We start from the raw sequence: 50,560 nt of genomic DNA, 5'->3' as shown, positions 1-50,560 counted from the left end.
CGCCCGCCGGGTGGTGGCGGGGGCGGCCGCGGCCGACGACACCCTGCTCAGCGAGGTGGTGCTCAGGACGGCCGGGGCCGCGGGCAGCCGCGCGTACGACGGCCGTGCGGCCGCCCTGAACCGGCGGCTCGCCCCCTTCCTGGCCGACCCCGATCCCGACCGCGGCTCCGTGGCCGCAGGCCTGGCCCGCAGCCGAGCGGCCGGACCCCTGGTACCCGCCGCCCGTACGCAGGCCGCGCCGCCGCCAGGGGACGGCCGGCCCGAGGAGGCGCTGGCCCACACCCTCGCCGTGGTCTCCGAGGCGGCCGTCACGACCGCCCTCCAAGCGCTCGCTCTCACCGCCGCGGGCGTTCCGGGCGCGGCAGGGAGCCCGGCCGGGGCCGTGGCGCTCGCGCTCGACCACTTCCCGCCGGTGGAAGCCGTCGTGCACCCGGTCCGCACGGGCTTCGTGTGGGACGGACTCGCCGTCGACGCGGGCACCGAGATCCTGGCCGCCCCCGGTTGGCTCCGGGACGCGGCGGACACCGCGGATGCCGGCGACAGCCCAGACGCCCCCCATCACGACGGGCCCTCGCCGCTCTGCGGATCGGCGACGGGCTGCACGGCCACCGCCTTCGCCGTCCGGGTCGCCGAGGAGACCGTCCGGTTCTTCACCGAGGCCGCCCGGCCGGCCCTGCTGTCCCCGGCCCTCGGCCCGGACCGCATGCCGTTCACCCTCGCCCCGCACACCCTGCTCGTCGCCCTCCCCGCCGTCGGCGCCGTCCCGCCCGCCGCGCGCGCCGCCACCCCGGCCTCGTACGCGGCCCTGGCCCGCGCCGACGCCGACCGCCTCGACCGGCACGCCCGCAGCCTCGCCGCGTGCGCCGCCGAAACGGGCTGGAACGGCGACGAGACCGGCGAACGCTTCCGGATGCACCTGCTGGAGCACGCGGAACGGTGCACCCGCGCCGCCTCCGACGTCCGCGCCGCCGCCCGCCGTCTCGCCGACTGAGGCGACGCCCGAGAGGACCCGGGCCCCGGGCCGGCCCCCCCCGGGGCCGTCCCCGGGGGGCCCACCGCGCAGGGAGCGCGAGGTCGTTGGCCGGCTACCGCGCGAGGGCGTTCCGCCGTTCCCGCTCCCGCTCGACCATGCCCTGGACGGTGTCCTGGACCTCGGCGCAGAGCCACCGGGCAGCCGCCGAGCGGGCGCCGAAGCCCCGGGGCCGTTCGGGCGGCGTGATCGGCTCACCGATGGTGATGAGCCACTTCGCCGGCAACGGGAAGGGCGAGGTCAGGGGGAAGTAGGGAAGGCCCAGGAGCTTCGCCAGCGCCGGCACCTCCCCGATCTTCGGTGAGGACTCCTCCGCCCCGATGACGCTGACCGGCACGATCGGCGCTCCGGTGTGCAGGGCCGCCACGGCGAAGCCCGGGTTGAACGGCTGCAGGTGGTAGCGCTCGCGGAACGGTTTCTCCAGCCCGGAGACCCCCTCCGGGAACACCGCGACCAGTTCACCGTCGCTCAGGCGCTGCATGGCCGCCCTCCCGTCGATGGGCACGGCGCCCTTCTTCGCGGCGTACGATCCCAGGACGGGAAGACGGAAGACGAACGGTGCGGCGAGCACGTACAGGGGGCGCTGCAGCGACCGGTGCAGGGCCTTCTGCACCACGAAGGCGTCCAGCCCCCAGGCTCCGGAGTGATTGGAGACGAGCACGGCCGGTCCGTCGGCGGGAATGTTCTCCAACCCCAGCACGTCCAGCCGGAACCAGTCGTCGATGAACCATTCGAGCAGGCGCTCCCAGGCGTCCTCGCCGACATCTCCGAGCAGCCTCCGCAGGAAGCGGAGCTCGCTCCCGGCGACCCCGATGACATCGGCCAAGCTCTCCGACACGAACGGTGCTCCTGTCTCGTGCGCTTCCACGTCCCTCACGCAGGGACCCTCACCACCAACGGAGCCGGAGGCCGTCTGATCACGGGAACTCCCCGAACCCGAAAATCGCTTCTTGGTTCGACCTCCGTCGCTGGCCGCGTCAGCCCGACCACACGCCGGACACCGGCGTCGGAGCCGCATGCCCGAAGCCCCGCCAAGGACCGGGAGACGGTCACCGCCGGGCCACGGTGCGGCACTTCGCCGGGCGCCCCTCACATCTGCCGGTTGGCGCAGTGTGCGAGGGGGTGGTGCATCATCGGCCCCGTAGGGGCGATTGCGTCTCATGCCCACCGGTGCGGGGAGGCTGGAAAGGGGGCGTCGGCGTGGACAGACCGGCGCTCGGCGGACACACTCCCCTGGCAAAGTCGGTCGGCCCCGGACAGGAGATGACACGTTGAGGACTTCCCGCGCACTCTTCGTTGCCGCAGCTGCTCTTCTTCCCGTGGCCCTGGGGGCGTCCCCGGCCCAGGCCGCCCTTGACTACGCCACCCCGGGGTCGTTTCCCTCAGACGCCATATGCATGTCCGTCACCAGTGGAAACGGGTGCTTCAGGAAGTACGGCGACCAGTTCTGGGTCCGGAACTGGGACGCTCCCGCCGTGAGTCTCGAAGTGCGGTGGGAGAACGATCTGTGGGACGGCAGTCGCTGGATGACCTACCGCACAGGGAGCTGCGGTGCCTATGAGCTGGACACCGGACAGTGGGGTGTCTGCAACAAGGACTTCTATGAAAACAGCAGCACCAACAAGTGGGGGTCCAAGGGCAGCAGGGTGCGGTGGCAGATCGTGGCGGGTACGACCTTCGGTCCCTGGTCCCCGTGGTACTTGAATGACGAGTGAGTCGGAGTGAGCGCCCTGCCGCGCGGGGGATTCGGGCGTCAGCGGGTGTACAGGAGGTCCAGGACGGCGGCCAGTGGGTCGTGAGGGCCGGCCGGTGCGGCAGCGGGGCCGGTTCCGTGGCGGCGCCGCCGGTCCGTACGCCGCGGTCGCCCGGCAAGTCCGCGCCGTGGGCCACCGCCTGCAGCCAGCCGGGCGCGTCGTCGTACCCGCGCAGGTCCGTCCCGGCCCGGTACCAGCGCTCGTAGGCGTCGACCCACTCCGGACGGAAGTCGCCCCTTGCCGACGAACGTGTCCTTGACCAGCCGACCGAACGTGCGGGCCTGGCGTGTCGAACCCCGCTCGCCCGAAGCGCGGACTTCGGCTGTCAGGCTCATACAGGGCATTGATCAAGGCTTCCAGAAGCCCGGTGTCGAACCTCGTGGCGGACCACTTCCCCGCCACACTTCCTGCGCTCACACTGCGCCCAGCCTCTGGGCCTCGAGATCGTCATGCCCCAATCACGTCAAGACACAGGCCGCGCCGCATGGAATCGGCAGATCCCTCTGGGCCGCGGGCAGCGTTCCAGGCATGTACGCGCAAACGCAAGCACCCTCAAGTGGCGCCTTCCTTACGTCTGCGACCCGGACTCCGGCGCGGGCGCTCAACGACGGTCTCCGGCCCGCGGTTTCGGCGAGCGGGTCGCCTGTCCGGGCGCCCCCAGGGGGTCCCCGGAACCGATCCGGAGCGGTGGCCCGAGCCGAGGAAGCCGGCCGGCTGACCGCTGCGGCTTCCTGCCTCGACGGCCCGCCGCCCTCCCGGCGCCGGGCCGTCGACCCAAGATGCAGCGCGTCCGCAACGGCACAGGTACTCGGCACCATCCCCGATGGCCCGCACCCTGCCGGAGAGTGGGCCTACCAGCGGCCCTACACCAGCACCAGCGAGCGGACAGCGGCCCTGGCAGACTTCCTCCACACCTGCAACCACCACCGCTGCCACACCGCACCGGGCGGACACCCACCCGCCACCCGCGTCAACAATCCTGCGGGGCAATACAACTAGGCCGGGAACGGGCCGTACAGGAAGCTGTAGAAGGCGTAGCTGCCGCTGACGTACAGCTTGTACTGGTCGGAGACGAGGTACGCGGGCCCGGCTCCGTAGTCGAGGGTGCACGTGTCCCTGTACCAGCCGTTCGCCGGCGACTGGATGGCGCAATTCCAGGAGTACCACCCTGCGGCCAGGTAGATGTGCCGGCCCGCGAACGTCTGGCCTCTGCCCTCGAGCGTCGAGGACCAGTCGTAGTATCCCGCGGCCAGGTAGATGCTCCGGCTCATGGGGGCGGACGCGCCCGCCGTCGGCGACGCGGTCAGGTACAGGGTTCGCGACAGCTGCGCCGTACCGATGTCGGTGGCACTCGACGGCGCGACGCTCACCGCGGATGCGGCGACCGCGGCGAGGAGGACTGCCAGCGAGCGCGAGAGGAAGCGTCCCCGCAATGACGGCCTTCGAACGAGCCTGAACATGGGTTCCCCCGATTTCTCTTGCCAGTATGGGTCGGCGGTCGCGCACGAGGCCGAGCGTCACGCCCGGGTCCTGCCGTTGGCAAGGCGACGCCGGACTGGCTACGAGCCGCTCCCCGGACCGTACCCTCGGACCCCCGACGAGGGTGGTTATGCCCTGCACAGCCTGCGCCGGGCCGAGGTTTCAGACGGCACACTCCGGCTCTACCAAGGCCTCTTGGTCCTCGTCCGAGCCGGTACGGCCGCCGCCAGACTGCACGCCATCACCGACGGAGCCCTGGCCTCGATCGTGGCCAGGCAAACCAAAACCTTCGAGCAAGCCAAGACTGAGGAACAGCGATGAGTGACGAACAGCAGCTCTGGAACGACTACGCCGCGCGGGGTCGGCCGACCCCGCCATACGACTCGCCGCACTCGGCTCGGTCGCGCTGGACGACGTCACCTACCGGACCCGGGACCCGGGAACCGAGATCGCCGGTCTGGCCGAACCGGACGCCTACATGAACGGGTTCGCGGCAGCGTTCCCCGGGCACCGCTTCCGTATCGAAGAGGTCTACGACCACCACGGCCGGTCGCCGGCCCGCTGGACCCGGATCGGCCCGGAAGGCAAGGTCTTCCTAACGGGCGTGAGCAGCGCCGTGCACCGCGACGGGCTACTCGCCGACGTGACCGGCTTCTTCCCCGCCGCCTGAGCGCTTCAGGCAGCCCCGCCGCGCACGCCCGTCGGTCACGCAGGCAAAAGGGCGCGCTCCTTGCCGACTGGCGGGGTCGCCCGCCCCGACTCCAATGGTGAGTCGCGCCGGTTCACGCACAGCCGGTACGCAACTCGTAGTCACTGCCGCACCGTCCCTGACCCCCTGCGCCGCGGGTATGTGGCAGGTGATCCACTGTAGTGCGCGTCATCACGGAAAGTCGGTCACGGGTCAAGTCGGGGCGCTCAATCCCAGGTAGATCGCGTGAGCGTTGCAGACCAGTAGATCCCAAGTGGCTTCCTACGCGGCGACGTAATACCCGCCCGTCCGTTCGCCACCCTGTGCGGCGATCTGCCGCGGCAGGCCGTCGGAAGGTCCCGCCGCCGAGCACCTGCGTCGCGCCGCAAAGGTGCAACGAGGTGCAACGACGTTGTCCGGCTTATGACTTGCGAGGGCTGCCGATTCGCGCCGGTGACACTGATCGGCCACCGCGCGGGGTTCGGATCCGGTAGAACGCGCTGCCGCAGCGAGTTCCCCGACTGGAGAGGACCCCCCATGCACGTGAGTCGTAGACACCAACGGCGCCCCGGCCGCGCCGCCGTGCGCGCCGCCGTGTGCGGGCTGCTGGTGGCGCTGGCCGGCGTATCCGGCGGGAGCCCGGCCGTGGCCGCCTCCGCCGACGCCGCCGGATGCCGGCCGCCCGCCCGGACGTACGCGGACCGCACCGGCGAGCGCGGCCACTGCCTGGCCGTCGCGCTGCATCTGTCCGAGGCGCCCGCCCTCGGCGGCACGGCGCGGCTCGACATCGAAGTGGGCACCGTCGGCGGCGCCACGGACGTACGCCTGGACGTCGAGCTCCCCGCAGGCCTGGAATGGGTGACCGCGCCCACGGGGCTCAGCACCTCCACGGCCGCCTCGCCCGTCCCCGTACAGGGCGGCCGCGTGCACCGGGCCGAGGGCGCCGGCCGGCCCGGACAGCAGCGCCCGTGGCGGCTGAGCGGCACCGTACGCACGGTCGCCGAGGGCCCGGCCGGCATCCGCGCCACCGCGACCTCGGCCTCCGACCCGGACGACACCGACGCGGGCAGCGTCTTCCTCACCGTCGGGGCACGGCAGTCGGCCTTCGGCATCCCGGTCGGCAGTGTCAGCGCCGTCGCCCCGGCCGCATCCGGTGCGAGCCGCGCCCGCCAGGGCCTCGACCACCGCCCCGCCGAACCGGCACCCGGCCCGGCGGCGCCGCAGGCCGCGGCGGGCACTGCCTGCGCGACGGGCTCGTGGAACTATGTCGACCACACCGGCGTCACCCGGGTCTCCGCCAACGCCCGTGTGGCCGTCTATGACGACGACGCGCGCGGCGCGGACGACCTCCTCGCCACCGGTGTCACGGGCGCCGACGGCGGCTTCACCCTCTGCTTCGACAACACCGACGAGGAGGGCGGCGGCCAGGACGTCTATGTCCAGTTCGCCACCGAGAACCAGCACTGGGTGATACGCAACGGCAAGTCCCGCCAGCCGTATCGTTTCGCCTCCCCGGTCCGCGCCAACGTACCCACCGGCTCCACCACCGACATCGGCGCCTTCCAGCCGGCCGACGCCGCCCTGATGCGCGGGGTCGAGGCCTTCGACACCGTCAACACCGGCTGGAACTGGAAGCCCGGCAGCTGCTGGGACGCCCGGGACACCACCTGCCGCCGGGGCCTGGTCAACTGGGCGCCGGACTCCACCGACGGCACGTACTACTCCCTCCAGGACAATTCCGTGCACCTGGCCGCCGAGGACCCCGACGCCCCCGTGCTCGTGCTGCACGAGTTCGGCCACGCGGTGATGGACGACGTCTATGAGGACGCCTTCCCCGCCTCCCCCAACTGCAGCCCGCACTACATCACCAAGGCCAGCTCGGCGGGGTGTGCCTGGACCGAGGGCTTCGCCACCTGGTTCGGCGTCGTGGCGCTCGGCGATCCCACCTTCCGCTGGCCCGGCGGCCGTACCCAGGACCTGGAGGGGCCGACCTGGGGCACCTCCGGCTGGGACAACGGCGATACGGTCGAGGGCCGGGTCCTCGGTGCGATGATCGACCTCTCCGACACCGCGAACGAGCCCGGTGACACCTGCGCGGAGAACCCGGCGGGTCCCCTGTGGAGCACCTTCCTCGGCCATGTCTCCGGCAGCTTCGGCCAGTTCTGGAGCCAGCGCGCCGCCGACGGCCACGACGTGGGTGCGGACCCCCTGTCCTGCCTGTACCACAACACGATCGACTACTGACCCGGACCGGAGCGGACCGCACCCGCGCCGGAAGCAGTCCCGTGCGGCCGCACCACCGGGCTTCTCGGCCGTGGTGGTGCGGCCCGCCGCACCACGTTGGTACCTTGCCGTCCATGGTGACGGGGGAAGTCGGCGAGGCCCTGCGAAGACTGGGCATCGGCGCCGTGGCGGTCCGGCTCTATCTGGCCCTGCTGGAGCTGGCGCCCGTACGACTGCCCGAGCTCGGCGCTGCCGCCGGCCTGGACCAGGCCGAACTGGTCGTCGCTTACGCCGAGTTGCTCGAAGCCGGGCTGGTCAGTGCCGCAGCCGGCGACGGCGAGGCGGTCGCCCCCCTGCCGCCCGCCGCCGGCCTGCAGTTACTCGGCCGCCTCCGGGCCGCCGAGCTCGACGCCTCGTGCCTCACCGTCGCCGGAGCCTTCGAAACCTTCCGCCGCCGCCGGCCGGCCGCGTTCAAGAACGACCTGGTCGAGGTCGTCACCGGGGAGGACATCGGGCCCCGCCTGCGCCAGGCCTGGGCGGGCGCCTACGGCCAGATCCGCCAATTCGACTCCCCGCCCTACTTCCCGATCCCCACCGCCACCGACGAAGCCCTCGCCACACTGGCGCGGGGCGTGACGCAGCGGGTGGTGTACTCCCGGGAGTCACTGGAGTACCCCGGCAACTTCAGCCGCAGCATAGAGCCGTGCATCGCCGCCGGGGAGCAGGCCAGGGTCGTGCACTCGGTCCCGGTGAAGCTGATCATCATCGACGACGCCTGCGCGCTGGTCTCCCTGTCGATCCACGAGGTCGACGTGCACCACACCCTGCTCATCGTCCGGCCGTGCGGGCTCTTCTCGGCGCTGGTGGCGCTGTTCGAGCAGACCTGGCAGAGCGCGCTGCCGCTGTACGCCTCCCGCACGCCGCCCGCGCGGGGCGCCGCCGCGCCATCGCAGCGTCCGCTGCCTGCCGACCGCCGCATGCTCGCCCTCCTCGCGGGCGGGGTGGCGGACGAGGACGTCGCACGCGAACTCGGCATCAGCCGCCGCACCCTGTTCCGCCGTGTGGAGGTCCTGATGGCCCGCTTGGGCGCCACGACCCGGTTCCAGCTCGCCCTCCAGGCGCAGCGCCGCGGTTGGCTGTGAGCCCTCGTATCTACTGGCGTGCACGGCTTCAAAGCGCCGGCGCCGATGCGCACCCGTCTTCCTGAGCGGTCGCGGTGTGCGGGCCATGCCCCTGCCGGGCAGGTGCCCATGCCACCGTCTCCCTCGGAGCGCCCGCCACCCACACGCCGACCGCCTCGCTGTCCAAAGCGCCGAGGCACTACGTACGGCTGCGGCCGCCGGCCCGCCGATCGAAGTCCTGGTCGACGTGGCGGGGGCCGGGGCGTATGCCGGCACCGACGCCGGGAAGCACTTCACCGCCCGGCCACCGGCCTGGGCGGCGGGCAGCTCAAGGCGGTTCCGGCCATCGCCGAGGACCTGTGGATCCTCCTGCACGAACAGGAGATACGGCACGACGGGGGCGGGCGCGCCGAGCAGCAGACCGGTTGCGGTCCAGCGACGGCGGTGACGCCCGAGGCGGCACTGTTCGCAGCACCGTTGACAGCGGAGAGAGGGTGTCACCCCGGGAGCCGGGACGCAGATTCGGACTCATGGCATGACGCAGCTCACATACTGAGCGGTTGGTAATCCTGCTTGCCTGATGAGAGCGTGGGCTCCGCGGAGGATCCGCGGGCCTCCGCGGGCATCACGCGGGGGCATGCCGGGAAGCGAGGAGCGACTGTGCGGGCGATACGCGTCACCGAATTCGGCGGGCCGGAAGTGCTGCGACTGGCGGAGGTCCCCGACCCCCGTCCGGAGCCCGGGCACCTGCTGATCGACGTCTCGACGGCCGGCGTCAACTACGCGGACACGCACGCGATCGAGGACTCGTACCTTTCCCGTTCCGTCCTTCCCGTGATCCCCGGCGGAGAGGTGGCCGGCAGGACGGAGGACGGCAGGAGGGTCGTCGCCCTCGCGGACAACTACGGCGGATACGCCGAGAAGGCGGTGGTGCGGGAAGACCTGGCGATCGACGTTCCCGAGTCGGTGAGCGACGGACAGGCCCTGTCCCTGATCGTGCAGGGTCTCACCGCCTGGCACCTTCTCCGTACGAGCGGACGCGTCGCCCCGGGCGAGTCGGTCGTCGTGCACGCCGCCGCCGGGGGTACCGGCTCACTCGCCGTCCAGCTCGCGAAGGCCTTCGGGGCAGGACGTGTCATCGCCACCGCCTCCACGCAGGAGAAGCGCGACCTCGCCCTTGCCCTGGGCGCGGACGTCGCGGTCGACGCCGACGCGGAGGGCCTGAAGGACCGGCTGGTGGAAGCCAACGGGGGCAGGAAGGTCGACGTCGTCCTCGAGATGACCGGCGGCCGGGTCTTCGAGGAGTCCCTCGCCGCCCTCGCGCCGTTCGGTCGGCTCGTCACCTACGGCATGGCCGGCCGGCAGGCCCCGGAGCCGGTCCACGCCGCTCAACTGATGGGCCGCTCCCGGGCGGTCGTCGGTTTCTGGCTGATGCATGCGATCGGCCGCCCCGGCATGTACCGGGAGCCGTTGTCCGAGCTGCTGCAGATGGTCGGGGACGGACGCCTCACGCCCCAGGTCGGTGGGGTCTACCCCCTCGCGGAGGCGGCACGCGCCCACGAAGACCTCCGAGCCCGCAGGACGGTCGGCAAGCTGGTGCTCGACACCTCCCGCTGAGTTCCGCCTCCGGTCCCCGGGGCCGTACACCGACTCGTCCCACCGGTGCCCGGGGCCCATCCCTGTTTGCCGCAGGGGCGGCAAGTGGCCGGGCGCACGGCGCTTCGGAGGTCGAGAACTGCGCGTCCCCTGCTTCTCGTTCTTCTGCTCGCCCTGGTCCTCTTCGGCGCCGGTTTCGCGGTGAAGATCCTCTGGTGGTTCGCCATCGCCGTTCTGCTCTTGTGGCTGATCGGATTCGTCGCCCGCCCGAAGGGCGGCAGCGGCCGCTGGTGACGGTCGTCGTGACGCAAGAGGGGACCTGCCCACGTCCACGACCGACGGCCGTCCCCCGGTCCCGGAATCCGACGGCGGGGCCGGCTGCCGCGAGGAGCCGGACACCAGGGGCGGCTCGGGCGCCCCGTTGGCCGGCCGACCTACGGATTCCGTGCCACCGGGTTCGGCCGCGCCCCGCTGGCCGGGACCGGGAGATCGACCACCAGCAATCCGGCGCCTGGGTCAGTGGACACCTGGCGCCCCTGACCGGCACAGCAGCCGCCCCCGAGACTCGCCCGACGCCTGGCGCATCCTGCGCCGGTTCACCCCCTGCGCTGAGCCCCATGAGCTGAGGTGAGAGGCTCAACCATTCGCCATTCAGCGAAGTTTTGCGGCACCCTGGGGGTATGAACGACATGCAGGCCGCAGGGCCGACCGCCGCCCGTGACGACACCGACGCACCCGACCCTGCGGCGCGCCTGGCCGCTCTCGCCGCGGCGCTGGCCGACGAGACCCGGGCCGCCATCTGCATGACGCTGCTGGAAGGGCGCGCCTGGACCGCGGGTGAGCTGGCGCGGATCACCTCGGTCGCGCCGTCCACCGTCAGCGGCCACCTGGCCCGGCTGCTCGACGCGGGCGTCTGTGTGACCGAGCGGCAGGGCCGCCACAGCTACGTGCGGATCGCCGACGCCGCGACGGCCCGCCTGCTGGACGAACTGGCATCGCACGCGATTCCGGGCCGGGACGCTGCGCACGCGGTGCCGGTGGTCTCCGCGCCCGACCCGCTGGCCCGCGCCCGCACCTGCTACGACCACTTCGCGGGGCGGTTCGGCATGGCGGTCACCGACGCAATGGAGCGGCGCGGCCTGCTGCGCACCGAGGGTGCCTTCCAGCTGACCGAGGCGGGGAGGGAGTGGTGCGGGCGGGCCGGCGTCGACCTCGCCCGCCACGGGCGCAGGCCGCTGGCGAGCTCATGCCTGGACTGGACGGAGCGGCGCCGCCACCTGGGCGGCCTGGTCGGGGCGCGGCTGTGCGCGCGGGCGCTGGGGGAGGGGTGGGTGGTGCGGCCGGAGGGCGGGGGGCGCGGGCTACGGGTGACCGAGACCGGGGAAGCGGCCTTCGAGGCCTTGCTGGGCATTGTTCCTGGCTCCTGGACTTGAGCCGAACATTTCGGTAGACGCCGAAATGTTCAGGGGGTAGGGTGCGGTGATGAAATCCCGCCTGACTCTGCTCTCGCCCCGCGCCCTCACGGTCGGCGCCGTCTGCTTCACGGTGTTCGCCTGGGCCTCCGCCTTCGTTTCCATCCGCAGCGCCGGTGCTGCCTACTCGCCCGGGGCCCTGGCACTCGGCAGGCTGCTGACCGCCTCCCTGGTGCTCGGCGCCCTGCTCCTGATACGCCGGGAAGGTCTGCCACCGCGAGGAGCCCGGCGCGGCATCCTGGTCTCCGGACTGGTGTGGTTCTGCGGCTACACGGTCGCGCTGAACTGGGGTGAACGGCTGGTCGACGCGGGAACGGCGTCCCTGCTCGTGAACACCGGGCCGATACTGATGGCGCTGCTCGCGGCCCGTCTGCTGGGCGAAGCGCTGCCGCCGCAGTTGCTGGCGGGCATGGGCGTGTCCTTCGTCGGCGCGGTGGTCGTCGGCCTGTCCATGTCCGGGGGCGGCTCCACATCGTGGCTCGGGGTCGTGCTGTGCCTGCTGGCCGCCGTGGCGTACGCGACCGGTGTCGTCGCGCAGAAGCCGGCGCTCTCCTTCGGAACCCCCCTGCAGATCACGGCGTACAGCTGCCTGACCGGCGCCGCGGCCTGTCTGCCCTTCGCCGGGCGCCTCGCGGCGGAAGTCCCCGAGGCGCCCCTGTCCGCCACGCTGAACCTGCTCTACCTGGGCGTGGTGCCGACCGCCCTCGCCTTCATCACGTGGAGCTACGCCCTGGCCCGGATGCCGGCCGGGAAGCTGGGCTCGACCACGTACGCCGTCCCGGCCGTCGTGGTGCTGCTGAGCTGGGCGTTCCTCGGCGAGGTGCCCGCCTGGCTGACACTGCTCGGCGGAGTGCTGTGCCTGGCCGGAGTAGGGGTGGCCCGGCACCGGCCCCGCTCGGCGACCCGCGTCGCGGCGTAGGCCGCGGGCCACCACGGCCGCCTGGCGGCCTGCGGGGTCCACGAACCGCTCAGGCCGGAGGCCGTGAACGAGCGGAAGTAGCGCCCACTCCCGGGTCCCTGTCGGCCACAGCCGCGCACGCCGAGGTGCGTGGTGCCGCAGGTCCTCCAGGTCGGCGTCGCGGTGTCTGCGCTGCCGGTCGTGGTACGTGCCGACTGTCAGAGCGTTCCGCGGATTTCTACGTTGTAGTCGTAGCCCCTGAAAGCCGGGGCGTAGAACTCCAACGTCACCGACTTCTGCCCGATGCCACCGTCCACCACCGTGGCCGTGGCTGGGCCTACCACGGCTGACCCGCCCCCAGCAGCGCCCGCTGCAGAGACCGACCCGGGGCTGCGTTCCCGGCCCGGTGCAGTCCTCGCCCGGGCGGGGTGTACGCCGTGGCGGGGCGGGTGGGGTGCAGTGTCGTTCCGGCGGTGAATCAACCGCCCGCAGGGGTGAACTGCCTGGTGGAGGCCTGTCACCGGGGCGGCGAGGGCGGTAGAACCGCCGCGTGGCGATCATGTTCGTACGGGCCGCCACCGCGGTCGCCGCTGCCCTCGCCCTGTTCCTGCCCGCCACCGCCGCGCACGCCGCTGAGGAGCCGGCCGCCCCACCGGGGTGGCGCAGGTCCTTCCGATCGGCGTGGCGGTTACCGCCCTGCCGGTAGCTTCCGAGGACCGTACCGGCTACAAGAGGACGTCGTTCAAGCACTGGAAGGCCGGTGCGAACGGCCAGGCCAACTGTCCTCGCTGGTCGCGGTCACGGTCCGCTCGAACCGCTCGAAGGCGGACCAGGACCCGGCGGAGTGGCTGCCGCCGTCGGCGGAGGCGTTGTGCCGGTACGGCGCGGAGTGGGCCGTGAGGCCCTCGACGTCAGGCTGTCGGCCTTCGCGGAGGAACTCACGGCCCGACTGACAGCCCCCACGTGGGTGATTGAGTGCGGCCCGGCACGCCGTCGCTGCTGGGCCGCTGCGGACGGGGACATGGGGCACGATCGTGCAGGGGCCGACCACCCCTCACCGAAACGCGGTCGCAACCCGCAAAGGACGCTTCTACCCGTTGTTGCGGGTCCACGCGCTCCAGCTCGAACATCCGAAAACGCCACACGCCCTCCACCGGACGCGGCTGCCGTAGCCACCGTAGGCATTCCGGCTGCTGTCCTCGTAGTAGTCCTTGTTGCAGACTCCCCAGTGGCCTTCACCCAGTTTGTTCTCGCACTGTCCATTGCGGTAGGGCTCCCAGCTGTCACCGTCCCACAGCTCGTTTTCCCACACCGCGATGGCGGCGTAAGGGGTGTCGGTATCCAGCACCCACCATTGGTCCCCATACGTGCGGAAGCATCCTCGGGCACCCTGCGGAGCGCTGAGGCAGGTGATGTCCGAGGGCGGAGTACCGGGCTGCGCTGTGTCGATTTCCGCGCTTACGGCCGTATAGGCCCTGTCGTTGTCCGTGCTCGCTTGTGCTGTACCCGTAAGGGGAACGGCGATCATGGCCGCAACGCCGACAGCGGCCGCGAAGAGTTTGCCCTGCATCTCGACCTCCATTGAGTCAAGCGACGAGTGCAGGAGAACATGAGTGTTATGGCTCGGAGGGGTGAGTCGTGCGGTTGCGGCCTGTTCGCGGCCCCCGTTGTCCTGCGGCGAAGTCTTGACACGCGGGGGGTGTGACGAGAGGGCGGTGCAGGGACACAACGACACAACCAAGGTATTTCCGCCGCTGGTTGCGGCCGGCATGGGCACGACCGGACATGCAGCGGACCCACCGCCCCGGACCGCCGGTTCACCGCGCGCCTCAGCCGTGGCCGGGGTTCTTGTGCGGGCTGTCGATCACGAGGGAACCGGGGTGCGCGGCGTTCGTTTCCGTGGTGATCTCGAAGACCGCGAGCTGCCAGAGCCGGTTCGGTTCGGTCGGCGCTCAGGCCCGGCGGTTGGCGTGGCGGGACGGCTGACCCGTACGGCACGCCGGATCGAGGAATGATCACGGTGGGAGCGGACAGGCGTCCGGCGGGCCGTCCGGCCGGCCCCGGTTGCGGCGGGCGCCCGTGTGCGTCTCGTGAGAGATCGTCACGCCAGCCCAGGTGGCACCACAACGCGCGCCGACGCAGGGCGGCGGCTGTTCGTGGGCAGGTCACGGGGAGACGTCCACGGGGAGCTCCTCCAAACGGGAGGGGTGTCCGGCCAGCCCCGTGGCCAGCAGTGCCGCCGTCACTCCGACCGCGATGGCCTCATCCGTCCACCGGGCCCGCCCACCGGCCTCGTCCGCCCCCATGTGTGCACTAGGGCGACACTCGGGCCGCGACCAGCACCGGTGGGGCCGGCCACCGCTTCGTCGGCCCGCCGCCGGAACACAGATCGCACGTGACCGGCCCGCACGTCAGCGCTATGGGAATACTCCGCAGCAGCGTGCGGGGCTGAGGGAATCCTTGATGGATCCCAGACGATGTGCGGTGCAGTTTTCCGACACCCATGACGACGACTACGTCGTTCCGACTGAGGTCGGCGCGGCTGGAGCCGGTCGTGGTGAAGTGGTTCGGTACCTGCTCGAGGGGCTGCTCTACGGGATGCGGATGTAGGTGCAGGTCGGCCCGCGCTGGGCGTGTGCGCTACATACGTCGTCGGTTCCGTCGCCTGCGTTGAGGGCGACGATGCTGATGCCCCCTGCTTGTGGCGGTAGTGCCATGGGCATGCTGACACGCTGTTCCACCGCGCCCTTGTCGTCAGGTCTGAGTTCACTCGAGTAGTCGTCGACCGAGTCTCGGACGGGCGTGGTCAAGTCGGCCCGCATGGGGGTCACGAACACCTGGACGGTGGCCCATGTCTCCACGCCCTTGGCGTGGACATCGAAATTCACTCGCAGGTGGGACCGTGGGCCATCGATCTTGACGTTGGTGATGGTGGGCCGTCCGTTCCCGCTGGCGGCCTTGGCCGCACCGATCACCGCCACGCTGAGTGCCACCATGTAGAAGATGACTCCGAGGACGAGAACGCCGGTCTCCCACAGGTTGCCCCGCCGTGTGGGGTGCACGAGCAGGGCGACGATGCTGCAGACGATGGCGAGGATGGCGCAGAGCGAGGCCACGTAGATCGGCCATGACTCGTTGTTGAGTGCGACGAACACGATGTCGCTGGACAGCCCTAGAGCCGTCATGATCCCGGCAACAGTGATCAGCGCACCGGCCAGGATCTTGGCGACGTCGTCCAGGCGCTTTCCGACCCTGGCCTCGATTTGTGCGGGCGTCGGCACAGGCTCTTGATCGTCGCCCATCTTCGGCACCCTCATTGCGGTCCTCCATGCTCACGTCCCATGCAGCCAGGTCGTGTACCCGCCGGGCATCCCGCACGGACACGGCCCCGGGAATGTACCGGGGTATTACCGGGGACTTCGAGGTTGGGCCACCTGGCGGCGAGCCGTCGTCCGAGCTTGGTTCCGCTCGTGACCTGACCCACAGCGGAGCCCGTCACGGCCCCGGTGGGCGGCATGGCCCGCGGGCAACACGGTGATCTGGCGGTGACGGCTGGACCGACGTCCGCGATCCTCGACATCGGCGTCTGCGCAAGGATCCTCACCCACATCGGCACCCACACCCATGTCGCGGACGTCGGACTTTCCACGTCGTGCCCGCACCTCCGCCTACGGCCGGTCATTCACCCGACCTCGGTGCGAAGGCCCGCACCTTGGCAGTTCTGGCCGCCCCCGTCCTGGCCCGCGCCGGCTGCGGCCCTTCCCTGTCGACGTCTCCACCCCCTACGGGCCGTCCCTTGGCGCGACCGCCACCGCGGTGCTCCTGGCCGCCCGGATCCCGGGGGGAGTGTCTGAGCACCAGCCCGAGCATCGAGCCGGAGGTCACCGAGATGCTCCGCTTCCTCGCCGAGCGCGGTGTCCGCAGCGCCTGGAGCGACGACGGCCTCCACATCAACGGCGCCGACCGGATCGAGGGCGGCGAGTTCACGGGCGCCGGAGAGCGGATCGAAGCCTCAACCATGATCATGGCGGCGGCCGTGACCGGCGGCGCCACGGCATCACCCTGCCCGAGCTCCCCGCTGCCCAGCGCCAGCTCTTCGCCGACGCGGGCCTCATCCTCACCTCCCGCGACGGTGGCATCCGGGCCGCCGTCGGGCCGGACGGCCTGTGCGCGGTACGCGCCCGGACCGGCCGGCACCCCTGCCTGCCCACTGACAGCGCCCCGCAGCTCGCCGCGCTCCTCACCCAAGCGACCGGAACCAGCCACGCCTTCGAGGCCGTCTACCCCCAGCGCGACACCCACGTCGCACTCCTGCGCGCCTTCGGCGCCGACATCACCTGTACCGGACAGGACATCCGCATGTTGTGCTCGTCGACCAGGCGGACGGTCGTGCCCGACAGGCCCACCACCGTGTGGACTTGCCCCTCGAACCGGACGCGGTCACCCACCCTCAGCCCACCCTTGGGCCGCTCGTGCTCGGTCATCAGCCCTCCACCCGGCTCACCAAAGAGTGATCACCCCAGGGGCGCGACAGGTCCGTCGTCAGCCGCCCGCACCACAGCAGATGAAAGGCGACCGGCAGGACGAGGATTGGGTCACCGACCTGTGCCGCCTGGCCCACCAGCCGGGCCTCCGCGAACCGCGGATGGCGAAACCCGGCAAGCCACCGCAGGTTCGCCACCCGCACCCGATCGATCTCGCCGACGAGCCGGAAGTCCCACCCCACCGCCTCGCACGCGCCTCGCCGGTCGCCGGGCACCTGGCCCCGGCCCGTCCCGGGCACCCCTGGGCCGGGGTCACGTTCGCTTCGGCGTGGGGGGGGCCGCGAGGTCCTCAACGTCGCGCTGGTGTGCCCGGGGCTGGAGGCGGAGTTCGGCGCCGATCGGGCTGTGGACCGGGGTGTGTTCCGGCACCCGTTCCGGTTCAAGCGGGCGCGCCTGGGCGTGTCGGTGGACGGCGTGCCCCGGTTCGGGGTGGGGGTGGCCGCGGCTGCTGGTTGAGTGCGTGGCGCCGGCGGGTGTGGGTGCAGGGGCGTTTTGGCGCACATCCCCGGGGCCGTCGTCTTTCCGGCGGGCGCGATCGCCGAGGACCGGACCTTTACCTCATGGAAAGCAGCACCGGCCAGGACCGCGCGGTCGAGACCGGCCCGCTGCAGGTGTCGGTTCGGCCATGCCGTGCCTGCAGGTATGGGTGCGGACCTTGGGCACGTCTGGTAGAGGTAGACCCAGCGCGGGTGTTCCAAGGACGATGAGGAAGGAGCGCTCGGGGGTGGACGTTCTTCAGCCGCAGGCCGTCGTGTGCTCCTATTGCAAAGCGCGTCCCGCTGCCGGTGCCGTGCGCACTTTGGAGGCCTGGGAAGGACGCCTGACGGTCACCTGGCACGACAAGAGGTGCCCGCACCACCTGGCCGACCGGGTGCTGGCCGGCAAAGAGCCCTGACCGCCGGGCTGAGCCGACGCCATGGGCCGGCGACGGGCCGCGACGCCCCTGCCGGCGCTGCGGGTTCCTCGCCTGCTGGGCAGCGGCAGCAGCCGGCGCCGGCCGTCGGCCTGGCCACGCTCATACTCGTCATCTGTGGCATGACCCTCACCGCCTGGGGGGACCGGATCACCGCCCCCCTACGCCGCCTGCGCTCCCACCGCGACCTACGCCGCACGGCGCCGCTCTGGGCGGCCCTGTACGCCGTCCGCCCCGAGATCGCCCTGGAGCCGCCCGTCGGCCTCTCCGGAGACCCCGAATTCGCCCTGTACCGGCGGGTCATCGAGATCCGCGACGGGCAGCTTGCCCTCCCCGTACACCTCCACCCCAGGGTGCCCGAATGGGCCGCCGACGCCTGCCGCGCTGCCCGGCTCGACGAGCGGCGTACCGCGGCGACCATCGAGGCCGCCGTCCTCACGGCCGCCCTGGAGGCCGCAGCCGCCGGCCGGCGCTACCCGTACCCCGCCACCCCCGGCCACGCCCCGCCCGCCACACCGCCCGACCTCCATACCGAGAGCTCCCGGCTCACCCTCGTCGCCGACGCGTTCATCCACTGCCCGATCGTCGCGGGCATCCGCCGGCGGGTCCGGGCCGACCTACATGCCGGGCCGGTGCCGGGGAATGCGCACCCTGCGGAACCCACATGATCCGCCTCAGGCCATTTTCCCCTCGCACGTGGTGCTCCCGCGCCTGCCGGCAGAGGGCAGCTCGCTGGAGAGCAGAGCTCCGCGACCGCACATCGGACCACGACCGTGGCCCAACTCCACCGGCACCCATGTGCCCAGTGACCCACCTTGAATGGCACAAAGAGACGTCGCCCCGACCTCGACGGCAAACCGTCCGCCTTCGCGCAGGGGTGTCACCGTGCCGCAGTCGCGCCCGAGGCTGCCGCTGACGGCCCCGCTGCGCCCCTCGGATGGATGATGCGGTGGCTCTCCCGCTGGGCTGCCTCGGGCTGTCTTGGCCGACCCCGGAAGAGGAACGGGGGTGGCCGGGAGGAGGCTTGGACGATGGTGCCCAGGCCGCCGGTGGAGCCGATGCTGGCGCGGGCAGCGGGCAGCGGGCAGCGGGCAGCGGGCAGCGGGCGGCGGGAAGCCGTGCCGGGCCCGGCTGCGGTGCGGGCTGGGGTGGCGCACGAGCAGAAGCTGGACGGGCACCGGGCGCTGCTGTTCACCCCCAATCGACCGGGGCGGCGCCGTGCTGGTGCAGACCCGCCGCGGGTCGCTGGTCCAGGACCGGTGGCCCGACCTGGTGGCGGCCGCCGAGCACCTGCCGCACGTCTTGGTCCTCGATGGCGAACTGGTCGTCTGGGACATCGCGGCGGGGGCGGCTGTCGTTCGAGGCGTTGCAGCGCCGGACCGCCGCCCCCGTCCGCGCCGCCCTCGGCCTGGCGGGCCGGTGGTCGGCCTACTTCGTGGCGTTCGACGTCCTACAGCTCGATGGCCAGGAGCTGCTCGCGCGCCCGTATGCGACGCGGCGCGCTCTGTGGGAGGAGCTGTTCACTGCCCGCGCTTTGAAGGCTCCGTGGACGTGGTGCCCGATGACGACGGACCTGGCCAAGGCCCGGGAGTGGCTGGAGTCCCGGACGGATGTGTCAGGAGTGGAGGGAGTCGTGGTCAAGCCTCTGAACAGCCGCTATATGGCCGGGTATCGCGGGTGGACCGAGATCCGCCCACGGGAGACCACAGAGGCGATCATCGGCGCCGTCACCGCCACGCTGACCCGTCCCGGGCTGCTCGTCCTCGGCCGCTACGACCGGCAGCACCGGCTGCGTGCGGTCGGCCGGACCGCCACCCTGCGCCCGGACGTCTCCCGCCAGGTTGGGGTGTACCTGTGGGGGCCGGTGGGGCGTGGCAAGAGCTGGTTGTCCGACACGCTGTTCGACATGGTGCGCGCGGAGAAGCAGCGTGTGCACTTCCACGAGTTCTTCCGCGGGTTCCACACCGCGTACGCCCGGCACAGGCACGAACCGCGGGCCGGTGAACGTGCCGTGGCGGAACTCCTCGGAGACTGCCGGTTCCTGTTCTTCGACGAGTTCCACGTGCACGACGCCGGCGACGCGATGCTGATGGGCCGGGTCGTGAGCGGACTGTTCGAGCGCGGAACGACTCTGCTGGCCACCTCCAACTACCCGCCGTCCGGGCCATTCCCCAATCTGACATTCCACCATATGTTCGAGCCGACGATCGGGCTGCTCGAACGGTCCCTGGACATAGTCGAGATCCCCGACGGCCCCGACTACCGCGTGTCCGGAGTCTCGACCCGCCCATGTTCCGGCTTCTCCGGTGGCCGCTACCTCTGGCCGGGAGGCACATCCGAACGCGCGGATCGGCCCCGACCCTGCCGGCTTCTGGCGAGGAACGGACCGTGCCGGTGGGACGCGGACACGTCCGGGCCCTCGCCGTACGGGACGACATGATCTGGTTCGACTTCGCCTACCTGTGCGACCGGCCCCTCTCGACCATCGACTACCTCACCCTCGCCGACACCCACCGCCGCTGGACGATCTCCGGGCTGCCCCGCCTCGCCGAGGCCGGCCCCGACGCGGCACGGCGCTTCGCCAACCTCGTCGACGTACTCGTTGACCGCGACGTACACCTCACCCTCGTCGGCCGCACCTCTCTGACCGACACCCTGCACGGCGCCGGCCTGCCACCAGACATCGGCCGCACAGCCAGCCGCCTCGCACTCCTCCAGCAGGAAACTGTCACCACTACGTGAAGTCCCCAAAGCCGTTGCCCGGTAGCGATGCCCGGGGTGTGGGGTGTTCCCACCGGTTGTAGTCGGTCACCGTCCCGCACTGGTCTCGGCGCGTTCGGCTTCTTTGTGATCAGGGCTTTGTGGCAGGCCGGCAGGCCGCGGGTCTGGAGCAGCTTGAGCTAGTGGCTCGTCTCGATTGGTCGGCTGGGTAATTGATCCGTCGTGCCTGAAGCGGCCGGCTGTCTCCAGTTGTGATCACGGAGGTGGTCGTGGGGCGTCGTCCGGAGGTGTTCGTCCGGCCGGTCGGTCTGGAGGAGGGGCGGCGGCTCCAGCGGATCAGCCGGACGGCGAAGGATCCGGTGAGGCTGCGGCGGGCGATCGTGGTGATGATGTCCGCGCAGGGCCAGTCAGTGCCGGACATCACCTCGCTGATGCAGGTCAGCGCCGACTGTGTGCGTGATGTGATCCACGCGTTCAACGAGCGGGAGTTCGACGCACTGGACCCAAAATGGAGCGGGGGACGCCCCAGGACGATCAATAGCCGGGTGCGCGAGCACATCTGCCTGATCGCGCGGGCGTCCCCCGCTGACTGGGGACTGGCCGGCCTGTCCACTTGGAGCCTGGCCAAGCTGGCCGAGCATCTGGTCAAGCAGCAGGTCGTTTCCACGCTCAGCCGCGAGACGCTGCGCCGGATACTGCGCGAGGGCAAGGTCACCTGGAAGAGGACGACCACCTGGAAGCCCTCGAACGACCCGGACTTCATCGCCAAGATGCACCGGATCCTGCCCCTCTACGATGCCCCGCAAGGGCAAGGCATGTGGACCGGTCCGCTCACCGCGCCGGCTGCCGGCGACCTACAACCGGTACAACGGGGTCATGCACAGGCTCGCGGCCCTCGACCTGGCCACCGGCGAGATCTACTACCGCATCCGCAAGAGGAAGCGCTGGCGCGAGTTCCTCGGCCTGCTCAAAGCCCTGCGGGCACGTTGGCTCAGAAAGAAGCTGTACGTCGTGCTGGACAACTTCTCCCCGCACAAGCATCCCAACGTCCGGGCGTGGACAGCGGCCCACGACATCGAGCTGGTCTTCCTGCCGACCTACGGATCCTGGCTGAACTGGATCGAGTCCGAGTTCGCGGCTCTGCGCTACTTCGCCCTCAACGGCACCGACCACCGCAGCCACACCGAGCAGAACGCCGCCATCGCCGCCTACGTCTGCCGCCGCAACGTCAGGGCCGAACCCAAGACCCGGTTCGCTCCCGACTCGCCCATACGGGAATGGACCGAAAACCCCACAGCGGCGTGATCCCTCCCTACCGCGCCGGGAACTCCTGCTCGGGCAGGAGGTCCACACCGAACCGATCACGCAAGGCCGTGATGTCCCGGCGGTCCTCGTCATCGAGCTCGTACCCCGTGTGACACGCCACCTGGCCCTGCGCGGTCAGGCACCGCACCGGCTCGCCCCGAAGGATCCCGGCCCCGCCGAACCAGGCGGCTTCGTACACCCACACCTCGCCGTTCTCCATCGTGTAGTTGCCGTTGCCCTCCCCGTCGAACACCACGGGATGGACATCGACGCTTCTTTTTTCCTGATCACGCAGGACGAAGCACGAGGAAAGGCGACCCTTCGCAACGGCGAAGCCCAGGCCCCGCAGGGCCTGGACTGCGTCCTCAGCCTGGTCTACCCGCAAGATCAGATCGACATCCTTGGGTGGACGGGTCTGCTCACCGAGGAGAGCATCAACTCCCCAGCGGCCGTCCCCGAGCCACACCTCCACACCCTGCGTCTCCAGAGCCCTGATCACAGCCAACGCGGTTGCAGCATCCATCATCATCACGCCAGTATCGCCACAAAACGGATGGCTGCCGCGAGATTTACCTGGTCAACGCTCTGCGACAAGCCACTAGGTGGCTCGGGCAGTGCCAGTGCTGTGGGAACGGGCACGGAGGTCGGCGCGTCGCGTCATTCCATGGGCCGGCTGGTGACAAAGAGGGTACGGAGGACGATGGCGGCGGAGAGAATCAGGAGGTTGAAGCCGGTCAGCCCGTAGAGTCCGAGGCTCTCGCTCACGCGCGGCCCGCCGTCCATTTCCAGGAGTTGGAGGCCCGCGAACCCGAGGAAGATCCCGACGAAGGCGTGCACCATCCGCCCGACCAGCTCGCCGACGACCCGCCGATCGCGGGGGTCGGCGAAGAGCCGCACATTGAGCCCGAGCCGACCTTCCTCGAGCGCACCGCCGAGGCGGTCGAGGCGGCGGGGCAGCCGTCGAAGGACAGGCAGCAGCGCGATCAGTTCGTCGCGGGCCGTGTCACGGGCACTGCGCGGTCCCAGCCGGTCCGTGAGCCGGGCTGAGGCGTACGTACGGGACGCCTCCAGCATGTTGAATCCGGGGGAGAGGCGGACCAGCGTGCCTTCCAGGGTTGCCAGGGCCCGGAACACGGCCGCGACCTCCGGCGGAACCGCCAGCCGGAAGTCCGCCACCAGCCGGAACAGATCGCTGAACATCTCCACGTCGGGCGCGGACCCGTGCCCCAGATGACGGGCGCTGAACTGCCCGAGCGCACGCAGCAGCCGCTGTTCGTCGACCTCCTCGGGACGGCCGGTGATCTCCAGGAGGGCCTCGCGCAGGGCAAGCGGATCGCCGCGGTCGACGGCGAGGAAGAGGCCGCCCATCGCCTCGCGGAGCCCGGAGTCGATCCGGCCGACGGATCCGAAGTCGAGCAGGGCAGCAGTGCCGTCCGGCTGGAGCAGGATGTTGCCGGGGTGTGGATCGGCGTGGAAGATGCCGTCCAGCATGATCTGGTTGAGCAGCGCGGTGAGCAGGGTCTCGGCCAGCTTTGTGCCGTGCCGCTGGTCGTCGGGGACGGCCTTGCCGAGCGAGGAACCCTCGACCCGGCTCATGACGAGGACACGCTCTGTGCTGAACTGCCCGTACAGGACGGGGATGGCGATGCTGGAGTCGCCGCGGGCCTCGGCGGCCTGGCGCACCAAGGTCATGTTGCGAGCCTCGACGCGGAAGTCTAGCTCCTCGCGCAGCGCGACGGCGAAGCCCTGCGCCAGGTCGTTCAGCCCCAGACCGCGCCCCCAGGCGGTGCGGTCGCTCAGAGCCGACGCCAGGCGCCCGACGATGTCCAGATCGCGCTCCACGAGTTCCGGTATCCCGGGCCGCTGCACCTTGACGACGACCTCGGTGCCGTCATGCAGGACGGCCGCGTGCACCTGCGCGACAGAGGCCGCCGCCAGCGGGACCCGCTCGAACGTGGCGAACACGTCCCGCACCGGCGCTCCCAGGCTTTCCTGAAGCTGTGTCTCGACCTCGCTCCACGGCGCGGGCGGCACTTGGTCCTGAAGGAGACTGAGCTCCTCGGCGTACACCTCGGGCAGCAGGTCCCGCCGGGTCGACATCAGCTGCCCCAGCTTCACGAACGTGGTCCCGCCCGCCTGCAACGCCTGTCGCAACTCCCGCGCCAGCAACTCGTGCCGCACCCCGGGCGCGCGCCGCCGGCCCCGCAGATACGGCCCGAGCCCGTGCCGGCCGGCGATGCGCAACACCGTGGAGTATCGCCGCGCCCGCGCGATCCGCCACCGCACCGACTGCGCCCAGCCGAGCGGCCGTACGGCGCCCATGGGCACCACGATGTCCAGCGCGACGAGAACCACCATCGAGGCGAGCATCCCCACCCCGACCATCAAGGACAGCAGCGGCGCGAGCTCGCCCGACTCCTCCAGCCGGGGCCCGAACAACCCTCCGGACACCGCGAGTCCGCACGCCCCCGCGGTCGCGACCCGCACCGCCCCGGCCCGCACCCCCAGCAGTCGACGCCCCACCACCGCAGGGGCCACCACCACAAGCAAGAAGACAAGCGTCCCGACCAACGCACCAGTAATCCACATGACGCCATTCAACAGCACATGCGTGCGATTCTCCGCGCCTGACGATCCGGCCAAGTCACCGCGCACGGCCGTGACTTGACGGTCGGGGCGCCGGGGCCGACGTGCCCCCAACCAGCCAACCGTCCGCTACGGCACCTGTCCGTCCTGGACATCGTCTGGCTCTGCTAGGCAGTTTCGTTTGGATCAGTTGGTCGTTGGTCCGGGTGTGCCGTTGACTGATGCGCAGTGCGCGCGGATCGAACCGTGGCTTCCGGACCGGACGCCCAAGCGGGGTGGCCGTTGGCGGGACCATCGTGAGGTGATCGACGCGATCGCCTACAAGTTCCAGACCGGGAGCGGGTCTTCACCGCCCTGGTGGCCCAGGCCGAGGCGGACGAGGATCTCAACTGGGCCGTGCCGGTCGACTCCACGATCGTGCGGGCCCACCGGCCCGCCGCTGGGGCCCGCAAAAAGGGGCCCCGGCCGGCGAACCGGACGACCATGCCATCGGCCGCTCCCGCGGCGAACTGACCACGAAGACCCACCTCGCCGCCGACGACCGCTGCAGGCCACTGGCCTTCCACCTCACCGCCCGACAGGCCGGTGACGCACCCGCCTTCACCGACGTCATGGCCCGCCCGCGCGTTCCCCGTCGGCGAGGACGGCCGCGCACCAGGCCGGATGTGGTCCTGGCCGGCAAGGCGTACTCCTCCCGAGCGATCCGCGAGCACCTGCGCGAACGCAGCATCCGGGCAGTGATGCCCGCCCCCGCCGACCAGCGCGGACACCGGGTACGTCGAGGCAGCCGCGGCGGCAGACCACCGGCCTTCGACCGCGAGACCTACACGCAGCGCAACACCGTCGAACGGCGCACCAACCGCTTGAAGCAGTGGCGCGGTCTCGCCACCCGCTACGAGAAGACCGCCACCATCTACCTGGCCGGACTCCACATCGCGGGCATCTCCCTCTGGCCCGCCGGTGATCCAAACGAAACTGCCTAGCCGCCGGGCATCCGCATCGGCGCGATCACCACGGGCTCCTCGACGAGCCGTACGGCCGGCGGTGTGGCGGGCACCGGCCGCTGCCACGTGGCCGGGGTGTCGGGGACCTCCTCGAGGCGCCAGTCCCGGCAGGTGTCGTCGAGCGCCAGCGGGTGGAGGGTGAGGGTGCCGTCCGGTGCGATGTGCATCCGGACGAAGCCAGTGTGGTCGTCGATGGACTGCCCGGACATCTGCCAGTCGGGCACCAGTCCCCGGCGGGTCCACAGCACCCACAGGGCGAAGAGCTCGGAGCCGAGGACCGCGCCCATCACCGCGGCGACGACCAGCAGGATCACCAGGAGCCAGAACCCGTGCCAGGAGGAAGGGACCAGCCGGGCCACGGCCACCGTGACGGACAGGGCCGCGACGGCGACCGCCACCTGGAACAGCACGGCCACGGCCGGACCGGACGGTGCCCTGGGCCGCTGCCGGCGCAGCAGTGCGCTCCCCCACGTGACCACGAACGGCAGAACGAAGCAGGCGACGCTCGCGCAGAGCAGGCCGAGCAGATCGTCGGTGCCGGCCCCGCGTACGGCGTCGACGGGGTCGTGCCCGCCCGCCGCCGGGGTGAACGCCGCACTCACCAGCAGGACGAGCACCACCTGCAGCACCCCGGCCAGGACGGCGAAGCCGCGGTTGCGCCGCGGAAGCCAGTGCCGGCTCCAGGGCTTGGCGAGCCCGCGCGCCAGCGAGCGGGACTCCTGCCCGTCGGGGTACGTGTGCTGGGCGAGGGCGAACGCCGGCGGCGGGTCGTCCTTCTCCCGCATCCGCGAGCCGGCCGGCGGCAGCGGCAGGGCCTTCGGAAGCCGGTGGGTGGCCGAGAGGTACGCGCCGCCCAGGCCGCACGTCACCATCTGGCGCCGCCGGGGGTCCGGCGGCAGGGACTCGTCGGATCCGGGCGGGTCGTCCGGCAGCCGTTCCGCGTAGCGGGCGTAGTGGTGCTTGTCGCCGGTCAGCCACAGCCGGACCGCCGCACCCGTCTCCTCCCGCCGGCCGGTCGCCCGGTCGAACCGGGTCCGGATGACGTTCCGGTCGAACCAGTGCAGGGAGTTGAAGGCGTCGGGTTCCTCGTCGCTGCGCACCCAGGTGGGCGCGGCGGCGCACACGATCACGCTGTCGCCCGGGCGCAGCTGCGGGGAGAGGTACGACTCGAAGTAGCGCCGCTGCGGATCGTCGACGTAGGTGCCGAGCTGGCTGTCCAGCCCGACGAGCCACCAGCGCTGGGGCAGCCGCACGGCGAAGTAGCTCCGGGTCTGCCGGGTCTGCCAGCCGCCGATGCGCCTTCCCTGGGCGAACATCCGCAGGAACGCGGTCAGTCCGTCGTACCAGTCGTGGTTCCCCGGCAGCACGACCATGAGCGGCTGGTCCGGTGCCTTCGGGAGCGCGGCGCGGTAGGGCCCCTTCATCCGGTCCTCGTACGCCGTCGTCGACGCCACCGGGTACACCTGGTCCCCGCCCAGGACGAGCAGCGAGCCGCGCGGGAGCGTGCCGGACCCGTCGACCGGGACCCGGGCCGCCGCCAGGGTCGACGCCACGGAGTAGGTCGCCTCGAAGCCGTCGCCGAGGTCGGCGACGAAGTCGATCCAGATCTCCTCGGCGCCGGGGTCCGCCAGGGGCGCCCGTAGCAGACCGGCCGGGAGCGCGCCCTGTATCTCGCGCTTGTCCGAGTAGCCGGCGAACACGCCGGCCAGCCCGACCTTGACCGCCGTACGGGCGAGCTCCTTCGGGGCCAGCCAGCGCACCGGTTCCTGTGGGGTGAACCGGAGCGCCGCCGCGTGTTCGCGCAGCTCACGGACGTCCATGGCCGGCTTCCCCGTTCACAGCGGCGACCAGGGCAGGACGCCCTGCGCGTACACGTCCCACAGCTTGCCGAGGAAGAACTGCCCGAAGCGCCTCAGCGTGTTCACCCGGCCGGGGAGCGTCGCGGCTTGGACCCGGAAGGTGGTGAGCTGCTTCAGGAAGTCGGCCGGGCGGATGTGCACGGAGCCGGAGGCCACGAGCTCTGCCTCGGCCTCCTCCTCGGCGTCGACGTGACCGCGGACGATCCGCGTGCGGAGGACGGACGTGTCCTTCCAGACCCCCCTGCGGGAATCCTCGCTGACGTCCTTGTATCCGCTGAGCGTGAGCCGGTGACCGGCGCGGTCGCGGAAGAACAGGCGGTACAGCATCCGCAGGTGTTCGGGGTCGGAGTGCTCCACGAACAACCGGAAGGTCCCTCGCTCGACCGGCAGGCGTCCGCCCAGCTCCTGGCAGAGGACCTCGCCCCGGATCGAGGCCTCGTGCTCGGGGCCGGTGAGGAAGCGGTCCACTCCCCGGATGTCGATGGTCAGGTGCAGGGCCAGGTCGGCGGCTGCCCCCGTCTCCGGCGAAGAGGGCTCCTGGTCGTCGCCCCCGCCGAACGCGACGCGGCCGACCATGCGTTCGGTGAACCGGATGCGGGTGGGGTCCTCGGGGAGGTCCGGAGGGGTGCCGGGCTTCCAGGGGATCCCCTGGTCCGTGCACCAGTCGCGGGCCCGCCGGACTCCGAGTTCCACGGCTTGGGCGAAGCGGTCCCTGCTGAAGTTGACGAGGTAGTTCAGGGGGACCTCGGCGCTCAGCAGCCTGACGTCGATCGGCCTTCCGAACTCTCCCGCACCCCCTTCGCGGATGGCCGCGTTGCTGGCCTCGATCCGCCGCAGCCAGTGCTGCAGCTGACCGTTGGCTGTCGTCTCGATGATGTGGAAGTAGTTGGCGACGAAGCCGTCGCGCCAGCGGTGCCGCCGGCTGACCGTCCAGATGATCCACAGCTCGTCGCAGCCGCGCCGGATCGCCTCCTCGATGTTCCCGTCGGTCAGGTACACCGGGTCGATGTAGGTCTTCCCGTCGAGGACGACCGGAGGGAACCACATGGGCAGCGACACTCCGGCGCAGAAGCGCTCCTCGTCCATCCGGTCGGCGGTCACGGCCTCCAGTTCGTTGGAGCTGAAGTCGTATAGGTTGAAGGTGGCCTCCCGGTCGGTGGCCCGGATCCGTTCCCAGTCCAGGCCCCAGCCCGGGAAGACGCGGCGCCGGTAGCCGTCGAGCGTGAAGAGGGAACGGGCGTACGGCCCCTTGGCCAGCTCACGCCAGTTGGGGGTGACGCCCGCCAGCGGAGACAGACCGCGCCAGTTGTCCGCTATCTCGCGTCCGGACATCCCCTGGCAGTACATCGCCAGGTTGAACACACCGCCGCTGGCTCCGTCGGCGTGGTCGAACTCCAACTCCGCCTCGTCGAGCAGGACCTGGAGGACCCCCGCCTGGAAGGCGACCTTGAGTCCGCCGCCGGCGAGGATGAGGGATCTGCGCGGGGAGCCGCTGCGCGCCGCGGTGGCCTGGCCGTTCGTCATGAGGGCCTCGTCGGGTTCTGCTGGTGATCCTCGATGATGCGGTCGGCCGAACGGTCGGCCAGCGCCGCGATGGTGAGGGAGGGATTGGGGCCCACCGGCCCGGGCATCACCGAGCCGTCGGCGATCGACAGGCCCGGGTAGCCGTACACGCGCCCGAAGGGGTCCACCACGCCTTCCTGCCTGTCGCGCCCCATCGGGGCGCCGCCCACGGGGTGCACGGTGATGAGACGGTTGAGCCACCACAGGGGATTCGAGGCGTAGTGCCCGCCCAGACCGTGGGAGACGCGCTCCATGGTCTCGTTCATCTGGTCGAAGTACCGGTCGGAGGCGGCCAGGTCCCAGTCGAGGTCCAGACTGCCGTCTTGGAGGAACATCCGGCCGTTGGGGACGTCCCTGCCCATTCCGAGCAACGGCAGGGACGTGGCGGTGAACATCCCCTTGCCCATGGTGTCGCCGAGCTGCCGGCCCACCCGGCTCCGCGCCGTTCTGGTCAGCTGCGACCATCCCCGCCGCAGCAGGAACGTGCCGACCCGGTGGGAGAGGGTGAGGACGTTGTGCTCGACGAGCCAGTTGAGGAACTCCGGGTAACCGGCGTCCTCGATGTAGAAGCCCCGTCCGCTGGCACCGTTGCCCGTGCGGTCCATGAGCATCGCACTCGTGATGACCGGGCCGAAGCTCGGCTCCGTCATGCGCGGCACGGACTCTCCGGGATCGCCGTCCCGCTTCTCCCGTGACTTGAACACCAGCCCGAGGAAGTCCCCGTTCCCGGAGAAGTGGGTGCCCAGCGCGGGGCTGAGGGCCGGGAAGGCGCTGCGATTCCGCAGCAGCAGATAGGTGGTGCCGAGGGTGCCGGCGGCGAGCACCAGCCGCCTGGTCCTCAGGGTGCGCCGCCGGGGAGAAGCGAGTGGGTCCCCGTCCCCGGCGGCGCCGTGCTCGTCGTACGAGACCAGGAACCCCTCCTGGACCGGTTCGAACGAGCGGACCTCGCAGAGGGTCCGGATGTCCACCCCGAGCCGGTTCGCGGCACTGAGATAGGTGAAATCCAGACTGTTCTTGCTGCCGAAGTTGCAGCCCACGTCGCATTCACCGACGAGCCTGCACGTGTAGCGCGGGCTGTGGTGCAGGTTGTCCTCGCCGCCCTCGATGGGAGCGCCCGGCACCGGGGGGTCTCCGAAGGAGACGGCCAGCGGTGGAAGCTCCCACGGGAGACCCAGCCGCGCGGCCGCCTCCCGCATGGCCAGGGTCTTGGGCGTGTTCCGGTAGGGCTCCAGGTGGAACGGATAGCGCTGCGCGCCCATCATGGCCTCGACACGGCCGTAGTGCGGATCGAGGTCCGCACGGGTGACGGGCCAGTCCTCGTAGCCGCCCTCGAACGGTTCGTGCACGAACCAGCTTTCCGGCTTGCGGATCAGCACGTTCGCATAGATCAGGGATCCCCCGCCCAGCCCGCTGGACACCAGGGCGTCGAGTTTCGAGAAGCTCCACATGTCGTACAGCCCGTACAGCCCGGAGTCCGGATCCCAGAAGTTCTTGGCCGCCTCGTGCGGACTGCGGGGGAAGGACCCGGGCGGAAACGGCTTTCCCCGTTCCAGAAGACAGACCCGCAGGTCCGCCTCGGCCAGCCGGAACGCGGACACGGACCCGCCGAAACCCGACCCCACGACGACGGCATCGAAGACCTCCACGCTCGCCACCTCTAGCAGTCGAAGCCGGTTCCCTGACTTCCCCCGCAGGCGGCCGCCCCACGCCCGTCCCTTAAATGGTTCACCCGCGCGCGGCGACGCGCACGTCGAAGCCCCGTCCGCACGGCGGGCCGCACGGAACCCACACACCCCTGGCTCGGCGCGGCGCCGGACCAGCCCTGTTCGGCCGGCGGCGGGGCACCGTCGCGGACCCCACCTGTCCGCGATCCCCGCTAGCGTTCCGACCGTGGCCCACGAACATCGCGCCCCCGCTCCTGTCCACCCGCGCCCGTAAATGCATCGACGTCGAGGACCAGGGCCCGGCCGCCACACAGCTGCTCGGCGTGCAGGGAAGCCCCGAAGGGCCCACGTCGGCGGCGTCCCGATGACGATCGTCTACGACCGCACCAAGACCGTCGTCCGCCGCCACGTCGCCCCGGGCGAGGCGGTTCCACTGCACCCGGAAGCGGTCGGCTTTCGCCGGCCACTACGACTTCGACATCGACGTGTGGACGGTCACTCATTTCCCCAGGGCTAACTTCACGTAATTCCCCAGGTGCTGGCCTCGTCAGCGGTCGATTGCCCAAGGAGCGTCTGTGGGTGGGGCACCGGTTGTGAGGATGCGGCTGACGATCCGCATCGCTTCGGTGAGAGGGACGGTGTCCTCGTCGGGATACTCGTCGTGTTGCCCGTTCGCCAGGACGAAGCCGCTGCTCGAGCTGCTGGCTCCGGGGCTGAGGGCGTGCTCGCCGGGATCGGCCTCGTCATCGAGGAGCATGACGATCGCGCGGTCGGCGTTGCTGATGACGGCTAGCGAACGGCCGCGCGAGCTGGTCAGCCAGGTCTCGAGGTGTCCGGCTGCGATCCGTTCTTGAAGTACGTCCAGCGCCGTGGCGGCCGAAGCAGGCACGGCGCTGTCGGTGAAGACCCAGGACTCGACCATGTGCACGACTCTCTCACATAGTCTGAGTTGGCCGTTCTAGCTGGTCGGGGGCGCTTGTTCGGGCGGTAGCTGGGGCCGTTCATGATGACCTGGTGGCTGGTATTGATCAGCCGGTCCAGGAGTGACTCGGCGACGACGGGGTTGGGGAAGAGCGGATACCAGTCGCTGGGTGCCCGGTTGCTGGTGACGATCAGGGATCGGCCCTGCCGTTCGCTGACCAGCTCGTAGAGGTCGTCGGCCTGGGCCGCGGTCAGCTGACGCATGGCGAAGTCGTCCAGGATGAGGACGTCCGGGCGGACCAGCTCGCGCATCCGCTTCTCCCAGGTCCGGTCCGCGTGCCCGCCGGCCAGCTCGGCCAGGATCCGGCTGGTCTTCGCGAAGTGGACGTGGGCACCCAGGCGGATCGCCAGGTGCCCGAGGGCCTGGGCGACGTGGGTCTTTCCGACCCCGACCGGCCCGAACCGAATCACGGACTCTCCGGCATGGAGCCATCGGAGTGCGGCCAGGTCACGGATCTGGGCGGCCGGAAGCTTCGGGGAGGCGGCGAAGTCGAACTCCTCGAGAGTGACTTGCTGTTCGAACTGGGCCCGCTGGAGTCGGCGCTGGAAGGCGACGGTCTCGCGGCGGGTGATCTCGTCCTGGCAGAGGACCTGGAGGAAGTCGAGGTGTCCGAGTTCACCGCCGTGGGCCTGGGCCAGCCGGGCATCGAGCGTTTCCAGCATCCCGGAGAGCCTCAGGGCCTTTAGGGACTCGCGCAGGGCGGTGAAGACCTTCTCCCAGGTGCCGTCGGCCGCCCACTTCCGCAGCCGGTTGTGGGCGCCCTTCCATGAACCGAAGTGCTCGGGCCGGTCCATCCATGGCGTACTGGTGCGGTACTTGAACGCGATCGCGTCGATCACCTGCCGGTGATCCCGCCACCGCCCACCCCGCTACGGTGTCCGGTCCGGTAGCAACGGCTCGATGCGTGCCCAATGGGCGTCGGTCAACGACACACATCAACCAACGATCCGATGATCTGAAGAAAACGGCCTGAGGGCTTGCAGATCAGCAAGGTGATGCTTCCCGTACTGGAGCTCGTGGGGTCCCGCCCGCATCGCCGGACTCCTGGACGTGCCCGCGTCCACGGTGCACCGGGTCCTCGTCCGCTACCGGATCGCCCGCCTGACCCATCTCGACCGGGCCACCGGGGCCGTCATACGCCACTACGGACGCGCCAGGGCGAACTCGTCCACGTCGACATCAAGAAACTCGGCAACATCCCCGACGGTGGCGGCGACAAGACCCTCGGCCGCCAGGCCAGCCGCAAGAACCGCAAGAACGCCGGCTACGGCTACATCCACACCGCCGTCGACGACCACTCCCGCCTCGCCGACAGCGAGATCCTCGAAGACGGGAAGAAGGAGACCGCACCGTCTTCTGGCAGCGGGCACACGCCTACTTCACCGGCGTCGGGATCACCGTCGAACCCCGTCCTGACCGACAACGACTCCTGCTGCCGCTCCCGCATCTGGCGGGACGCCCTGATGCGCGGCCGGGCTCGCACACAAGCGAACCCGACCCTACCGGCCCCAGACCAACGGCAAGGTCGAACGCCTCAACCGCACCCTCCTCTACGAGTGGGCCTGCGCCCGCCCCTACCGGTCAGAGCAGGAACGACGCGACGCCTTCCCCCAGTTGCTGCACTCCTGCAATCACCACCGCGAACACACCACGCTCGCAGGCCAACCGTACGGATGGGTCGTACGGGCCGGGCGCCGGAGGCGTCAGTGCTTCTTCGGATCCTCGGCGTTGCGCCAGATGGTGAGGTCCACCGTGATGTAATTGCTGGCGTCCTTTGCGTCCGACTTGCCACGGTACGTCGCCACGGCGATGTGTCCCGCGTCGCTGAGCACGCAGACTTCGGAGCCGTCGGTGAGCTGGTCGAGCTTGATCTTCTCGGTGTAGCGGGTTTCCGCGCGGCAGGTCTCCAGAGAGCCCTTCTGCGCATTGTTCAGCACGACCAGCTTGCCGTTGGCGGTGCCGACTTGCTTGTCTCCGAAGAGGCTGTCGAAGTAGTAGTAGAAGTCCCCGTGGTTGTACAACACGCCGCTGCTGCCGCCCGAGGCGGGCCGGGGCGGGTTGTCGGCGAGCATGACCTGGTAATTGGCCGTGATGTTGACGCCCTGGTAGGAGGCCGGGGTGGGGTCGGGCCGCTTCTGATTCTGGGAGCCAGAGCTCGTGGGGCCGGGGCTCTCGCCGGCAGCCGCGCCGCTGTTGGTCCCGCTGCCGCGGCTGCCGCTGCTGCTGGTCTTGCCGCTCTTGGCGGATCCGTCCGGGAGCAGGGAGCCGATGACCGCGACGCCGATGACCGCGGCCACGATCGCCCCGGCGATGACCAGCCCCTTGGGTCGCGAGCTCCGGGGGGCGGCGGGTGGGTAGCCGGTCTGGTGGAGCGGCGGCGTGGGGTGACCAGGGGCCGCGTAGCCGGGCGGCGAAGTCTGGTAGCCGGGCGGGGTGGTCTGGTAGCCGGGCGGGGGTGTCGGGTGGCCGGGGGCCATCGCCGGGGCGGCCGGGGCGCTCTGCGTGGGCGCGTACGCAGGTGCCGGGGGCTGCAGCGGGTACGAGGCGGGCGCAGGTGCCGTGGCAGGGGCGGTGGCCGGCTGCGGCGGTGCAGAGAGCTCGGTCGGGGTGGGGGCGGCAGTGGGCTGGGGCGGCGGGGTCCTCTCCGGTTCGGGCAGCTGGAGGCGTTCGGTGATGGAACCGGCGACCGCCTGCGGGAGCCAGTCCTCGCCCTGGCGCAGCGGCGCGGGAGAGAGGGCGTGGCACATCTCGATGACCTGGGTGAGGGTGGGCCGGCCGGCGGGGTCGCGGCTCAGGCACCGGGTCACCAGGGGCCGCAGTTCGGCAGGCAGCGCGCTGAGGTCTGGGTCCTCGTGCACGATGCGGTACAGGATCGCGTGCGAGTTTCCGTCGCCGTAGGCGGGTGCGCCGATCGCCGCGAAAGCGATGATCTGGCCGAGGGCGAAGATGTCGGTGCCGGCGGTGACCGTCCCGGCGGAGGCCTGCTCGGGCGCCATGAACGCGGGCGTACCAACGCTGACTCCGCTGCTGGTCAGGGAGGTGGCATCGGCCGCGCGGGCGATGCCGAAGTCGATTACGCGTGGGCCGTCGGAGGCGAGGAGCACGTTCGCCGGCTTCAGGTCGCGGTGAACGATGCCCGCGGCGTGGATGACGTGCAGCGCCTCGGCGACACCGATGGTCAGCAGCAGGACGCTGCGCAGCGGCAGCCGGCCGTGCCGGGCCACGGCGTGCGCGAGGGAGGGGCCTGGCACGTAGGAGGTGGCCAGCCAAGGCTGCGCTCCCTCGGTGTCGAAGTCGATGACGGGCGCGGTGTACAGGCCCTGCACGCGCTGCGCGGCGCGTACCTCCTGCTGGAAGCGCCGCCGGAACTCGGGGTCCTCGCTGAACTCGGGCCGGATCACCTTCAGGGCCACGGGCCGTCCGCCGAGCGTGTAGGAGAGGTACACCTTGCCCATGCCGCCCGCGCCGAGCACGGCGGCCAGGCGGTAGCCGCCCACCGTGGCCGGGTCGTCCTGCCCGAGTGGTTGGAAGAGTTCGGCCGGATGTGTGCCGCTCATGAAAAAACCGTCCTCCATCAGGCAGTTCAAAGCCCGCCGACGCCCCGAAGCCAACCGGGAGAGAGTATCCGACTCCGGTCCGGCCGGCCGCGCGGATTCCGGGGCCGCCTCACCGGGCCGGAAGGGCCGGCGGCGGTGGTAAGCGACGGTGACGACCAGGATGAGGAGGTCCCGGACATGAAGGGCGGCGGGCACGGTGACCGCCTGCCGAGGGATGCGCCGTCCGCACAGTACGGGGACCCGCGCGGGCTGCGGTCGGCCGGCCGGCTCGTGACGCGGGCCGTCAGTGTTCGGCCCCTGGCTGATGCTCGGCGGTGGTTCTTCAGTGGTTTGGTGTTTCGTTTTCAGTGGGTCCTGTGGCTTGTGACCTGGTGATTTGCCGTGGTGTTGTGGTCTTGCTGAGAAGCTGTTTTCCCAAGGCAGTTGCTGCGTTTCCGCTGGTCAGGAATGAGATCGATACCTCGACGGCAGGGGTGACGTGTCGTGTCGTCTATGTGGTGGAGGTTCCGGATGCCATCGGTGATGGGGCTGCTGGAAGAGCCGTGACCAGTAAGTGTCCGGGGCCCGTCAGGGGTGCCGCGCCGGGTTCGGTGGTGCCGGTGTGGCGCGCGGAGCTCGATGTGGCCGTTCTTGCACCGGACTACCGGCGGATCATGGGCATCGTGGCCGGCGGTGGAACCCCAGTGGACTGCCGGCAGCTCGCCGCGGCGCTCGGCCTGGAGCCGGTTCCCGCGAAGGTGGAGGGTGTGCGTTCGAAAGCGGAGCGCCTGGCTGCCCGGGATGGCTGACCGAGAAGAGCTCCGGGATGTTCAGTGCCGTCGCCGGGCGAGGCGCCGGCTCATGACCGTGCTCATCGACCACAGGACCATCGCCTCGGCGCTGTTGGTGCGGGTTTCGTAGTCGCGGACCAGGCGGCGTGAGCGCATCAGCCATGCGAACGTTCGCTCCACCAGCCATCTCTTCGGCAGGACGACGAAGCGGGTGGTGTCGTCGCTGCGTTTGACCACTGTCCGAGCGATCTGCAGGACGCTGCGGGCGAAGTCGACGAGGTGGCCTGTGTATCCGCCGTCCGCCCAGACCCGCGTGATGCGCCAGTGCCGCTCGCGCAGCCAGGCCAGCAGCGTCTGCCCGGCCTCCCGGTCGGTGACGGACGCCGCCGTGACCACGACGGTCAACAGCAGGCCGAGGGTGTCCACCACGATGTGGCGCTTGCGTCCGTTGACCTTCTTGCCGCCATCGAAGCCCCTGGTCGCGGCTGGCACCGACGCAGCCGCCTTCACCGACTGAGCATCGATGTTGCCCGCCGTCGGCTCCCGATCGCGGCTGGCCGCTTCACGGATCCGGTCCCGCAGCCGGTCGTGGAACTCGGCGATCCAGCCGTTGTCGCGCCAGCGTCGGAAGAAGGCGTAGACGCGGCCCCACGCGGGGAAGTCAGCAGGCATCGATCCGCCAGGAGATACCGCCCGCGACCAGGTAGCGAACCGCGTCGACCATCTGCCGGTGGCAATAGCCCTCCGGCTGCCCGCCACGGCCCTCCAGCCATCCCGGAACCGGCAGAACGGCACGGACCTCGGCCCATTCCGCGTCCGTCATGTCCGAGGGATAGCGGGGCTCCCGGCCTGGACGATCGCCTGCATTATCGTACGTGTGAGCGAGTCGGTCACGCGACGGGGAAGACGCGTTGGACGAAGCGGCGGCCAGCACGAAAGACTGCAGCACCAGGGTCCCCTGACGCCCGGAGGGATTCGATACCCACGAGCTGTTCGGGAGACCCTGCCTTCATGGCCAGACCACCGGAGTATCACCCGGCCGGGCAACCGAACTCGAACTCACGCCCACCATGATCGATAGAACAATGCCACTCAGGCCAGAGGGGTCGTGGCCATTTGGCCTGGCACGATGATCGAGGCCATGGTGCCGGTCCGAGTACGCCCGATCCAGACCGGGGCCCCTCCTTCGGGGACGTCGAACGCGATGAGGTCGGCCTTGAACTCCTCGTTGCTGCTCTTCTCGAACCAGCCGTCGCACAGGTCCTCGGTGTCTCGGTCCGGGGCGGGCGTCGTTCCCCACGAGGCTGTGGCACGTCGGAAGTGGTGGAATGGCGCTGTCAGCGCTTCCCAGGCCTCGGCGTCGGCGATGGCTCCCGTGGCATCGCTGTCGGAGTTGAACCCAGCTGTCGCGACGCCCGCATCCCCGATGTCGTCGTTCACCCCTACACCCGCCTCCCAGACGACCACCGGGTCATCACTGACACGCAAACGGATGGCGGCACATTCCCGTCCGTCGAAGTACTTGCCGCCATGCACGTACGGCGCCTCCGTCCAAGCAGCCTCGACGCGGTAGGTACCTGGGGGGATGCGGGCCACGATCTCGCGCCCTTGGTCCTCGGACCACGGAGAGTCGACTATCAACCGACCGCTGGGGACACGGACCGTGGTGACTTCCTCCACCTCGACGACCTCGACAGCGGTCAGCGGGTCGTCGGCACGCACCCCAAGACGTGTGCCGGGCACGAAGACCGAATCCAGGAACTCCGCAACCTCCGGCTCCGCCATCAGCCGCGCATTCCCCACCCACGCCATCACGCACCCCCGCATCTCCATCAAAAACCGACGTGGCCGAACCATACGTGGTGCCAATGCACCCGACCGAGAACCCTCGTTCGACCGCCAAGCGAACCTCTCGGTACGACAACAGCTACTAAGGGCCACATTGCGAGACATCGAAGACCCTTACGGCAACCTGCGAACTCCACGCCGCCGGGAGTGGGCAAGCCACACATCGCCGTCGCTTTTGCGGTGGCGGCCTGTCGAGCCGGCTGCTCGATCTACTTCACCAGCCTCGACGACATGGTCCGCAACCTCAACGCCGCCGAGGCCGCAGGGCGCCTGACCAGCAAGCTCGGCAGCTATCTCCGGCCGGCGATCCTCGTTCCGGACGAGGTCGGCTACCAACCCCTCGCCCCCGCGGAGGCCAACCTGGTCTTCCAGATGATCTCCAAGCGCTACGAGTAGGGCTCGATCATCCTGACCTCGAACAAGACCTTCAGCAAATGGGGACAGATGTTCGGCGACGAGGTCCTGGTCACCGCCATCCTCGACCGTCTCCTCCACCACTGCGGAGTCATCTCCATCAACGGCCCCAGCTACCGTCTCAAAATCCGCCTTGCCGCCATCGAGCGAGACCGAGACAACGCAGCCTGATTCCATGCCAACGACACGCCACGGCGACCGCATCAAGCCGCCGTCCATGGCCGGCGGCCCAGTGGGCACTGCGAGCTGCCGACGAGCCTCTGAGGATGGCGAACTCTTTCGGCCCCTGGACGAGTCGGCATGCGCCAGTGTCCTGGTCGACGAGGATTGGCCAGTTTCCGCCAACCCGGATCTGACGCCCTTCCTCGTCCTTCGCGGTGGGATGCCAGGTGAAGCCGAACACGCCGGTGACGGCCGGAGTCACCCACAGGCCAAGCTCGAAGGCCCATTTATCCCATCGCTCGGTCAGGCCGCGACCGAACTCCTCCGCAAGCCGCTTTGCCTCGCTCTCCTGGAAGGACCCCTCCTACTGCAGTTCACCACAGCCAGACCTTACGAGAACAGACTCCGACCCGGTGCCGTACTTTGCGGAGCAGTCAGAGGAGTACGCCGACATGGAGCTCCCAAAGGCGTGGTCGCGCCGCTGCAGAGCAGCGGGTGCGGTGCGGCTGGGTGCGGGGGTCAGGCGAGGTTCTTCTCCAGGGCGGTGAGGTAGTTCTTGATGGGGTGGTCGCGCAGGCTGTCGCTGGCGGGGGCCAGGAGGTCGGCGGTGGCGTCCTTGACGCGGTCGGTCAGCGTGCCGAGCAGCGGCATGGAGGAGCGGGCGCGGCCGCTGGCGTCGATGTAGTGGAGGGTGTCGGCGTGGGTGTAGGCCGGCTCTGGGGGGAGCGGGGGGACGATGTCGTTGTTGTTGACGTACCGGTGGAGTCGGTCCTTGAATCCCTTGTTGCAGGAGGCGGCGAGGAGCCGGTCGCAGGTGCGGGGCTGGCCGTAGGTGTAGATGCCGTCGGCCTGCAGTCGAGGTTCCTCCAGGTACATCCGGCAGCCGGCGAGCATGGCGAGCGCGCCGCCGAGGCTGTGGCCGGTGAACCACACGCTCTGGTCGTTGTCGCGGAGCTCGGCGAGTGCGTTCTTGACCGTGGGGAAGATCGAGTCGAGGGCCTGGCCGAAGCCGTAGTGGATGTAGCCGGTGCCGGCCGGTCCGGGCCAGGGCGGGGTGCTGGCGTCGGAGAGCCAGTCGCGGATCTGGGCCGGCTCGGTGCCCCGGAATCCGGTGATGATCATCTTGTCGCTGGCGATCGTATAGGCCTGGGTGTCTTCCAGGGGGAACGGCGGCGTGAAACGTGTCTGGTGGTGCCGTACGTGCTCGAAGCCCCACTCGCGGGCCTTGGCCTCGATGGTGGATTCGTCCTTGTAGGCGAGATCGGCGGCCTGGACCATCCGGTACGCGACCTGGGGGCTGTGCTTCCTGGCGGAGTGGTCGATCATCGGAGTGGACACGGCTCTCTCCCTGTCGGGACGGGGTCGATGAGGCTGCGCGCGCGTGTCGTCCGGCCTGCCGGCGGGCAGCCAGACGTTAGCGGAGTCTGCGTACGGGACCGTGCGGGCCACGTCGGCGACGGTTCGCAGGAACGATCCCCCCTCACCCGGTCGGCCTCGACCCGATCCGCGATGCCTGACGACTCCGTTCGGTACGGGCCGCGCCCGGCTCCCACGCCGGTGGCTCACTGCTGCGGCGGATCCGAGCCGGGCGGCTGTCCCCCCCATGGGGGCTCCGCGGTGGGTCCGGCAGGTATACGGGGCGGCCAGGTGCGACCCCGGACCGAGGCAGAAAGCAGGCCACGACTACGCGGGCTGGGGCGTCCCGGTCGCGGTCCCGCGGCCTCGCGTGCCCGCAGCCCGGCTCGGCAGCCGCCGTCCAATCCCGCCCGCTACCGCGCCTCACCTGCTGCGCCGCCCGCGTCGTGGGGTGGGGCGGGTCACTCCAATGGCAGAGTCCGCCAGGCCCGTAGCCGGGCCCAGGGTGATGGTGAAGGGGATGCCTGTTCCCCGAAGGTCCGTTCGAAAGGGGATGCCGTCGTGTCATCGAAGACCGCACGTTTCGAGCCTCGCCGCGGCTACACCCATGTCCGCGTCACCCTCAGGCAGGATGCGCCTGCCACCTGGCCCGCAGAGCAGGACGCCGCGGACGATGCCGAGGTCTCCTTCGCGTTGAGCATCCCCCATGATTCCCGCACCGGCACCGTGTCCGAAGCGGACGGCCATGCTCCGGCGCGGCTGGTCGACGAACTCCTCGGCTGCGCGGCCGGTATGCCACGCGAGAGCGTCAACCGCATGCTGGCCAGCTCCGACGTCCACGAGGCCCGGCTCGGCCGGGCCGTGCGAGCCCTGCAGCAGACCCTGGGTGCTCCCGGCACGGCAGCACCCGGCATGGCGGCCCACGGTTCCTCCGCGCCCGCTCGCGCCGAGGGCACCGCGATCGACCCGGTCACCCACGACCCTGGCTGGTGACCGCCGCCCCCTTTTCCAGACCGTGGGGGCCGCAGAAGGGAACAGCAGCCATGGGCAGTACAGCGTCCCGGCCACACAGGCATCCGCGGAGGGCCGGCACCACCCCGGCGGCACTGCAACCGGCCGAAGCCGGCGCAGGAAGACAACGCGTCCTAGTCACCGACCTTGACGGGACCGCCCTGGCCGGCGACGAGGCCAGCCGCCGCCGCCTCAGACAGGCCCTGGACCACAACCCCCACATCACCGTGGTCTACGCGACCGGCCGCGCCCTCGCCTCGGTGCGGGCCCTGCTCGAGGTGGAGGTGCTGGCTCCGCGGCCGCGCTGGATCATCGCCGACGTCGGCGCGAGCATCATCGATGCCGCCACCATGTCGCACTGCCCGAACCTGGAGCGGCCACTGCGTGCCGGATGGCCGGGAGCAAGACGCGTCCGCCAGGCGATGCGCCGCTTCCCGCAGCTCATGCCGCAGGCCGTCGCGCAGGAGAGCCGGTGTTCCTACTACCTGGCCCACCAGGAGCTGACGCGAGAGATCACGGCGGCTGTGGAACAGCTGGGATGCTCCTGGACGTACTCCGCCGACCGCTACTTCGACGTCCTGCCGCCCCATGCGGGCAAGGGGCAGGCCCTGCGCCGGCTCATGCGCCGCTGCCACTGGCCCACCGGCCATCTGCTCGTGGCCGGGGACTCGCTCAACGACCTCACGCTGTTCGGCCTCGGCGCCCACGGCGTCGTCGTCGCCAACGCCGAGCCCGTCCTGGCCACGCAGCTGGCCGACGACCCGCTCATCCACCACCCGCCGCTCGACGGCGCCGCCGCAGTCCTTGAGGCCCTGCAACACCTCGGCTGGGTAGAGCGCCCCAAGCAGGTGGTGATCGGATACCACCGGCCCCCCTGGCAGCGGTACGGCGGCCGCTGGCGGCAGCCGGCCAGCCCCAACGGCATCCTGCCCACCCTGGTGTCCGCCCTGGGATCCGACACCGAAGGCCGGCTGGATGCCGTATGGGCCGCTGCCACGACCGAGGACGCCTCCACCGCGGCCACCATCCCACCCGGACTGCCACTGACCCTGCTCCCGGTGCCGGCCGACCAGTGGGCCGGATACTTCCACCGGGCCTGCAAGGAAACACTCTGGCCGGCCCTGACCGCGCAACCGCACCGCGTCCGGCACAACCCGGCCGACTGGGCCCACTACGAGGCCGTCAACACCGCCTTCGCCACACACATCAGCACCCACGCCGCGCACGGGGCAACGGTGTGGCTGCACGACTACAACCTCTGGCTCGTCCCCGGCCGCCTCAAGGAACAGCGGCCCGATCTGGCCGTGGGCCTGTTCCACCACACCCCCTTCCCCGACCCGGCAACCTTCCGCAACCTGCCCGTCGCGCAGCAGCTGTCCTCCTCGCTCGCACAGCTGGACTGGGCCGGCTTCCACACCACCGCGTTCGCCGAACACTTCCAGAACCTGCTGGCCGGCGCAGCCCGCAAACCCCGCATCGGCGTGCACCCCCTGGGCATTGACCGGCCTGCCGTCGCCGCCCTCGCCCGCTCCCGCCACCCCGCCGTCCCCGACCGGCCCGACACCATCCTCGTCCTGTCGGTGGAACGCCTCGACTACGCCAAAGCCCCCGTACAGAAAGTCCACGCCCTGGCCCAGCTCCTCGATCAGCAGCCCGACCTTCGCGGACGCCTGCAATACCGGCTCGTGTGCCCGCCCCCCGAACCGGGCATCCACGCCTACGACTCCACCCGCACCGATCTCGAACGAGCCATCAACGGCCTCAACAGCCGCCTGGGCGATAGACAGTGGCAGCCGGTCGACTACATACCCTGCACCCTTCCCTTCGAAGAGGTCATCGACCACTACCTGGCAGCCGACGTCTTCTGGGTCACCTCCCTGGCCGACGGCATGAACCTCACCGCCCAGGAATACCTCACCGCCCAGACCGCGACCGGCCGCTCAGGCGTACTGATCCTCTCCCGCCACGCCGGCGCCGCCGACCACCTCGCCGGCCACGCCCTCCTCACCGACCCCCACTCCGCCCACGACCTCGTCGACAAACTGCACACCGCCCTCACCATGACCCCCCGGCAACGACGCACACACACCATGCGCCTGGCCCAAGCCCTGACCACCCCCACCCCCGCCCAGTGGGCACGCACGATCATCGACGCCATCGCAGACACAGGCACCCCGGCGTAACCAGCGGGCTGCCCGCGCACGCCTCCGGCACGGCGCCCAGACGGCCGACGGAAACATCGACTGGCTGGTGTCGGTGGACTCCAGCATCGTCCGTGCCCACCAGCACGCGGCCGGAGCCCGAAAAAGGGGGCTCCAAAGCCCGGCCCTCGGACGGTCCCGAGGCGGACTGACCAGCAAAATTCACCTGGCCTGCGACGGCTCGGGCCGCCCGCTCGCCTTCGTGCTGACGGGCGGGAACACCAACGACTGCACCCAGTTCACCGCCGTGATGGAGGCGATACGGGTGCCCCGGATCGGGCCGGGCCGGCCCCGGGTAAGGCCCGACCACGTCATCGGCGACAAGGGCTACAGCTCGAAGGCGATCCGCGTCTGGCTGCGGCGCCGGGGCATCACGCACACCATCCCGGAGCGGTCCGACCAGGTCCGCAACCGGGCCCGGTGCGGCAGCCGGGGCGGCCGCCCGCCGACCTTCGACAAGCAGGTCTACAAGCGCCGCAACGTGGTGGAACGGTGCTTCAACCGGCTCAAGCAGTGGCGCGGAATCGCCACCAGATACGACAAGACGGCCCAGGCCTACCGAGCAGCCGTCACCCTCGCATCGCTCCTGATGTGGGCGTGACACTTTGACGACAACTCCTAGTGCGGTACATGATCGGCGACACGGACGCCGATGCCTTCGGCCTGGCCCGCTCGCCGTGGGATGCGGTGGTGGTGGCGGCCGCCGTCAAGGGCTTCTTCACCGGAACCCAGGCGGCGGGCTGCCGACACCGTCGGCGACCATGACGCGCATCGCGACCGACATGGTCGGCCGCGCGATGAACGACGGCAAGAAGGCCGACCTGACGATGCCGCTGCACCTCTACAAGCCCCAGTAGCCACCTGTCTTTAGGGCCCTGCGCCCCGGCCGGGGCCGGCGCGTGCCGTCCTCGGCCGGGCCGCGTGCTGATCGCCGTGCCCTCGATGCTCTGTGCGTATCGGGCTTCGGCACCGGTTTGCCGCCGGCGCGTTGGTCATCGCAGTGCACCGAACAAAACAGGAGAACGGGTAGTGGCTACCAAGATCACCGAAGACTGCATCAACTGCGGGGCGTGCGAGCCTGAGTGCCCCAACGAGGCGATCAAGGAGGGGGACGAGATTTACGAGATCGACCCCAATGCCTGCACGTAGTGCGTGGGCTTCTTCGACCATGAAGCGTGCCAGGCCGTGTGTCCGGTGGAGTGCTGCCTGCCGGACCTGGGCAACGTGGAGACCGAAGAAACCCTGATCAACGGGGCCTTGAAGCTGCACCCCCAGGACGTCGAGCATCGGCGCGAGGTGGAGGCGAACGACTACCCCAGCCGCTTCCGCAAGTAGCCACCACCGTGACGACGGCACCACAGGCCGAAAGCGGCTGGTGCCGCACATTCCGGGTCGGCCAGGCAGGCGGGTGCGACCGGATCACCACCCGGCCACACCCGCCCCGTGCCCTCTTTCGTCACCCTCGCCGGCCGCTGAGACCTTCCCGCGATCGTGACGTCTCGACTCCTTGGGCCTCGGGGTGTCAGGAGCTCACGGCGGCCCGGCGGGCGTGGTGCTGGCGTACGAGCGCGGCGTGCATACGCGCCACCGCGGCGCGGTCGGGCACGTGATAGACAGCCGCGTCACGCTCGTAGTTGTCGAGCATCCGCCGGTCGGCCTACGACGCAAGAGGCGTCGGATGATGGGCCACCCTGCACCTACTCCCATTCTTGAGGCGCCATGACCGACTACGTACAGGCCGTTATCGACATGCTCGGCCACCCGCAGGCCGACGGTGCCACCCCTGCTGCCTGGATGAGCCTGGAAGGCGAGCTCGGACGGTCGCTGCCTGCGGACTACAAGGCGATCGCCGATGCGTACGGGGCCCGCCAGATCAACCATCACCTCTACCTGGACCGTCCGAGGACTGGGTGGCGGGACCTGGGCGCGTGGATGCGTCGTACGTCCCAGCTGTGGTCACAGGAGAAGGCGGTGAAGGAAGGCGTGGAGTCCCCTGTCGATCCCCGTGTCGTCTTCGGCCTTCCGGAGATCACCTTCGGCACGGCCGAGGGCCTCATTCCCCTCGCGGGCACCGATCAGGGGCACATCATCTTCTTGGCGCCACAGGTCCATGGGGTGCCCGACGGGGTCGCCGTGCTGAGCAGGGAGGGTGCATGGGCCGGCTATGCGCTGCCCTTCGCCGAATGGCTGTACCGCTATCTGATCGGCGAGGAGATGTGCGGCTGGGACAGTGCGGTCTTCTACCCCGGACCTGTGCATATGGAATGCCTTTCGACGGATCCGGGACAGCAGACTCGGATCGTCTACGGCCCACCGCGAGGCATGTAGACGGGAAAGGCTCAGCCGCCTCAGGCCGGCCGGCCGTCACCCTCGGATCCAGATGAGGATGCCAGCGAGTCGGAGCGCGGCCAGACGGCACGCTGGTCACGCTGTGGTCGGCCAATGGGTCCAGTTCGCAGTGGTGGCAGGTCATCGGGTGACCTCGTAGTCGTTACATGGGCAACACCTCGGCTCCACACCCCCACCGCTGGCTCCCCTCCTCAGTGATCCTCTTTGATCCTGTTTCTCCGGAGTGAAAGAGGCAGGTCGGCAGGGGTCTTGTGACCTGGCGAAGCCTCCGTCGCTGGTGTGCTGATCTCACTCATCACATCGGCGGTGGAGGCTTCGTGCTCCCGTGTTCTGCCACGCTGGACGTCATGTACGAGCTCGTTGAGCATGTCTCTTGGCGCTTGGTGGGGTCTCGACGACGCGACCGGCCAGTGTGCCGCGCCGATGGCGGAGGACCGGGACTTCCATGCATCGCGGTAACGTTGGGTGACCCGGGGCGCGGATCGGTGAGGGGGGTCTGAGGCGGGCTTGCTGGCGACCCTCGCTCGGTGGTTGACCGCCTGGTGAGAGTCGCTTCTGGCCCGAAGCCTAGAATCGATTTGCCGGCCCGACACCGAGCTCGGGGGTACTGGACTGACCTCCGGGGCGCTCGACGGAGCCTGCGTGTGCTCAGCCGCCGGTCAACCCTCCGCTGAGAGCAGCAGCCCGACCCTTCTCGTTGATTCTTTTAAGGGTGTCGTAATACGCATGTAGGTACGTGGTGTTGTCCAGGCCCGCACATGCCGAGGGTGGCGGATCGACGGTCAGGTGATCGTCCTTTGTTGAGCTGCCCTGCTCGACGATGGCCGCGACGCACATCACCTACTGCTGCTCTGCGGACAGCGTCGGCGACGAGCTGGCCGCCGGGCTCGACGATGCGGGTGGTGGTGTGGGGGCAGGCTTCGACTCCGTGCTGGAACAGCCTGTCAGGGCCGCGCACGTCTTCCCAGGCGCAGCCCAGCCGAGACTCTGGCGCTCAAGCCGTACTCGCCAGTCTCAGCGACCGGTGGGCCGAAGCCGTCAGCGTGCAGTGCGTTGAGGGCTGCGTTGTCGAAGCCGCCCCGCCACTCGGACTTGATCGAGCAGCTCTGCCAGATGCGACCTCGACCGCCAACCCATACCCGCGCGTACGCCGCCCAGCCGACCTCCGGTGAATGACTCCCGCCCGCCGACGCTCCGCCTGTGCGCCTCCCGCTCCCGGGCCGACGCACGGCCGTCCAGGACGGCCGACTGCGGTACCGACAAGACGCCACCCCCGCTGAACGGCGCAGACGCGGCCCGCCCCGGCGCAGCTGCCGGAGGCCGCTCTCGAACCGGGTGGGCGGGGCGTCCCGCGTAATGCCGCGGACGGTGCCGGACCGGGCCGGGTGGGCGGCATGCGATCGGAATCGGCCCCACCGGTTCGGGGTGGCCGCGCGCGTCTCGCGGCGTCACGGGTGTAGCTGTGGAGCGTGGCGCGCAGGTGGCGACGTAGAGGGCCGCACCGGCAGGGAGCGGCGTTCGGCCACGGGTGCTCGGACGGGGCGGCATGCGACGTTCCTCCGCGGCGGAGTTGGGCACCCGCTTGGTGCCCAGTGATCACCTCCTGAGGAGAGCCCGGATGACCAAGGTCCTCGTCCTGCACAGCGTCAGCATCGTGAGGTCGGCCCTCGCCGCTCTGCTGAGATCCGAAGGCGGCTTCGACGTCACCTGTGCCGGCTGGCGGACCTGCGCACGGCGGGGTGACTCCTTACGCCCGGACGTGACGGTCGTCGACCTCGACTGTCCGGGCGCGTCGGCCGCCCTCGAGGCCGGCACCGCCACCGGCTCCGCCGGTCCGCTGCCCGAGCTGCCGCCTCCGCTGCTGGTGCTGGCCACGCCGGGGGCGCCCGGCTCGCTGCGGCGGGGCGTCCGGGCCGAGGCCCGCGGCTACGTGGACAAGGACGGGTCGCCCGGTCGGCTGGTCCGGGCGGTGCGCAAGGTCGCCGCCGGGGAGCGGTTCGTCGACGCCTCCCTGGCGTCGGCCCTCCTCGACGCCGACGACGTGCCGCTGAGCCCGCGCGAACTGAGCGTGCTGGCCCGAGCCGCCGAGGGCGACTCCGTCGCGGAGATCGCGCACGCCCTGCACCTCGCCAGCGGCACGGTGCGCAACTACATGGCCGCCGTTAAGCGCAAGACCGGCGCCCGCAACCGGATAGACGCGATCCGGATCTCCCGGCAGGCCGGCTGGGTCTGAGGCGTCGGGGCCAAAGGCACCGGCCCGTTCACCCCTGCGCGTCCCACCCTCCCACGAGGTCGCGGTAGAGGGGCGAGCGGGCCGGGAGGTCGGCGTGCGTGCCGTGGACCGCGCGGGTGCCGTCGAGGACGAGGACCCGGTCGGCGCGGGCAGCCGAGGAGATGCGGTGGGCCACCACGACGAGGGTTCCCGGGCGTCGGGCGAGCGCCCGTTCGGCGCGCTCCTCGGCCTCCGGGTCGAGGTGGCAGGTGGCCTCGTCGAGCAGCAGCAGCGGCGCGGGGGAGAGGTAAGCGGCCGCGAGGGCCAGCTGCTGGCGCTCGCCCTGGGACAGCCGGGACGGGTCGACCGGCGCGTCCGGGCCTCCCAGCCGGTCCACCAGCCCGTCCACGCCGAGGGCGGACAGGGCGTGTTCCAGCCGCTCGTCCGGCACCGGCCCCGGGGACAGGTGGCCGAGGTACTCCCGGACGGAGCCCGTGAAGACGTAGGCCTGCTGCGGCAGCAGGGTCCGCCGGGGGTCCGGGCCCCGGGCGGGACGGCGGCCGGCCGGGGCACCGGCCAGCAGTACGGTGCCCCGGTCGGGTGGCAGGAGCCCCGCCAGGAGCGCGGTGACGGTGGACTTGCCGATGCCGCTCGGTCCGACGACGGCGAGGTGCTCCCCCTCGCGCAGGACCAGGTCCAGGCCGTCGACCACCGGCTGGGCGTGGGGGCCGTACGCGAAGCGCACCCGGCGCAGCTCGGCCGCGGGAACCGGGACGCCGGCCGCCGGCCCCGGACCGGGCTCCCGCACTCCCGGCGACGGCTGAGGCGGTTCCGTACGGGGGGCGGGCTCCGGCCCGCGGGCCGGCCGGGGCGGGCAGAACCGGTCCAGCACCACCAGGAGGCGGGTCCCCGCGGCGCCGAGGGCGCCCATCAGGGCGTCGAGCGCGGGCAGCAGCGACTGGACCAGGTAGGTGAGGGCGGCGGCCAGCGCGCCCGCGCTCAGCCCGCGCCCGATCAGCCAGGGCGCCGCCAGCAGCAGCACGACGACGGGCAAGCGGCCCGCCACCCCGAGGGCCGTCGTGCGCACGGCGGCCCAGCGGGCGAGCCGCCGGGTCAGCCGTTCCTGGTCGGCGATCAACGACTCCAGGCGGCTGCCCGCCTCGGCCCCGCCTCCGCAGGCGACCACGTCGCGCAGGCCCGCCGCGAGCTCGCCGGCCCGCGCGGCCAAGGCCTCGTCGGTGTCCAGTACCCCCCTCTGCACCCGCGCCATGGGGCGCAGGGTGACCAGGAAGCCGACCGTCCCCACCAGCAGCGGCGGCAGGACGAACAACAGCAGCACCGGCGCGAGCGCGGCCATCCCGGCCAGTGCGCCCGCCGCGGTGAAGACGAAGGAACGGGCGACGAGGACCAGCCCCGCGAAGGAGTCACGGGCCATCTCGGTCTGCAGGGTGAGGCGGGAAACGGCCCCGGAACGGGCGGCCCGCGCCGGATCGGCGGCGGCGCCCTCCAGCGCCTGCCGTACGGCCCGGCGGACCAGACCGTCCCGCAGCGGTTCGACGAGGTCCGCCAGCCCCGCGAACACCCTCCGCAGGGCCAGCCCGCCCAGGAGGGCGCCGGCCCCGGCGACGGCGAGCCAGCCCAGGCCCGTTGCGGGCCGGGCGGCCAGGAAGCCGTCGTCGAGGGCGCGGGCCACCGCGTAGCCGCCGAGGAAGGTGTGGGCGGACTCCAGCAGGGACCACAGGGCGAGGGTGCCCAGCGTCCGGGCCCGCCCGCGTAGGAAGCGCCGTCCCTCGGCTCCGACCCGCCCCCAGGCGCCGTGCCCGTTCACCGCACCGCCTCCCGCGCCATCGGCCCGCCGTCCGGCCTGTCGGCCCGCTCGCCGGCGGGCTCCCCGCCGGCCCCGAACACCGCGCGGTAGGCGGGGTCGCGCCACAGCCCGGCGTGCGTCCCGGTCGCCCGCACCCTGCCCTCCTCCAGCCATACGACGAGGTCGGCGCGGGCGGCCGTGGAAGCGCGGTGGGTGACGACGAGGCGCGTCCCGGCCCGCACGCCATGCGCCAGGGCCCGCTCCACCTGGCGGGCGGTGACGGTGTCCAGGCTGGAGGTGGCGTCATCCAGCACGAGCAGGCGGCCCGCGTGGCAGAACGCCCGCGCCAGACCGAGCCGTTGCAGTTCCCCGCCGGACATCGGGGCCTCGTCGAGCGGCGTCCGGTAGCCGTCGGGCAGGCGGCGTACGAACGGGTCGGCGCCGGCTGCCTGGGCGGCGGCCCGCACGGCGTCCGGTCCGGGCTCCGGCGGCGCGCCGAACGCGATGGCCGCGCCGACGCTGTCCCCGAACAACGCCGGCCGCTCGAAGGCGTGGCCCACCTCCCGGCGCAGCGCTCCCGCGGTGAGTTCCTCGAGCGGGGTGCCGTCCAGCAGCACCTGGCCCGCGTCACAGGCGGTCAGGCGTCCGGCGACGGCGGCCAGCAGCGTCTTGCCGGAGCCCGAGCGCCCCACCACCGCGGTGGTGGCGCCGCCCGGTATCCGCAGGTCGACGTCGTGCAGGACGGTCCTGCCCGCCCGCTCGACGCGCACCCCGCGCAGTTCCAGGGCCCCCGGGCCGGCGGGGACCTGCCGCCGCTCGCCCTGCGGGAGCTCGGGCAGGTCGAGGAGGGCGGCCGTGCGGCGGGCTGCGGCCCGGCCTCGCACCACCATGGACAGCCGGCCCGTGACGGCGCCGACGCCGGCGGCGAGGCCCGCGTAGCGGACGGCGGCGAGCAGGCCGCCGACGCCGAGCGCCCCGGCCGCGAGCCGAAGGCCGCCCACCGCGAGGACCACGTACAGCAGGACAGGCATCAGCGTGCCGGTACGCGCGGTGGCCGCGCCGTAGATCCGCCACATCCTCCGCCCCTCGCGGCCCAGTTCGGGCAGGTGCGCGAGGACCCGGGCGGCCTCCCGCTCCGCGGTGCCGGCCGCGGCGATGGTGCGGGCGCCGGCCAGGGCCTCGGCGAGGCGTCCGGCCATGGCGAGCTGCAGCTCCTGGTACCGGCCGACGCTGGCCCCCGACGCGCGCGCGAACGTCCGCAGCAGCAGGGCCAGCAAGGGGAGTCCGACCAGGAAGGCCACGCCGGTCCAGACGTCGACGAGGAACAGGGCCGCCAGTCCGCCGAGCGGCGGCAGCAGGGCCGTCGCGGTCGTGGCGACGGCCGCGGGAACGGTTCCGGCGCCGGCGGCGTGGGCCGTGAGCCGGGCCGAGACCTCCCCGGGGGCGTGGCGCTGCGCGTGGTGCGGCGCGG

Annotated in this window: 44 protein-coding genes and 12 pseudogenes; 29 read left to right on the top strand and 27 right to left on the bottom strand. The window is 71.0% G+C overall.

From position 1 onward, the window contains the following. On the top strand, positions 1–991 hold a 991-nt coding region (locus AB0F11_RS27890; RefSeq protein WP_362179192.1), incomplete at its 5' end, for a hypothetical protein. Between the two features lie 94 nt (positions 992–1,085). Here AB0F11_RS27890 and AB0F11_RS27885 read toward each other — a convergent pair. Beyond that, a complete protein-coding gene (locus AB0F11_RS27885; protein ID WP_362179189.1) occupies positions 1,086–1,868 on the bottom strand; it encodes a lysophospholipid acyltransferase family protein in 783 nt (260 codons plus the stop codon). A 688-nt stretch (positions 1,869–2,556) separates the two neighbouring features. On the opposite strand from AB0F11_RS27885, the gene AB0F11_RS27880 reads away from it, so the two are divergent. Then, entirely contained in the window at positions 2,557–2,745 is a 189-nt protein-coding gene (locus AB0F11_RS27880; RefSeq protein WP_362179187.1) for a hypothetical protein, read from the top strand. Between the two features lie 166 nt (positions 2,746–2,911). Here AB0F11_RS27880 and AB0F11_RS27875 read toward each other — a convergent pair. Next, positions 2,912–2,998 (bottom strand): annotated as a pseudogene (locus AB0F11_RS27875) (hypothetical protein); the annotation flags it as partial. Positions 2,999–3,627: 629 nt separating this feature from the next. Here AB0F11_RS27875 and AB0F11_RS27870 point away from each other — a divergent pair. After that, positions 3,628–3,783, top strand: a pseudogene (locus AB0F11_RS27870) (IS481 family transposase); the annotation flags it as partial. Here AB0F11_RS27870 and AB0F11_RS27865 read toward each other — a convergent pair. Continuing rightward, positions 3,780–4,217, bottom strand: coding sequence for a hypothetical protein (locus tag AB0F11_RS27865; RefSeq protein ID WP_362179184.1), 438 nt, complete (start codon positions 4,215–4,217; stop codon positions 3,780–3,782). The pseudogene AB0F11_RS27870 and the gene AB0F11_RS27865 overlap by 4 nt on opposite strands. Before the next feature lie 383 nt (positions 4,218–4,600). Between AB0F11_RS27865 and AB0F11_RS27860 the strand changes: the two genes are divergently transcribed. From AB0F11_RS27860 to AB0F11_RS27830, 7 genes are all read left to right on the top strand, one after another. Further along, positions 4,601–4,933 (top strand): nuclear transport factor 2 family protein, encoded by a 333-nt coding sequence (locus AB0F11_RS27860; protein WP_362179203.1) that lies wholly within the window; start codon positions 4,601–4,603, stop codon positions 4,931–4,933. A gap of 561 nt (positions 4,934–5,494) precedes the next feature. Then, positions 5,495–7,195, top strand: coding sequence for a hypothetical protein (locus AB0F11_RS27855; RefSeq protein ID WP_362179182.1), 1,701 nt, complete (start codon positions 5,495–5,497; stop codon positions 7,193–7,195). A gap of 113 nt (positions 7,196–7,308) precedes the next feature. Beyond that, positions 7,309–8,316 carry a LuxR family transcriptional regulator gene (locus AB0F11_RS27850; protein WP_362179179.1) on the top strand — a complete coding sequence of 336 codons (1,008 nt, stop codon included), beginning with the start codon at positions 7,309–7,311 and terminating at the stop codon, positions 8,314–8,316. A gap of 639 nt (positions 8,317–8,955) precedes the next feature. Next, the gene (locus tag AB0F11_RS27845; RefSeq protein WP_362179177.1) at positions 8,956–9,912 is read left to right on the top strand and encodes an NADPH:quinone oxidoreductase family protein; all 957 of its coding nucleotides are present in this window, start codon (positions 8,956–8,958) and stop codon (positions 9,910–9,912) included. Positions 9,913–9,996: 84 nt separating this feature from the next. Continuing rightward, positions 9,997–10,185 carry a hydrophobic protein gene (locus tag AB0F11_RS27840; protein WP_362179174.1) on the top strand — a complete coding sequence of 63 codons (189 nt, stop codon included), beginning with the start codon at positions 9,997–9,999 and terminating at the stop codon, positions 10,183–10,185. A 395-nt stretch (positions 10,186–10,580) separates the two neighbouring features. Next, a complete protein-coding gene (locus tag AB0F11_RS27835; RefSeq protein ID WP_362179201.1) occupies positions 10,581–11,324 on the top strand; it encodes a helix-turn-helix domain-containing protein in 744 nt (247 codons plus the stop codon). Between the two features lie 49 nt (positions 11,325–11,373). Beyond that, complete coding sequence (locus AB0F11_RS27830; protein WP_362179172.1) at positions 11,374–12,282, top strand: DMT family transporter; 909 nt, start codon at positions 11,374–11,376, stop codon at positions 12,280–12,282. A 56-nt stretch (positions 12,283–12,338) separates the two neighbouring features. Here AB0F11_RS27830 and AB0F11_RS27825 read toward each other — a convergent pair. After that, a pseudogene (locus AB0F11_RS27825) lies at positions 12,339–12,401 on the bottom strand (hypothetical protein); the annotation flags it as partial. A 410-nt stretch (positions 12,402–12,811) separates the two neighbouring features. Between AB0F11_RS27825 and AB0F11_RS27820 the strand changes: the two are divergent. Continuing rightward, entirely contained in the window at positions 12,812–12,967 is a 156-nt protein-coding gene (locus AB0F11_RS27820) for a hypothetical protein (protein WP_362179169.1), read from the top strand. A gap of 384 nt (positions 12,968–13,351) precedes the next feature. Here AB0F11_RS27820 and AB0F11_RS27815 read toward each other — a convergent pair whose 3' ends face one another. The 6 genes from AB0F11_RS27815 to AB0F11_RS27790 form a co-directional block, all read right to left on the bottom strand. Further along, entirely contained in the window at positions 13,352–13,843 is a 492-nt protein-coding gene (locus tag AB0F11_RS27815; protein WP_362179166.1) for a hypothetical protein, read from the bottom strand. 583 nt (positions 13,844–14,426) lie between these two features. After that, the gene (locus AB0F11_RS27810) at positions 14,427–14,567 is read right to left on the bottom strand and encodes a hypothetical protein (protein WP_362179164.1); all 141 of its coding nucleotides are present in this window, start codon (positions 14,565–14,567) and stop codon (positions 14,427–14,429) included. Positions 14,568–14,852: 285 nt separating this feature from the next. Next, positions 14,853–15,578 carry a hypothetical protein gene (locus tag AB0F11_RS27805; protein ID WP_362179161.1) on the bottom strand — a complete coding sequence of 242 codons (726 nt, stop codon included), beginning with the start codon at positions 15,576–15,578 and terminating at the stop codon, positions 14,853–14,855. Between the two features lie 361 nt (positions 15,579–15,939). Further along, a complete protein-coding gene (locus AB0F11_RS27800; protein WP_362179158.1) occupies positions 15,940–16,563 on the bottom strand; it encodes a hypothetical protein in 624 nt (207 codons plus the stop codon). After that, positions 16,542–16,745 (bottom strand): hypothetical protein, encoded by a 204-nt coding sequence (locus tag AB0F11_RS27795; RefSeq protein WP_362179157.1) that lies wholly within the window; start codon positions 16,743–16,745, stop codon positions 16,542–16,544. The genes AB0F11_RS27800 and AB0F11_RS27795 overlap by 22 nt, the downstream gene beginning before the upstream one ends. Continuing rightward, positions 16,745–16,987, bottom strand: coding sequence for a hypothetical protein (locus AB0F11_RS27790; protein ID WP_362179154.1), 243 nt, complete (start codon positions 16,985–16,987; stop codon positions 16,745–16,747). The genes AB0F11_RS27795 and AB0F11_RS27790 overlap by 1 nt, the downstream gene beginning before the upstream one ends. Before the next feature lie 571 nt (positions 16,988–17,558). Here AB0F11_RS27790 and AB0F11_RS27785 point away from each other — a divergent pair. The 5 genes and pseudogenes from AB0F11_RS27785 (at position 17,559) to AB0F11_RS27765 (ending at position 21,744) form a co-directional block, all read left to right on the top strand. Then, a complete protein-coding gene (locus tag AB0F11_RS27785) occupies positions 17,559–18,386 on the top strand; it encodes an MAB_1171c family putative transporter (protein ID WP_362179151.1) in 828 nt (275 codons plus the stop codon). A gap of 644 nt (positions 18,387–19,030) precedes the next feature. Then, positions 19,031–20,158 carry a cell division protein ZapE gene (gene zapE, locus AB0F11_RS27780; protein WP_362179148.1) on the top strand — a complete coding sequence of 376 codons (1,128 nt, stop codon included), beginning with the start codon at positions 19,031–19,033 and terminating at the stop codon, positions 20,156–20,158. Further along, positions 20,107–20,460 (top strand): AFG1/ZapE family ATPase, encoded by a 354-nt coding sequence (gene zapE / locus AB0F11_RS27775; RefSeq protein ID WP_362179145.1) that lies wholly within the window; start codon positions 20,107–20,109, stop codon positions 20,458–20,460. The genes zapE (AB0F11_RS27780) and zapE (AB0F11_RS27775) overlap by 52 nt, the downstream gene beginning before the upstream one ends. A gap of 365 nt (positions 20,461–20,825) precedes the next feature. Continuing rightward, positions 20,826–21,077, top strand: a pseudogene (locus AB0F11_RS27770) (helix-turn-helix domain-containing protein); the annotation flags it as partial. A gap of 238 nt (positions 21,078–21,315) precedes the next feature. After that, the gene (locus AB0F11_RS27765) at positions 21,316–21,744 is read left to right on the top strand and encodes a transposase (protein WP_362179142.1); all 429 of its coding nucleotides are present in this window, start codon (positions 21,316–21,318) and stop codon (positions 21,742–21,744) included. 7 nt (positions 21,745–21,751) lie between these two features. Here AB0F11_RS27765 and AB0F11_RS27760 read toward each other — a convergent pair whose 3' ends face one another. Together AB0F11_RS27760 and AB0F11_RS27755 are read right to left on the bottom strand one after the other, a co-directional pair. Next, a complete protein-coding gene (locus AB0F11_RS27760; protein ID WP_362179139.1) occupies positions 21,752–22,273 on the bottom strand; it encodes an amino acid transporter in 522 nt (173 codons plus the stop codon). A gap of 128 nt (positions 22,274–22,401) precedes the next feature. Then, on the bottom strand, positions 22,402–24,288 hold the full coding sequence (locus tag AB0F11_RS27755; protein WP_362179198.1) for an AarF/UbiB family protein: 1,887 nt from the start codon (positions 24,286–24,288) through the stop codon (positions 22,402–22,404). A 232-nt stretch (positions 24,289–24,520) separates the two neighbouring features. On the opposite strand from AB0F11_RS27755, the pseudogene AB0F11_RS27750 reads away from it, so the two are divergent. Next, a pseudogene (locus AB0F11_RS27750) lies at positions 24,521–25,313 on the top strand (IS5 family transposase). Here AB0F11_RS27750 and AB0F11_RS27745 read toward each other — a convergent pair. The 3 genes from AB0F11_RS27745 to AB0F11_RS27735 are packed head-to-tail and all read right to left on the bottom strand — an operon-like array spanning position 25,310 to position 30,402. After that, complete coding sequence (locus tag AB0F11_RS27745; RefSeq protein ID WP_362179136.1) at positions 25,310–27,154, bottom strand: hypothetical protein; 1,845 nt, start codon at positions 27,152–27,154, stop codon at positions 25,310–25,312. The pseudogene AB0F11_RS27750 and the gene AB0F11_RS27745 overlap by 4 nt on opposite strands. A 15-nt stretch (positions 27,155–27,169) precedes the next feature. Then, a complete protein-coding gene (locus tag AB0F11_RS27740) occupies positions 27,170–28,717 on the bottom strand; it encodes a patatin-like phospholipase family protein (RefSeq protein WP_362179133.1) in 1,548 nt (515 codons plus the stop codon). Further along, positions 28,714–30,402, bottom strand: a complete 1,689-nt coding sequence (locus AB0F11_RS27735; RefSeq protein ID WP_362179131.1) for a GMC family oxidoreductase — start codon at positions 30,400–30,402, stop codon at positions 28,714–28,716. The genes AB0F11_RS27740 and AB0F11_RS27735 overlap by 4 nt, the downstream gene beginning before the upstream one ends. A gap of 361 nt (positions 30,403–30,763) precedes the next feature. Here AB0F11_RS27735 and AB0F11_RS27730 point away from each other — a divergent pair. Continuing rightward, positions 30,764–30,908 (top strand): annotated as a pseudogene (locus AB0F11_RS27730) (IS21 family transposase); the annotation flags it as partial. A 59-nt stretch (positions 30,909–30,967) separates the two neighbouring features. Here AB0F11_RS27730 and AB0F11_RS27725 read toward each other — a convergent pair. The 3 genes and pseudogenes from AB0F11_RS27725 to AB0F11_RS27715 form a co-directional block, all read right to left on the bottom strand. Then, a complete protein-coding gene (locus tag AB0F11_RS27725) occupies positions 30,968–31,342 on the bottom strand; it encodes an Imm1 family immunity protein (RefSeq protein ID WP_362179128.1) in 375 nt (124 codons plus the stop codon). Continuing rightward, positions 31,234–32,079, bottom strand: a complete 846-nt coding sequence (gene istB / locus AB0F11_RS27720) for an IS21-like element helper ATPase IstB (protein ID WP_362179195.1) — start codon at positions 32,077–32,079, stop codon at positions 31,234–31,236. Before istB ends, AB0F11_RS27725 begins: the two co-directional genes overlap by 109 nt. 39 nt (positions 32,080–32,118) lie before the next feature. Further along, a pseudogene (locus tag AB0F11_RS27715) lies at positions 32,119–32,256 on the bottom strand (transposase); the annotation flags it as partial. Positions 32,257–32,419: 163 nt separating this feature from the next. Between AB0F11_RS27715 and AB0F11_RS27710 the strand changes: the two are divergent. Then, positions 32,420–33,163: pseudogene (locus tag AB0F11_RS27710) on the top strand (IS481 family transposase); the annotation flags it as partial. On the opposite strand, the gene AB0F11_RS27705 reads toward AB0F11_RS27710, so the two are convergent. After that, on the bottom strand, positions 33,106–34,959 hold the full coding sequence (locus AB0F11_RS27705; protein ID WP_362179125.1) for a serine/threonine-protein kinase: 1,854 nt from the start codon (positions 34,957–34,959) through the stop codon (positions 33,106–33,108). The pseudogene AB0F11_RS27710 and the gene AB0F11_RS27705 sit on opposite strands and share 58 nt — an antisense overlap. Before the next feature lie 356 nt (positions 34,960–35,315). On the opposite strand from AB0F11_RS27705, the gene AB0F11_RS27700 reads away from it, so the two are divergent. Then, positions 35,316–35,747, top strand: coding sequence for a hypothetical protein (locus AB0F11_RS27700; RefSeq protein ID WP_362179123.1), 432 nt, complete (start codon positions 35,316–35,318; stop codon positions 35,745–35,747). Positions 35,748–35,768: 21 nt separating this feature from the next. On the opposite strand, the gene AB0F11_RS27695 is transcribed toward AB0F11_RS27700, so the two are convergent. The 3 genes from AB0F11_RS27695 to AB0F11_RS27685 all read right to left on the bottom strand — a co-directional run bounded on the left by AB0F11_RS27695 (position 35,769) and on the right by AB0F11_RS27685 (position 37,514). Then, positions 35,769–36,401 carry an IS5 family transposase gene (locus AB0F11_RS27695; protein WP_362179120.1) on the bottom strand — a complete coding sequence of 211 codons (633 nt, stop codon included), beginning with the start codon at positions 36,399–36,401 and terminating at the stop codon, positions 35,769–35,771. Further along, positions 36,391–36,552: a transposase gene (locus AB0F11_RS27690; protein ID WP_362179117.1), complete on the bottom strand. Its 162-nt coding sequence runs from the start codon at positions 36,550–36,552 to the stop codon at positions 36,391–36,393. Before AB0F11_RS27690 ends, AB0F11_RS27695 begins: the two co-directional genes overlap by 11 nt. A 269-nt stretch (positions 36,553–36,821) precedes the next feature. Further along, entirely contained in the window at positions 36,822–37,514 is a 693-nt protein-coding gene (locus AB0F11_RS27685; RefSeq protein WP_362179114.1) for a DUF4241 domain-containing protein, read from the bottom strand. Between the two features lie 201 nt (positions 37,515–37,715). Here AB0F11_RS27685 and AB0F11_RS27680 point away from each other — a divergent pair. Beyond that, positions 37,716–38,162: pseudogene (locus AB0F11_RS27680) on the top strand (ATP-binding protein); the annotation flags it as partial. Between the two features lie 510 nt (positions 38,163–38,672). Here AB0F11_RS27680 and AB0F11_RS27675 read toward each other — a convergent pair. Next, the gene (locus AB0F11_RS27675) at positions 38,673–39,491 is read right to left on the bottom strand and encodes a lipase family protein (protein WP_362179111.1); all 819 of its coding nucleotides are present in this window, start codon (positions 39,489–39,491) and stop codon (positions 38,673–38,675) included. A 579-nt stretch (positions 39,492–40,070) separates the two neighbouring features. Between AB0F11_RS27675 and AB0F11_RS27670 the strand changes: the two genes are divergently transcribed. The 6 genes and pseudogenes from AB0F11_RS27670 (at position 40,071) to AB0F11_RS27645 (ending at position 44,056) form a co-directional block, all read left to right on the top strand. Continuing rightward, positions 40,071–40,502 (top strand): hypothetical protein, encoded by a 432-nt coding sequence (locus AB0F11_RS27670; protein ID WP_362179109.1) that lies wholly within the window; start codon positions 40,071–40,073, stop codon positions 40,500–40,502. Between the two features lie 50 nt (positions 40,503–40,552). After that, positions 40,553–42,703, top strand: a complete 2,151-nt coding sequence (locus tag AB0F11_RS27665) for a trehalose-6-phosphate synthase (protein ID WP_362179106.1) — start codon at positions 40,553–40,555, stop codon at positions 42,701–42,703. Between the two features lie 49 nt (positions 42,704–42,752). Beyond that, positions 42,753–43,322 (top strand): annotated as a pseudogene (locus AB0F11_RS27660) (IS5 family transposase); the annotation flags it as partial. A gap of 29 nt (positions 43,323–43,351) precedes the next feature. Beyond that, positions 43,352–43,486, top strand: coding sequence for a hypothetical protein (locus AB0F11_RS27655; protein WP_362179104.1), 135 nt, complete (start codon positions 43,352–43,354; stop codon positions 43,484–43,486). 264 nt (positions 43,487–43,750) lie between these two features. Continuing rightward, a pseudogene (locus tag AB0F11_RS27650) lies at positions 43,751–43,867 on the top strand (4Fe-4S binding protein); the annotation flags it as partial. Positions 43,868–43,873: 6 nt separating this feature from the next. Beyond that, positions 43,874–44,056, top strand: a complete 183-nt coding sequence (locus AB0F11_RS27645) for a hypothetical protein (RefSeq protein ID WP_362179101.1) — start codon at positions 43,874–43,876, stop codon at positions 44,054–44,056. Positions 44,057–44,243: 187 nt separating this feature from the next. Here AB0F11_RS27645 and AB0F11_RS27640 read toward each other — a convergent pair whose 3' ends face one another. Continuing rightward, positions 44,244–44,366 (bottom strand): hypothetical protein, encoded by a 123-nt coding sequence (locus AB0F11_RS27640; protein WP_362179098.1) that lies wholly within the window; start codon positions 44,364–44,366, stop codon positions 44,244–44,246. Positions 44,367–44,440: 74 nt separating this feature from the next. Between AB0F11_RS27640 and AB0F11_RS27635 the strand changes: the two genes are divergently transcribed. Then, complete coding sequence (locus AB0F11_RS27635) at positions 44,441–45,049, top strand: hypothetical protein (RefSeq protein ID WP_362179095.1); 609 nt, start codon at positions 44,441–44,443, stop codon at positions 45,047–45,049. Positions 45,050–46,031: 982 nt separating this feature from the next. On the opposite strand, the pseudogene AB0F11_RS27630 reads toward AB0F11_RS27635, so the two are convergent. After that, positions 46,032–46,185, bottom strand: a pseudogene (locus tag AB0F11_RS27630) (GNAT family N-acetyltransferase); the annotation flags it as partial. Between the two features lie 503 nt (positions 46,186–46,688). Between AB0F11_RS27630 and AB0F11_RS27625 the strand changes: the two are divergent. Then, positions 46,689–47,303: a response regulator transcription factor gene (locus AB0F11_RS27625; RefSeq protein WP_362179092.1), complete on the top strand. Its 615-nt coding sequence runs from the start codon at positions 46,689–46,691 to the stop codon at positions 47,301–47,303. Between the two features lie 28 nt (positions 47,304–47,331). Here the strand turns inward: AB0F11_RS27625 and AB0F11_RS27620 are convergent, their stop codons facing one another. Beyond that, positions 47,332–49,110: an ABC transporter ATP-binding protein gene (locus AB0F11_RS27620; RefSeq protein WP_362179089.1), complete on the bottom strand. Its 1,779-nt coding sequence runs from the start codon at positions 49,108–49,110 to the stop codon at positions 47,332–47,334. Further along, positions 49,107–50,560: ABC transporter ATP-binding protein (locus tag AB0F11_RS27615; RefSeq protein ID WP_362179086.1), on the bottom strand; the 1,454-nt coding region annotated here is incomplete at its 5' end. The genes AB0F11_RS27615 and AB0F11_RS27620, both read right to left, overlap by 4 nt.

Origin of the sequence: Streptomyces sp. NPDC032472 (genome assembly GCF_040636955.1) — a bacterium.
Classification (GTDB): domain Bacteria; phylum Actinomycetota; class Actinomycetes; order Streptomycetales; family Streptomycetaceae; genus Streptomyces.
Note: the sequence above shows the minus strand (reverse complement) of the source record. Positions and strands in the feature narration are given on the sequence as shown.

What these genes read in the sequence shown, in the direction of transcription:
- AB0F11_RS27880 (WP_362179187.1), top strand. Translation starts at nt 2,557, where the DNA reads ATGACCTACCGCACAGGGAGCTGCGGTGCCTATGAGCTGGACACCGGA.
- AB0F11_RS27850 (WP_362179179.1), top strand. Translation starts at nt 7,309, where the DNA reads ATGGTGACGGGGGAAGTCGGCGAGGCCCTGCGAAGACTGGGCATCGGC.
- AB0F11_RS27835 (WP_362179201.1), top strand. Translation starts at nt 10,581, where the DNA reads ATGCAGGCCGCAGGGCCGACCGCCGCCCGTGACGACACCGACGCACCC.
- AB0F11_RS27830 (WP_362179172.1), top strand. Translation starts at nt 11,374, where the DNA reads ATGAAATCCCGCCTGACTCTGCTCTCGCCCCGCGCCCTCACGGTCGGC.
- AB0F11_RS27815 (WP_362179166.1), bottom strand. Translation starts at nt 13,843, where the DNA reads ATGGAGGTCGAGATGCAGGGCAAACTCTTCGCGGCCGCTGTCGGCGTT.
- AB0F11_RS27810 (WP_362179164.1), bottom strand. Translation starts at nt 14,567, where the DNA reads ATGGGGGCGGACGAGGCCGGTGGGCGGGCCCGGTGGACGGATGAGGCC.
- AB0F11_RS27805 (WP_362179161.1), bottom strand. Translation starts at nt 15,578, where the DNA reads ATGAGGGTGCCGAAGATGGGCGACGATCAAGAGCCTGTGCCGACGCCC.
- AB0F11_RS27795 (WP_362179157.1), bottom strand. Translation starts at nt 16,745, where the DNA reads ATGACCGAGCACGAGCGGCCCAAGGGTGGGCTGAGGGTGGGTGACCGC.
- zapE (WP_362179148.1), top strand. Translation starts at nt 19,031, where the DNA reads ATGGCGAACTGGTCGTCTGGGACATCGCGGCGGGGGCGGCTGTCGTTC.
- AB0F11_RS27765 (WP_362179142.1), top strand. Translation starts at nt 21,316, where the DNA reads ATGCACAGGCTCGCGGCCCTCGACCTGGCCACCGGCGAGATCTACTAC.
- AB0F11_RS27760 (WP_362179139.1), bottom strand. Translation starts at nt 22,273, where the DNA reads ATGATGATGGATGCTGCAACCGCGTTGGCTGTGATCAGGGCTCTGGAG.
- AB0F11_RS27745 (WP_362179136.1), bottom strand. Translation starts at nt 27,154, where the DNA reads ATGGACGTCCGTGAGCTGCGCGAACACGCGGCGGCGCTCCGGTTCACC.
- AB0F11_RS27740 (WP_362179133.1), bottom strand. Translation starts at nt 28,717, where the DNA reads ATGACGAACGGCCAGGCCACCGCGGCGCGCAGCGGCTCCCCGCGCAGA.
- AB0F11_RS27725 (WP_362179128.1), bottom strand. Translation starts at nt 31,342, where the DNA reads ATGGTCGAGTCCTGGGTCTTCACCGACAGCGCCGTGCCTGCTTCGGCC.
- AB0F11_RS27705 (WP_362179125.1), bottom strand. Translation starts at nt 34,959, where the DNA reads ATGAGCGGCACACATCCGGCCGAACTCTTCCAACCACTCGGGCAGGAC.
- AB0F11_RS27695 (WP_362179120.1), bottom strand. Translation starts at nt 36,401, where the DNA reads ATGCCTGCTGACTTCCCCGCGTGGGGCCGCGTCTACGCCTTCTTCCGA.
- AB0F11_RS27690 (WP_362179117.1), bottom strand. Translation starts at nt 36,552, where the DNA reads ATGACGGACGCGGAATGGGCCGAGGTCCGTGCCGTTCTGCCGGTTCCG.
- AB0F11_RS27685 (WP_362179114.1), bottom strand. Translation starts at nt 37,514, where the DNA reads ATGGCGGAGCCGGAGGTTGCGGAGTTCCTGGATTCGGTCTTCGTGCCC.
- AB0F11_RS27665 (WP_362179106.1), top strand. Translation starts at nt 40,553, where the DNA reads ATGGGCAGTACAGCGTCCCGGCCACACAGGCATCCGCGGAGGGCCGGC.
- AB0F11_RS27655 (WP_362179104.1), top strand. Translation starts at nt 43,352, where the DNA reads ATGATCGGCGACACGGACGCCGATGCCTTCGGCCTGGCCCGCTCGCCG.
- AB0F11_RS27640 (WP_362179098.1), bottom strand. Translation starts at nt 44,366, where the DNA reads ATGCTCGACAACTACGAGCGTGACGCGGCTGTCTATCACGTGCCCGAC.
- AB0F11_RS27635 (WP_362179095.1), top strand. Translation starts at nt 44,441, where the DNA reads ATGACCGACTACGTACAGGCCGTTATCGACATGCTCGGCCACCCGCAG.
- AB0F11_RS27625 (WP_362179092.1), top strand. Translation starts at nt 46,689, where the DNA reads ATGACCAAGGTCCTCGTCCTGCACAGCGTCAGCATCGTGAGGTCGGCC.